Source organism: Micromonospora sp. CPCC 205561, assembly GCF_036906775.1.
Lineage (GTDB): Bacteria > Actinomycetota > Actinomycetes > Mycobacteriales > Micromonosporaceae > Micromonospora.
Genome location: NZ_JBAKHV010000010.1, coordinates 57,217 through 114,024 on the forward strand (window position 1 = coordinate 57,217; position 56,808 = coordinate 114,024).

Genomic DNA, 56,808 nt, shown 5'->3' on the forward strand with positions numbered 1-56,808 from the left:
TCTCCGGCAGCAGCTCGCGCAGCCGGGCCGTGGTGAGCCAGCCGCGCAGCCACGACCAGGCGGCGTCGGTGCGGGCCCAGACCCCGAGGTTCGCGTCGCCGCCCTTGTCGCCGGAGCGGGCCCCGACCAGCTCACCCAGCGGCGCGCGCCGGGTGGGGCGGGCGGCGGGCGGGACCGGGGGGTGGCCGGTCTCCGGTGCCGGTCCGTCGGGTGGGTCGACGGCGGGCACCGGTCCGTCGGGGGCCGACTCGTGCGGCGGGGCGGCGGTGCGGGCCGGCGGCGGGATCGGCACCCGCTCGCCGGAGGGGAGCACCGCGACGTGCGGCACCGCGTCCTGCGGCGCCGCGTCGGCGGTGAACACCCCGTAGGGCGTCGCGTCGCCGGGCAGCGTGGTCAGGGTGCAGCCGGGGTACGAGGCCAGGGCCAGCTCCACCGCGGCGGCCGAGAACGCCCGCCCGGCCCGCGCCTTGTCGCCGTCGCGCAGGTGTACGTGCAGCAGCGCGCTCGCCGTCTCGGTGTCGGCCGCGTCCGCGTGGTCGGTGCGGGCCAGCGTGAACTCCAGCCCCTCCGGGCCGACGGCCGCCTCGACCTGGCTCCGGAGCAGGGCCGCCTTCGCGGGGATGTGCAGCCCGCACAGCACGAAGGTCATCGAGTTGCGGAAGCCGCCGAGATTGTTGACGCCCACCTTGAGCGTGTCGGGCGGCGGCGTGCCCCGGGCGCCGCTCACCCGTACCCGGTCCGGCCCGTCGGCGCTCAACGTGACCGTGTCCAGCCGGGTCACCACGTCCGGCCCGAGGTAGGCCGGCCCGCCGACCTCGTAGAGCAGTTGCGCGGTGACCGTCTCCACCGTCACCGCGCCGCCGGTGCCGGGGTGCTTGGTGATCACGCAGGAGCCGTCCGGGTGCAGCTCGGCGACCGGGAAGCCGGGGCGGTGCCCGCCGTCGGGCAGCTCGGTGAAGAAGCTGAAGTTGCCCCCGGTCACCTGCGCCCCGCACTCGACCAGGTGGCCGGCGACCGAGGCTCCGGCCAGCGCGTCCAGGTCGTCGCGGCCCCAGCCGAAGCGGGCGATCGCCGGCCCGACCACCAGGGACGCGTCGGTGACCCGGCCGGTGACCACCACGTCGGCACCGCCGTCCAGACAGGCCGCGATGCCGTACGCCCCCAGGTAGGCGTTCGCCGTCAGCGCGTCCGGGCGCGCGAGGGCGTCACCCTCGACGTGCCCTACCCGGACGGCCAGGCCGAGCCGGTCGGCGAGGGAGCCGATGGCGGCGGCCAGGCCCGCCGGGTTCAGCCCACCGGCGTTCGTCACGATCAGCACGCCCCGGTCCAGCGCGGTGCCGAGGCAGCCCTCCAGCTGGCGGAGGAAGGTCTTCGCGTAGCCCAGGCCGGGGTCGCGCAGCCGGTCCCGGCCGAGGATCAGCATGGTCAGCTCGGCCAGGTAGTCGCCGGTGAGCACGTCCAGCTCGCCGCCGTCGAGCATCTCGCGCCAGGCGCTGAACCGGTCGCCGTAGAAGCCGGAGGCGTTGCCCACCCGCAGCACGCCACCGATGCCGCCCACGCCACCCGTGCCGGTCACGCCGGCACCCCGCGCGCGACGTCGGTCGCGGCGGCCGTCGGCGCGCGGCCCGGGCCCGGCGGGCCGGCGAAGGCCTGCGCGACGTCCAGCCACGCGTCGGCCACCGGGCCGGTCGCGGCCAGGGCGAGGTCGGCGCGGTGCCGCCGCTGGGTGACCAGCAGGCAGAAGTCGAGCGCCGGGCCGGTGACCCGGTCGGCGGCGTCCGCCGGGCCGTAGGCCCAGCCCTCGCCGTGCGGCCCCGCCAGCTCGACCCGCACCGGCACCGTCGGCACCGGCCGGCCGTGGGCGGCGAAGCTGTGGCCGAGGGTACGGAAGCCGAGGTGCGCGACGTGCCGCAGCCGTGCCGTGGCGGGGCGGGTGACGCCCAGCGCGTCCGCGACGTCCGTGCCGTGCGCCCAGGTCTCCATGATCCGGGCGGTGGCCATCGAGGCGGGCGACATCCGGGTGCCGAACCAGGGCAGCTTTCCGCCGGGCGGCACGCGCGCCAGCGCGGCGGCGAGTGCCGCCCGGCCGGCACGCCAGCGGGGCAGCAGCTCGGCCGGCGGGGCGAGGAACTCCTCGGCTCCGGCGTCGACGAGCCGGGCCGGATCGGGGGCGGCGACCACGGCGGCGAGGAACTCCTCGGCGTCGGTGGCGGCGAGCGCCGCGATCTCGTCGGTCCAGGCGAGGTGCGCGATCTGGTGCCCGACGCTCCAGCCCGGTGCCGGCGTCGGACGCGCCCAGCCCGCCGGCGGCAGGTCGCTCACCAGGCCGTCCAGCTGCTCGGACTCGGCGGCCAGGTCCGCGAGCAGGTCCTTGAGGTCGACCATGGTGCCTCCGGTGCGGGACGGGCCCGGTCAGGCCGGGCGGCCGGGCGGGTGGCGGTCAGGCGGGCGTGAGCAGCGCGGCGAGCTGGCGCTTCCAGGTGGTGAGCAGGGCGGTGCGGCGGGTCGAGTCGTCGTTGAGCAGGTTGGCCACCCCGAGACCGCGGAGCAGGTCGAAGGTCACCTGCACCGCCTCGCGTACGCCCGGGCGGCGTTCGTCCACGTCGAGCAGCGCGACGGTCAGCCGGTGCATCTCGCGCCCGACCCGGGCCTCCAGCGGCACCAGGGCCTCGCGCAGCTCCCGGTCGGTGCGCGCGGCGACCCACAGTTCGAGGGCGGCGACGAAGAGCGGGCCGGTGAAGGCCGCGCCGAGCAGGTCGATCACCCGGTCGAGCCGTTGCGGGCCGGGCGGCAGCGCCTCGGCCTCGGCGCGCAGCTCGTCGGCACGCCGGTCGGCGAGGTGGGCGACGGCGGCGGTGACCAGCGCGGCCTTGGTGGGGTAGTGGTGCAGCTGGGCGCCCCGCGAGACGCCGGCCCGGGCCGCGACGACCGTGGTGGTGGTGCCGGACCAGCCGTGTTCGACCAGGCATTCGACGGTCGCCTCCAGCAGCCGGGCCTGGGTGGCGCGGCTGCGCTCCTGCTGGGGGACGCGGGTCGACGCGGGCACGGGGACAGCGTGCCGTCGCGGAAACAAACAGTCAAGACTGACTTTTTTGCCGACCCTCGCGTCGCTGGGGCACCGGAGCGTGTCGGCGGTGTCGTGCCTGGCCGCCGGGACGACTCCCCCGGTCCCTGTGGAGCTGATGTCGTGGCCGATTCACCCGACAGGCCGCGAGGGGGCACGGTCGTGACCGGCCGGGGCGTCCCCCGCGGCTCGGCGGCGCGATTCCTTGCCCCGGGGCGGTCGCCCTCAGCGGCCGTCGCGCGGGGCGAACACCGCGAGGGCCGTGGCGTCGCTGTGCCGGGAGCGCAGGTACTCGTCGCCCCACTCGGCGGCGTCGGGGAAGCCCGACTCGGCGGCGACCCGGGCGCACGCCGCCTCGACGTCGAAGTCTGTGCGCCGGAGCTGCACCCCGGGCCCGAGGAGCGCCCAGAAGGCACCGGGACCGCCGTAGGGCATGCCGACGCTGCCCGGGTTGACGATCAGCCGACGGTCGGCCAGCCGGGTGAACGGCATGTGGGTGTGGCCGCAGACCACGGTGCGCACCTCGGCCGGCACGTCGGCCAGCACCTCCGCCCAGCGCTCCATCCGGGAGTCGACCAGCACGACCTCCTCGTCGTCCCGGGCAGTGGCGTGGCAGAAGAGCACCGGACCGAGGCCGGCGACGTCCAGGGTGAGCGTCAGCGGCAGCGCCGCCAGTCGGGCCAACTGGTCGTCGCGGAGCTGCTCCGCCGCCCAGTTGGAGACCTCGACCGGGGAGGGCCGGCCGGCCCTGGCCTCCACCAGCTCGCGGTCGGCGTTGCCCCGCACCCAGCGGGCGCGGTCGCCGAGTCCGGCGAGCAGGTCCAGCACCTCGACCGGCTGCGGGCCGGCGGCGATGTCGCCGGTGAGCACGATCAGGTCCGCGGCGGCGACGTCCGGCTCGGCCAGTACGGCCTCCAGTGCCGGGAGCGCCCCGTGGATGTCGGAGAGGACGGCGACCCGCTGCGGTGGTGGCATCGCCACACGGTGCCTGTCGGATCGCGCGGTTGTCCAGCGATTCTGCCCCGGGCAGACGGGGCCCGGGGCGGAACCGGCCGGGTGCCGGTCAGACGCGGGCGCGGCGGGCCAGGCGCTCCGGGTCGAGGATGATGATGCTCTTGCCGTCGAGGCGCAGCCAGCCGCGCGAGGCGAAATCGGCCAGCGCCTTGTTGACGGTCTCCCGGGAGGCGCCCACCAGCTGGGCGATCTCCTCCTGGGTCAGGTCGTGGGTCACCCGCAGCACGCCGCCGTCGCGGGTGCCGAAGCGGCCGGCCATCTGGAGCAGGTTCTTCGCGACGCGTCCGGGCACGTCGGTGAAGATCAGGTCGGCCAGCGAGTCGTTGGTCCGCCGCAGCCGGCGGGCGAGCACCCGGAGCAGCTGTTCGGCGATCTCCGGCCGGTTGTTCAGCCAGGGCCGCAGGGCCTGCTTGCGCAGCCGTACGAGTCGGGTGTCGGTGACCGCGGTGGCGGTCGCCGTACGCGGGCCGGGATCGAAGAGCGACAGCTCACCGACCATGTCCGACGGGCCCATCACGGCGATCAGGTTCTGCCGGCCGTCGGCGGCCCGTCGACCCACCTTGATCTTGCCGGACAGCAGGATGTAGAGACTGTCGCCGGGCTCGCCCTCGTTGAAGACGATCTCGCCCTTGCGGACCTCGAGCGTCTCCATCTCCTTGGCGAGCGCCTCGGCAGCCTCCGGGTCGACGCCCTGGAAGATCCCGCTGCGGGCCAGTACCTCGTCCATCGCGCACCTCCGCCTGCGCGTGCCGTCCGTCGGCCGGGTCCGCCGTCCGCTGATCCCTCGCGCGTCGCCAGTCTAGGCGCATGTGAGCACCTGTCAGAGGCGCACCCCTGGAATCTTGATCGTTGGGCGCAACCCGACCGACCTGATCAAGCAGTATGATCGCGCGCCCGGCGCGGGTGCCGGCCGCCGCGCCGGGACCGGGCCGTAGGGTCACCACGTGCTGAGCGAACCCGTGCTGACCGCCCGGCGGGAGGACGGCCGGGACGTCCCGCTGCTCGTCTGGCGCGCCGAGCGTCCGCTGCGCGCGGTCAGTTCCGCGCCGCTGGGCGGCGGGATCGGCGTCCGGCGGTGGGTCGTCAACGCGACCGTGCCCATGTCGTACGACCGGGACGACCCCGCCGCCCACCTGGCGGAGCTGGCCGACCGGCTCGGCCTCGACGGGCCGGGGGTGGGTCTGCTGACCGGGGTGGACGTCGCCGAGGTGGTGGCCCGGACGGACGCGGGCGTGCGGGTCTGGGCGACCGTCGGCCTGGGCACCCCGGTCTGGGCGGCGGAACCCGCCCCGGCGGCGCTCGCCCGACGGGCCGGCGGCGTCCAGCGGGTCGGCACCGTCAACCTCGTCGCCTACGTCCCGGCCCGGCTCGGCGACGCCGCCCTGGTCAACGCGGTGGCCACCGCCACCGAGGCGAAGGCGCAGGCGATCGCGGGCCTCGGCGTACCGGGCACGGGTACCCCGACGGACGCGGTCACCGTGCTCTGCCCGCCCGACGGCCCCGAGTCGGCGTACGGCGGGCCGCGCTCCGCCTGGGGCGCTCCGCTGGCCCGCGCCGTGCACGCCGCGGTGACGGCCGGCGGTGCGGGCACCGTGGTCCCGTGGTCGGACCGACCGGCGGGCTGAATCTCCGTCCGATCGGCTCTCGTCCCGGCGTTGTCCAGCCGCTAGGGTCGCGATCGATGTACGCTGCCGCCTCCTCTCCGCGTCGCCGAGCCGCGCTCGCCCTCGGTGCGCTGCTCGCCGCCCTGTTCGCCGCCGGCTGCGGCGACACCGACTCCGGGGCCGACGCGGCCTGGCGACCGGGCACGGGTGACGGCACCACCGCCCCGACCCGCTCGGGCGCGCCCGCCCCCTCCGCCGAGCAGGCGATCTCGCTCTCGGCGACCGGCGACATCATCATGGGCAACGCGCCGAACCGGCTGCCCCCCGGCGGCGGGAAGGGCTTCTTCGACTCCGTCGAGAAGGCGCTCGCCGCCGACCTGGTGATGGGCAACCTGGAGGAGCCGCTGACGGTCGACACCGGCACCGGCAAGTGCGGCCCGAACTCGACCCGCTGCTTCCAGTTCCGCGCCCCGCCCGAGTACGCCGCGCACCTGCGCGACGCCGGCTTCGACCTGCTCAACCAGGCCAACAACCACGGCTACGACTTCGGCCCGAAGGGCTACGAGAACACCCAGAAGGCGCTGGAGAAGTACGACCTCGCGCACACCGGGGCACCCGACCAGATCACCGTGGTCGACGTCAAGGGGGTCAAGGTCGCGGTGGCCGGCTTCTCCTCGTACGTCTGGTCCAACAGCCTCACCGACATCGCCGCCGCGAAGAAGGTGATCACCAAGGCGGCCGGCATGGCCGACGTGGTCGTCGTGCAGGTGCACATGGGCGGCGAGGGGGCGGAGAAGACCCGGGTGCGGCCGGGCACCGAGATGTTCCTCGGCGAGAACCGGGGCGACCCGGTGAGGTTCTCCAAGGCGATGATCGACGCCGGGGCGGACCTCATCGTCGGGCACGGCCCGCACGTGCTGCGCGGCATGGAGTTCTACAAGGGCCGGCTGATCGCGTACAGCCTGGGCAACTTCGCCGGCGGGGGCAACTCGCTGAGCAACGCCGGCCGGCTCGGCTGGGGCGGGGTGCTCAAGGTGTCGCTGAAGCCGGACGGCAGCTGGGCCGGCGGCTCGTTCGTCTCGACGTACATGAACTCCATCGGCAGACCGACCATGGACCGCGACGACCGCGGGCTGGGCCTGGTGAAGCAGCTGACCAGGAGCGACTTCCCGCAGACCGGCGCCCGGTTCGACGACTCCGGCGCGATCGGCGCGCCGCAGGGCGGCTGACCGGGACGGCACGGCGCGTGGACCCGGCCGACCGTCGGCCGGGCGACGTAGGCTGGCCGGCGTGACCACGAGTTCCTCCCGCTCCACCGAGACCGACCTCGGGCGCACCCGTCGCGCCCGGCGGATCGGCCGGGTGCTGACCGAGACCCACCCCGACGCGCACTGTGAACTGGACCACTCCAATCCCCTGGAGCTGGCCGTCGCGACGATCCTCTCCGCGCAGTGCACGGACAAGAAGGTCAACGAGGTCACCCCGAAGCTCTTCGCCCGCTATCCGACCGCCGCCGACTACGCGGGGGCGGACCGGGCGGAGCTGGAGGAGCTGATCCGGCCCACCGGCTTCTACCGCAACAAGACCGACTCGCTGATCCGGCTCGGCCAGAGCCTCGTGGAGCGGTACGACGGCCGGGTCCCCGGCAGGCTCGCCGACCTGGTGACCCTGCCCGGCATCGGCCGCAAGACCGCCAACGTCATCCTCGGCAACGCCTTCGAGGTCCCGGGGATCACCGTCGACACCCACTTCCAGCGGCTCGTCCAGCGCTGGCGGCTGACCGCCGAGACCGACCCGGTCAAGATCGAGCACGCGATCGGGGCGCTCTTCCCCCGGCGCGACTGGACCATGCTGTCGCACCGGATCATCTTCCACGGCCGGCGGGTCTGCCACGCCCGCAAGCCGGCCTGCGGGGCCTGCACGCTGGCGAGGCTCTGCCCGTCGTACGGCACCGGCCCGACCGAGCCGCCGGCGGCGGCGAAGCTGCTCAAGGGGCCCCGGGCCCGGGAGCTGGCGGTGGCCGTGGGCGTCGACCCGGAGCTGGTGCCGGTCCAGGCCGTCGCGGCGGAGGCCCCGTGAGCGCGAGGAGAGAGCCGGTGTCCCGGGCCCCCCGGTCGCGAACCACGGTGAACCGATGAACCGTCGGCTCGCCGCCCTGCTCGTGCCCGTGCTGCTGGCCGTCGGCGGCTGCACCGCCGGCGCCGAGGAACAGCAGGAGCCCGGCCCGTCCGGTCGGCAGGGGGCGGCCGCCAGCCGGCCCTCGCCCTTCCAGGACTGCTCGGCGCTCGGCACGCCGCCCGCGTCCGCCCCGGCCACCCCGCCCGGGGGCGGCGGCCAGGCGCTGCCCGCGCTGACGCTGAACTGCTTCACCGGTGGCGCCCCGGTCGCCCTGCGGGACCTGCGCGGCCCCGCGGTGGTCAACGTCTGGGCCTCCTGGTGCCCGCCCTGCCGCGAGGAGCTGCCGGCGTTCCAGCGGCTCAGCGAGCGAGCCGCCGGCCGGCTCCAGGTGATCGGCGTCAACAACCAGGACGGCCGCGAGTCCGCGCAGGCCATCGGCGAGGACTTCGGCATCCGCTTCCCCGTCCTCGTCGACCAGGGCGAGTCGTTCAAGCGGGCGCTCAACCGCAAGGCCGTGCCCTTGACCGTCTTCGTGGACGGGCAGGGCCGCGTCCGGCACGTCGACTCCTCCGGGGCGCTCGACGACGCCCGCCTCGCCGAGCTGGTCCGGCGGCACCTCGGCGTGACGGTGCCCGCGTGAGCCGCCGGTGGGCGCGGTGGGGCGCGGGGGTGCCGGCGTGAGCCGGCGACCGCCGGGCTGGTTCGATCCGCTGCTGGCCCGGCTCGGCAGCGCGCGCAGCGAGGACTTCACCCAGCTGGTCACCCCGGAGAGCGGGGGCAGGGAGAGCGCCGTGCTGGTGCTGCTCGGCGAGGAGCCGGGCGCCGGCCCGGACGTGCTGATCCTCCAGCGGGCGGCGACCCTGCGCAACCACGCCGGCCAGCCCGCCTTCCCGGGTGGCGCGGCCGACCCGGAGGACGCCGACGTCCGGGCGACCGCGCTGCGCGAGGCGAACGAGGAGGTCGGCCTCGACCCGGCCAGCGTCACCGTCCTGGCCGAGCTGCCGAAGCTCTGGATCCCGGTCAGCGACTTCGTGGTCACTCCGGTGCTCGCCTGGTGGCACGCGCCGCACCCCGTGCACCCCCGGGAGCCGGCCGAGGTGGCGCACGTGGCCCGGCTGCCGGTCGCCGAGCTGGTCGACCCGGCCAACCGGATGCGGGTGCGGCACCCGAGCGGGTGGATCGGCCCGGCCTTCTCCGCACGCGGCATGCTGGTCTGGGGCTTCACCGCCGGCGTACTGGCCACGTTGCTGGAGATGGGCGGCTGGGCCCGGCCCTGGCCGCGCGACCGGGTGGTCGACCTGCCGCCGACCCGGGCCACGCCGGCGCCCTCGGCCGGCACCGACACCGTCGACGAGACCCCGGTGCGCTGACCCGACGGCCCGCCTTCGCAAGCGAAGGTCATCGGTGAGCCCGCTGCCCGTACGCTTGACGGGTGTCCGCCGTGGATCTCGTACTGCTGCTGCTCATGCTCGTGTTCGCGATCAGCGGATACCGCCAGGGCTTCGTCATCGGCGTGTTGTCGTTCTCCGGCTTCTTCCTGGGCGCGCTGGTGGGCCTCCAGCTCGGGCCGCTGCTGGCACAGCAGTTCGTCGACAGCGGCACCCGGGTGCTGATCTCCCTGGTGGCGGTCTTCGGGCTGGCGGTGGTCGGCCAGGCGGTCGCCGGCTGGCTCGGCTCGCACGTGCGCAAGACGATCACCAGCGAGGTCGGGCGGCGGGTCGACGACGTCGGCGGGGCCTTCGTGTCGCTCTTCGCCGTGCTGCTGGTCGCCTGGCTCGTCGCGGTGCCCCTCGGCTCGTCGTCGCTGCCCTGGCTGGCCTCCTCGGTGCGCAACAGCGCGCTGCTCACCGTGGTCGACCGGGTCCTGCCGGACCAGGCGCAGCAGCTCTCCACGGCGCTGCGGGAGACCGTCGACACCAACGGATTCCCGGACGTCTTCGGCGACCTGGCGCCCACCCGGGCCCGCCAGGTGTCCCCGCCCGACCCGGCGCTCGCCGGCTCGCAGGTGGTGGTGAACAGCCAGCGTTCGGTGGTCAAGGTGCTCGGCTCCGCCCCGAGCTGCTCGCGCCGGATCGAGGGCTCCGGCTTCGTCTACGCCGACGACCGGGTGATGACCAACGCCCACGTCGTGGCCGGCACCCGCTCCACCGTCGTCGAGCTGAACGGCGACCGGTACGACGCCAAGGTGGTCGTCTACGACCCCGACCGGGACCTGGCCGTGCTGCACGCGCCCGGGCTGCCCGGCCCGTCGATGCGCTTCGCCGCCGGCAACGCGGGCAGCGGCGCGGACGCCATCGTGCTGGGCTTCCCGCTCGACGGCCCCTACAACGCGCAGTCGGCGCGGGTGCGGGACGTCGACCGGATCACCGGGCCCGACATCTACTCGGCCGGCAACGTGACGCGGGAGGTCTACACGATCCGGGCGCTCGTGCAGAGCGGCAACTCCGGCGGCCCGCTGGTCTCGTCGAACGGCCTGGTGCTCGGGGTGATCTTCGCGGCGGCGGCCGACGACCCCAACACCGGCTTCGCGGTCACCGCCGCCGAGGCCCGCCCGGTCGCCCTGGCCGGCGCCGAACGCACCCGTGCCGTCGGCACCGGCGAGTGCACCTGAGCCGCCTCGGCGGCGCGCACCGCCCGTCGACCCGGCGGCCCCGGGCGCCGGCGGCGGGCCCCAGGCCTGACCGGCGGGCGCCGGCAAGGTGCCGTCCGCCCTGACCGGCCGGCGCCGGCAACGGGCCGTCCGCCTGATCGGCGTCGGTCAGCGCCGGGCGGAAGGGGTCGCCTGCCAGACAGTGAGGGCGGCGGCGGTCGCGGCCACCACGGCCGCGCCCAGCAGCCAGCCGGCCAGCACGTCGCTGGTCCAGTGCACGCCGAGGGCCACCCGGCTGAACCCGGTGACCAGGGCGAGCAGCAGCGCGGCCGTCCACACCGCCCGACGGGCGGCCGGCCCCACCAGCGGGAGGAACACCACCAGCAGCACCCCGGCGGCGAGGGCGGCGTTGAGCGCGTGCCCGGACGGGAAGGCCAGGCCGGGCGCCTCGGCCACCGCGTCGGGCAGATCCGGCCGGGGCCGGCCGACGAGCAGCTTGAGCAGCGGACCGAGCAGGCCGCCGACGGCCATGGTGACGGCCACCCAGACCGCCAGCCGCCGGGCGCCCCGCCGGACCAGCCAGACGACCAGGACCAGGGCCGCGGCGCGCAGCGGCATCGGGGCGAACACGTCGGTCCAGAGCGCCAGCAGGCGTACCCACCCGGGATGCTCGGCGGCGTAGCCGACCAGCGCGTCGGTGACCGCCGTGTCCAGCCGCCGCAGCGGGGACCAGTCCCCCAGGACCAGGGCCGCCAGCAGGGCGAACGGCACCGCCACCAGGAACGCGGCCCCGGCGGCGAGGGTCAGTCGCAGCCCCCGCGGGTGCTCCCGGTGCAGGCGACGGCCGCGCCACGACGGCGGTGCGGCGAGGCTGTGCGGGCCGGTGCTGCTCATGGGAATCGTCCTACCCACGAGGCGGCTCCGTCAGACCCGGTACGCGCCGGCCGGGTCCTTCCCGCCCCGCCCGGGGCCCAGACGGCCCCGGCCGCCCGCTCAGTGCCCGGGCGGCCGTCGCCACGTCGGGGCGGGACGCCGGGGGTGGGCCAGCGGAGTCCACCGCCGGAACCGGCGCACCACGAGCGCCGCCCCGGTCAGCAGGGCGACGAGGAGCACGGCCCCGGTCCAGAGCCGTTCCGGCGTGGCGTCCTCGTGCGCGCCGGCGGGCTGCGCGCTCCACCGGGTCTGCTGGCGCGGCGCGCCGAAACCGAGCTGGTCGCCGATCCCCGCGACCTCGGGCCGCGTCGACCCCGGGGCCGGGCCGAACCCGACCACCCCCGGGGAGGACTGGTCGTCCAGCGGGTTGCGCCCCACCGGGGAGACCTCGGCGTCCAACGCGGCGACCGGGTCGACCATGCCGTACCCGAAGCGGTCGTCCCGACCGGTCGGGCCGATGTCGCGGGCGGTGTTGAGCAGCCGGTTGACCACGTCGCCGGCGGACATCTCCGGGTAGCGCGCCCGCACCAGCGCGGCGGTGGCGGCGACCAGGGGCGCCGCGAAGCTGGTGCCCTGCACCCGCCAGTAGCCGCCCGGCCGGGCCCCCACCAGCCCCGTCGCCGGCGCGGTGAGCGCGGTGGCCCGCCCGGTGATCGACCCGGACCAGAGGTTGTCGCTGTCGCGCTCGGACCCGGCGACCGCGATGACGCCGGGCTCGCGGGCCGGGTACCAGACCTTGGCGTTGGCCGAGCTGCCCAGGTTGCCGGTGCAGGCCACCACGACGACGTCCCGGACGAAGGCGTAGTCGAGCGCGGCCGCCAGCGCGGGGCTGTCGCCGCTACCGCCGAGAGACAGGTTGATCACGCGGGCGCCGTTGTCGACGGCCCAGCGGACGCCCTTGGCGACGATCAGCGCGTCGTCGTAGCGGTTCTCGGCGTCGAGGACGCGCACCGGCAGGATCCGGGCGTCCGGCGCCAGGCCGACGGCGCCCCGCTTGTCGTCGTCCCGGCCGGCGATCAGCGCCGCCACGGTGGTGCCGTGACCGACCGGGTCGGGGCCGCCGGGCGAGCCGGGGGCGGCGACCAGGTCGAGGCCGGGCAGCACCTGCCCGGCCAGATCGGGGTGGGCGGCGTCCACCCCGGAGTCGACCACCGCGACGGTGACGCCCCGCCCGGTCGAGCTGCGCCACGCGGTCTTCGCCCGCAGCACGTCGAGCTGCCACTGCTCGTCGCGGACCTGGTCGGGGCGGCTCTGGCTGTCGGGGACCGCGAGCGCCGCCGGGACCGCGGCGACCGGCCGGCTGGCGGGGGGCGGGGCGGCGGCCGCGGCGGCAGGCCCGGCGACCGACACGACGACCGCCGCCACGCCGAGCCACGCGCCTCCGGCGATCCGCCTGGCCGCTGGCGGACAGCTGTGCCGCACGGTGGTCACATCCTCAAGGACATTCATCGGGACGCAAACATGACGATCGGAGATTACCGGTTCCCCGCCGCCCGGAGGGGCGTTCCGGGGACACCGGTCACGGCGGCGGCAGATGGGCCAGCTGGACCAGGCGTACGCCCTCGCGGCGGGTGACCAGCCGGCCGCGCCCGGGCGGCAGCGGGCCGGGTCTGACGGGGCCGACCAGCGCCCCCTCCTCCGGGCTGCCCGCCATCACCAGCCCCGCCGTGGAGAGCTCGCGCAGGCGCTGCACGAGCGGCTCGTACTGGGCGCGTCCGGCACCGCCCGAGCGGCGGACGAGCACCAGGTGCAGCCCGACGTCGCGGGCGTGCGGCAGGTGCTCCTCCAGCGCCCGCAGCGGGTTGGCCGGGCCGCTGGCGACCAGGTCGTAGTCGTCGACCAGCACGAACAGCTCCGGCCCCGACCACCACGACCGCTGCCGCAGCTGGACGGGAGTCACGTCGGGCCCCGGCGCCCGGGCCGCCATGTAGCCGGCGGCCGACTCGATCAGGTCGGTGGTGAACGCGGCCGCGGAGCCGTAGCCGATCAGGTGCGGCGGCGCCGACTCGGTGAGGTCCACCAGGCTGCGGCGGTAGTCGACCAGGATGATCCGGGCCTGCTCCGGGGTGAACCGGGTCATGATCGAGGTGGTCAGCGCGCGCAGGAACGACGACTTGCCGCACTCGGCGTCGCCGAAGACCACGAAGTGCGGCTCGGTCCCGAAGTCCAGCGCCACGGGTCGCAGGTCCGCCTCGGCGATCCCGACCGGGATGCGCAGGCCGGTGGTCGCGGTCAGGTCCAGCTCGGCGTACGGCAGCACCGGCGGGAGCAGCCGCACCGGGGGCGCGGCCGGCCCGCCCCAGCTCCCGGCTACCCGCTCGACCAGATCGGTCGTGTCGGCGTCGGCCGCGGTCAGCCGCGGAAGCGCGGTGAGGAAGTGCAGGCTCTCCGCCGTGATGCCCCGGCCGGCGCTCTTCTCCGGCACGTTCGCCGCCGCCCGGCGGGCCACCAGCGAGTCGGACGGATCGCCGAGGCGCAGCTCCAGCCGGGACCCGAAGAGGTCCCGGATCGCCGGCCGGAAGTCCAGCCAGCGCACCGCGGTCGCCACCACGTGCACCCCGTACGACAGGCCGCGGGTCGCCAGGTCGGTGACGAGCGGCTCCAGGTCGTCGTACTCGCCGCGCAGGGTGGCCCAGCCGTCGACCACCAGGAACACGTCGCCGAACGGGTCCGCGCCGGGCTGGTCGGTGCCGGCGAGCGCGGCGCGGCGCTGCCGCCAGGCGGCCATCGACTCCACGCCCAGCTCGGCGAAGCGCCGCTCCCGGTCGACGAGCAGCGTGGCGATCTCGCCGACCGTACGCCGCACGGCGGTCGGGTCGGCGCGGCCGGTGACCCCGCCGACGTGCGGCAGGTCGCGCAACGCGGCCAGCCCGCCGCCGCCGAAGTCGAGGCAGTAGACCTGCACCTCGGCGGGGGTGTGGGTGAGTGCCAGGGCGCAGATCAGCGTGCGCAGCGCGGTCGACTTGCCGCTCTGCGGCCCGCCGACGACGGCGACGTGCCCGGCGGAGCCCTCCAGAGCCAGCCAGTGCAGGTCGCGGCGCTGCTCGAAGGGCTTGTCGACCACCGCGACCGGCACCTGGAGCGCGCCGTGCAGCTCCGGGTTGCCGAAGGTGAGCCCACGCGACGGGTCGACGCCGACCGGGCCGAGCAGCTCGTCCAGCGTCGGCGCCCCGCCGAGCGGGGGGAGCCAGACCTGGTGGGCGGGCGGGCCCTGCCCGGCCAGCCGGCCGACCATCAGCTCCAGCAGGCTCTCGGTGCCGGCCTCGTCGGCCCTGGCCGGCAGGGCGGGCGGCCCGACGGGCTCCGGCTCGGGCACGAGGTGGGTGGAGAAGGCGAGCAGGCGCGGGGGCCCGGCGCCGCCCGCGCCGGTGGCCGCGTCGCGCCGGCGCAGTGCCCCCGAGACGTACGTGGCCTTGAACCGCACCAGCGGCTCCGTGCCGAAGCGGAGGTAGCCGTGGCCGGGGGAGCGAGGCAGCTCGTGCGCGTCCGGCACCCCGAGTACGGTGCGGGACTCCAGCGCGGAGAAGGTCCGCAGCCCGATCCGGTACGACAGGTGGGTGTCCAGCCCGCGCAGCCGCCCCTCCTCCAGTCGCTGCGAGGCCAGCAGCAGGTGCACGCCGAGCGACCGGCCCAGCCGGCCGATCTGCACGAACAGGTCGATGAAGTCCGGCTTGGCGGAGAGCAGCTCGGAGAACTCGTCGCAGACCAGCAGCAGTGACGGCAGCGGGGCGAGCGGGGTGCCGGCGGCCCTGGCCCGCTCGTAGTCGCGCAGGCTGGCGAAGTTGCCCGCCCGGCGCAGCAGCTCCTGGCGGCGGACCAGCTCACCGTTGATGGCGTCGACCATCCGGTCGACCAGCGGCAGCGCGTCGGCCAGGTTGGTGATCACGGCGGCGGTGTGCGGCAGCCGGTCGAACGAGGCGAAGGTGGCGCCGCCCTTGAAGTCGACCAGTACGAAGTTGAGCTGCTCCGAGCTGTGCGTGGCGGCCAGCCCGAGCACCAGTGTGCGCAGCAGCTCGGACTTGCCGGAGCCGGTCGCCCCGATCAGCAGGCCGTGCGGCCCCATCCCGTCCTGCGCCGACTCCTTCAGGTCCAGCTCGATGGCGCCGCCGTCGGTGCCCACCCCGATCGGCACCCGCAGCCGGTCCCGGGCGGAGCGGGGCGCCCACCCCTGCTCGGCGGTGAAGCTCTCCGGGTCGCCGAGGCCGAGCAGCTCGGGCAGCCCCGGCTCGGCGCCCGGCGCGGCGTCCGGGCCACGCGCGGCCGTGGCCAGCCGCAGCGGGGCCAGCCGCCGGGCGACGGCCTCCGCGTCGACCGGATCGAGCCGGTCCGCCGTGCCCACCTCGGCGTGCCCCTCGGCCGAGTGGGAGTGCAGCCGGCCGCCGCGCAGCTCCAGCAGCAGCGCGAAGCGGTCCAGCAGGCGTGGCGGCGGGGTGTCCAGGTCGATGACCGTCACGGCGTCGATGCCACCGTCGCCGGTCAGGTCGGTGGCGCCGGTCAGGTCGCCCCCGTCGAGCACCACGACGACGTGCGGGCCGTCCGTGGCCGGCCCGGCGGGGCTGAACCGGGACCGGCTGGCCAGCACCTCGTCCAGCAGCCTCTCCAGCTCGGCCGCGGCGGTGGTGACCAGCCGGACGGGGCCGAGCGCGTCGGTGCGGGTGGGGTGGTGGGCGTGCGGCAGCCACTTGACCCACTCCCAGACGGCCCGCCGTTCCGGCCCGGCGCAGACGGCGACGAGCAGCTCGTCCGGGGCGTGGAAGACCGCGAGCTGGACGAGCATGGCCCGGGCCAGCGCCTGGGCGGCCGGCCCGCCGTCCGTTCCGGCGCCCGCGGCGGTGTCGCGCACGAAGACCCGGGCGAAGCTGCGCAGCGAGAGCGCCACCGGCAGGTCGGGCACCACGGAGTAGGCGTCCAGGAACCTGCGCAGCGCGCCGGCGGTCATCGGTTCCAGTTCCTCCAGCGGCCGGGTGACCGGGGGGACCAGCGGGGTGGCGAGGGTCTGCGGGCCCACGGCGACCCGCACCACCGCGAAGTCCGGATCGGTGGGGCGGCGTTCCCAGACCCGGTGACTGTCGACGGTCGACCAGAGCCGACCCGGGTCCGGGTGCCGGTAGTAGAGCCCCGCGCGCTGCTGCCCGGCGTTCTGCCGGACCCGGCGCCGAAGCGCGCTCAGGTGCCGCAGGTAGTCGCGCCGGGCGGCCATCATCTCCGACTTCTTCGGGGTGCCGGAGGCGCTGCCCCACGACGTCACCAGCATGGCCAGGGAGGAGAGCCCGAACATGCCGCCGACCACGTAGGAGTACGCCCCGCCGCCGCGGCCGAACATCATCGCCATCGCCACCGTGCCGCCGAGCATCGGCAGCACCATGAGCAGCTGCTGCCAGCGTCCGCCGGGGACGGCGGGGATCTCCGGCGGCGCGTCCACCGGCAGCTCGCCGACCGGGATCTCCGGCGCCGGTCGGCGGGGTGGCCGCTTGATGACGACAGTGGACACTCGACCTCCTGACAGCGCTCGGTAACCCGAGCCTGGCTCATGGTAGGTAAAGTCCTCTCGTCCGCGCAGCCGCCAATCCCCGCCGGAGATGGAGATCAGTCGATGACGATCGGGCTGGCCCGGGTCACCATCAGCGCCCCGCAGCGGCGGGTGGACGTCGCGCTGCCCGAGCAGGTGCCCCTGGCCGAGCTGCTGCCGGAGGTGCTGCGGCACGCCGGCGAGGGGCTCGCCGACGACGGCGAACGGCACGGCGGCTGGGTGCTGCGGCGGACCGACGGCGCGGTGCTGGCCACCGCGCAGGCGCTGCTGCCGCAGGGGGTCCGCGACGGCGAGGTGCTGCACCTGGTGCCGGCCCGCGCGCAGTGGCCCGAGCTGGAGTACGACGACGTCGTCGAGGCGATCGCCGACGGCGCCCGGCGCCGCGGCGGGGCGTGGTCGCCCGCCGCCACCCGGGCCGCCGCCCTGGCCGGCGCGGCCGTTCCGCTGAGCGTCGGGCTGCTCGCCGTGGCGGCCGGCGGCCCGGCACACGAGGCGGCCCCGTCGGCCGCCGCCGTGGTGGCGCTGCTGCTCACCCTCGCCGGCGTGGTGGCGTCCCGGGCCCACGGGGACGGGCCGACCGGCGCGACCCTGGGCGGCTACGCCCTGCCCTACGCGGCCGTGGCGGGAGCCCTCGCGGTCGGCTCCGGCGACCCGGTGGGGCCGGTCCCGGGGCTGCGCTGGGTCGGCGCGCCCGAGCTGCTGGCCGGGTCGGTGGCGCTGCTGCTGGTGTCGGTGCTCGGCCTGGTCGGCGTGGCGACCCGGCTGCGGGTCTTCGTGGCGGGCGCCACCGTCGGGTCCGTCGGCGCCCTGGCCGCGCTCGGCGGGCTGCTGCTCAGCCCCGCCGGCACCGCGGCGGTCCTGCTCTGCGTGCTGGTCTTCGCGGTCGGGGCGATCCCGCTGCTGGCCATCCGGCTCGGCAAGGTGCCGCTGCCCCCGATCACCCTGCCCACCGGCGAGCAGGGCGGCGCCGACCGGGCTCGCGACCTGCCCGACCGGGACCGGGTCTACGCGGCCGTGGCCCGGACGGAGGAGATGCTCACCGGGATGCTGCTCGGCCACGCCCTGCTGGCCACCGCCGCCGCCGTGGTGCTCGCCCTCTCCGGCGGGGTGGCCGGCCGGTTGCTGGTGGCGGTCGCCGCGGCCGTGCTGCTGCTGCGCTCGCGGTTGTTCGTGTCGCTGCGCCACCGGACGCCGACCGTCGCCGCCGGCCTCGCCAAGTACGCCGTGCTCGGCGCCGTGCTCGTCGACCGCTCGGGCCCGGCCGGCCGGCTCGCCCTGGTCGTCGCCGGGCTGGCGCTGGCCCTGGTGGCGGTGGCCGCCGGCACCACGTACGCCCGCCGGCCGGTCTCCCCGTACGTCGGCCGGATCGCGGACCTGACCGACACCGCCCTGGTGGTGTCGGTGGTGCCCGTCGCCTGTGCGGTGCTCGGCCTGTACGAGCGGGCCCGGGGGCTGCTCGGCTGAGCGGCCCCCGGGCCCGTCGGTGGTCGGTGCCGGGTCAGTGCGCGGACTCGCCGCGCTCCTCGGCCTCCCGGGCGCGCCGGTACGACGCCACGATCTCCGCCTCGGCCTCGATCCGCCCCACCCAGGTGGCGCCCTCGACCGACTTGCCGGGTTCGAGGTCCTTGTAGACCTCGAAGAAGTGCTGGATCTCCAGCCGGTCGAACTCGCCGAGGTGGTGGATGTCGCGCAGGTGCTCCTGGCGCGGGTCCTCGTAGGGGACGCAGAGGACCTTGTCGTCGCCGCCCTTCTCGTCCGTCATCCGGAACATGCCGATGGTGCGGCACCGGATCAGGCAGCCCGGGAAGGTGGGCTCGGGGACCAGCACGAGCGCGTCCAGCGGGTCGCCGTCCTCGCCCAGCGTGCCCTCGATGAAGCCGTAGTCGGCCGGGTACTGCGTGGAGGTGAAGAGGGTGCGGTCCAGCCGGATCCGGCCGGTCGCGTGGTCGACCTCGTACTTGTTGCGGTGACCCTTGGGGATCTCAACCGTAACGTCGAAATCCATCTGCACGCTCCCTCGTCTGCCCACGCTGGCCAACGGAAACCAGCGGCCGCCGCTCCCCGTACGGATGAATGCCCATCCGCCCGCTCCGGCCGCCGCATAGTGTTCGGACCGAAGTAGTGTCACCCAAGCAGATTTTCGCGGGGGGAGGAGGGGGTCGTGGGGAGGGAAGATTCACACTACCGCCCGGATGTCGGCGCTGGGCGGGGTACCGGACGATCTGCTTCCGGCGGGGTCAGCGGGCGGTTCCCGGTGCCCGACGCGCACCTGCCCCGCACGGCCGGATCACCGGCCGGCCCCGACCCGGCCCCCGGGAACGACGTCCCGGCCGCTCCGGTGTCCGGCGCCGGCGAGGCCGGCCAAGACCCCGGCCCCCCGTCGCCCGACCTCTGGGCCGCCGCCGCGACCCGCCCCGCCGGCGGGGCGACCGACCCGGACGCCCCGGGCGCTGGCGGGTCGTCCGCGCCCGCGCCGGCCCCCCGCCGCCGGGCCCTGCCCGTCGCGCTGGCCGCGGTGCTCGCGCTGGTGCTGGCCGCCGTCGGGCTCGCCGTCGTCCGGCCGGGCCCGGTCGCGGACTGGCTGGGTGACGAGCCCGTCGACAGCGGCGCCGCCGCGCGGGCGGCCGAACCTGCCCCGGCGGCGGTGCTGGCCGGCGCGGACGCGAACGCTCCGCTGCCCACCGCCGAGGGCGTACGCGCGGCGCTCGCCCCGCTCGTGGGCGTGCCCGCCCTCGGTGACCGGGTGCACGTCTCGGTCGCCGACGTCGCGACCGGCCAGCCGCTCTTCGGCCGGGGCGAGGACGACGGCACCGTGCCGGCCTCGGTGACCAAGCTGGTGACCGGGGTGACGGTGCTCGCCGCGCGGGGTCCCGCGTACCGCGTGCCGACCCGGGCGGTCGCCGGCGCGGCCCCCGGCGAGGTGGTGATCGTCGGTGGCGGCGACCCCACGCTGGCGGTCGACCGGAAGGGCTTCTACCCCGGGGCGGCCCGCCTCGACGACCTGGCCGCCCAGGTACGACAGGCGCTCGGCGGCACGGAGCCGACGAAGGTGACGGTCGATTCGTCGCTCTACTCCGGCCCGGTCTTCGAGCCGGGGTGGGACGCCGACATTCCCACCGGCGGCTACGGCGGCGCGATCACGGCGCTGATGACCGACGGTGCCCGCAGCGACGTGCCGCGCGCGAAGAAGGACGAGGCGGCCGGCAACCACTGGGCCGAGCGGGTGGCCCAGCCCGACCTCGCCGCCGGTCGGGCCTTCGCCCGGCTGCTCGGCGTACCGGCCGACGCGGTCCGGCGCGGCACCGCCCCCGCCGCCGGTGCCGCGACCCCCGGCCCGGGAGCGGAGCTGGGCAGGGTCGAGTCGCTGCCGATGGTCCGGCTGGTCGACATCATGATCAGAGACAGCGACAACATCGTCGCCGAGGCGCTGGCCCGCCAGGTCGCGCTGGCCCGCAACCAGCCCGCCTCCTTCGTCGGCGCGGGCGCGGCGATGGACGCGGTGGCGGGCGAGTTGGGTCTGCCGGCCGACGAGCTGTCCCTGGCCGACGGCAGCGGCCTGTCGCGTACCAACCGGATCAGCCCCTCGCTGCTCACCGACCTGATCGCGCTCGCCGGCGACGGCAGTCGCCCCGAGCTGGCCGCGATCTTCGGCGGCCTGCCCGTCGCCGACTGGTCCGGCACCCTCGCCGGGCGGTACGGGACGGCGGCGACGAAGGCCGGCGCCGGGGTGGTCCGGGCCAAGACCGGGACGCTGACCAAGGTGCACGCCGTCGCCGGCCTGGTCAGCACGGCCGACGGCCGGTTGCTCACCTTCGCCGTGCTCACCGACGAGGTGCCCCCGGACGGGCTGGCTGCCGCCCGGGTGGCGCTCGACCGGATCGGCGCCGCCCTGGCCGGCTGCGGCTGCCGCTGAACTGGAGCCCGGGGTGCGACCGGCGTCGATCGCTCTGCGCGAGCCCGGGCCGGGGTGTCGCGGCGCGGGTACGGTGGGGTGCATGGCGCAGTTCGTGGACTGGGATCTGGCCGCCGCGACCGCGGGGGCGCTGAGCAAGTCGGGCCCCCGGGTGTCCTACACCGAGGCCACCGACGTCGTCGGTGACCTGCGGCGGTTGACCGACGAGGCGGCCGGGCACGTCGCCGACTACACGGGGCTGCGTTCGCAGGTGTCCCATCCGCCGGTGCGGGTGGTGGACCGGCGGGACTGGGCGGCCACCAACATCGCCGGGCTGCGCGAGGTGATCACCCCGCTGGTCGGGCGGCTCACCAAGGACAAGCAGCCCGGGGCGCTGACGGAGGCGATCGGTTCCCGGGTCACCGGCGTGCAGGCCGGCACCGTGCTGGCGTACCTCTCGGGCCGGGTCCTCGGCCAGTACGAGGTCTTCTCCGCCGACCCGGGCCAGCTGCTGCTGGTCGCGCCGAACATCGTCGAGGTCGAGCGGAAGCTGGGGGCCGACCCGCGGGACTTCCGGCTCTGGGTCTGCCTGCACGAGGTGACCCACCGCACCCAGTTCACCGCCGTGCCGTGGATGCGGGCGTACTTCCTCAGCGAGGTGCAGGCCTTCGTGGACGCGTCGTCGAGCGGCGGCGAGCACGTGCTGGAGCGGCTGCGCCGGGGCGTGGCCACCCTCTCCGACGCGGTGAAGGACCCGGAGAGCCGCACCAGCGTGCTGGACATCGTGCAGACCCCGGCGCAGCGGGCCGTGCTGGACCGGCTCACCGCGCTGATGACCCTGCTGGAGGGGCACGCCGAGTTCGTCATGGACGGCGTCGGCCCGCAGGTGGTGCCGAGCGTCGACCGGATCCGGGCGGCGTTCAACCGGCGCCGGGAGGCCGGCAACCCGCTGGAGAAGGCCATCCGCCGGCTGCTCGGCATCGAGGTCAAGATGCGCCAGTACGCCGAGGGCCGCAAGTTCGTGCACGGCGTGGTCGACCGGGTCGGCATGGACGGCTTCAACAAGATCTTCAGCTCGCCGCTCACCCTGCCCCGGCTGGAGGAGCTCGGCGACCCGGACGCCTGGGTGGCGCGGGTGCACGGGCCGGTCGGCCCGGCCCCGACCACCACCTGACCGTACGCCCGTGGCCGCGCTCGCCCCGCCGGTGGCCGCGATCCGGGTGGCGGTCCGCCGTGCCCTGGCCGACCTGCCGCCCGGCGGCCCGGTGCTGGTCGCCTGTTCGGGCGGCGCGGACTCGCTCGCGCTGGCCGTCGCCACCGCGTTCGTGGCACCCCGACTGGGCCGCGCCGCCGGCCTGGTGACGGTCGACCACGGCCTCCAGGAGGGGTCGGCCCGCCGGGCCGAGGCGGTGGTGAGCTGGGCCCACGAGGCCGGCCTGACGCCGGTCGAGTCGGTGCGGGTCGAGGTGGCCGGGCGGCCGGGCGGCCCCGAGGCGGCGGCCCGCGAGGCCCGCTACCAGGCACTGGCCCAGGCGGCCCACCGGCTCGGGGCGGCGGCCCTGCTCACCGGGCACACCCGCGACGACCAGGCCGAGACCGTGCTGCTCGCGCTCGCCCGGGGCGCCGGCCCGCGCGGCCTGGCCGGGATGCCCGCCCGGCGGGACCTCGACGGGGTGCCGCTGCTGCGCCCGCTGCTGGAGATCGGCCGGGAGCAGACCCGCTCGGCGTGCGCGCTGCTCGGGCTGACCCCGTGGGAGGACCCGCACAACGCCGACCCGTCGTACGCCCGGGCCCGCGTCCGGGCCGACGTGCTGCCCGCCCTGGCCCACGCGCTCGGGCCGGGGGTGCTGGAGAACCTGGCCCGGACGGCCCGCCTGGCGGCGGCCGACAACGCCCTCCTCGACGAGCTGGCCGGCGCCGCGCTGGCCGACGCCCGGCACCCCGACGGCGGATTGGCGGTACCGGCCCTGGCCGACCTCCCACCCGCGCTACGCGGCCGGGTGCTGCACGCCTGGGCCCGGGAGCTGGGCGCACCGCCGGCCGCCCTGTCGCACCGGCACGTGACCGCCCTGGACGCGCTGGTCACCCGCTGGCGAGGGCAGGGGGCGGCGCACCTTCCGGGCGGGCTGAGGGTGTCGCGCCGCGACGGCCGGCTCACCGCCATCGGTGCCCGCTGATCCGTCCGGCGACCGGGGCCCGGTCGCGGGGCCGCGGGATTCGCCGCGAGACGGTAGACATGGCGCATGGTGTACCCCCGACAGCCGCTCCTGGCGCCGCACGGCGCGGTGGCGACGAGCCAGCCGCTGGCCGCGGCGGCAGGCCTGGCGGTGCTGCGACGCGGCGGCAACGCCGTCGACGCGGCGCTGGCGACCGCGATCACGCTGACCGTGGTCCAGCCCCCCTCCAACGACATCGGCGGCGACCTGTTCGCGATCGTCTGGGACGGCGAGCGGCTGCACGGCCTCAACGCCTCCGGCCGGTCCCCGGCCGCCCTGACCCGCGAGCTGGTGCTCGACGCGACCGGCGGGCGGGGCGCGGCGCCGGTCGACGCCCTGGGCGGCACGCAGGGGTCCGGGCCGGCGATGCCCGCCCGGGGCTGGCTGCCGGTGACCGTGCCCGGCGCGCCGGCCGGCTGGCGCGATCTGCACGACAGGTTCGGCTCGCTGCCCTTCGCCGAGCTCTTCGCCGACGCGATCGGCTACGCCGAGCACGGCCATCCGGTCTCCGCGGGCGTCGCGACGATCTGGTCCCGCGCGCTCGCCGCCCGCGTCGACGCCACCGGGGCCGAGCTCGCGGAGTTCGGGCGGCTGTTCGCGCCCGGCGGCCGGGCGCCCCGGGCCGGGGAGCGGTGGCGCAACCCGGACGCGGCGCACACCCTGCGGCTGATCGCGGCCAGCGGCGCGGAGGACTTCTACCGGGGCCGGATCGCGGAGGCGCTGGCCGGGCACGCGGCCCGCACCGGCGGCCTGCTCACCGCCGACGACCTGGCCCGGCACACCTCGACCTGGGTGACCCCGATCTCCGCCGGCTACCGGGGGCACGAGGTCTGGGAGCTGCCGCCGAACGGGCAGGGCCTGGCCGCGCTGCTCGCCCTGCACATCCTGGACGGGGCGGAGCTCGCCGGGCTGCCCCTCGCCGAGCGGCTGCACCGGCAGATCGAGGCGATGAAGCTCGGCTACGCCGACGCCCACGCCCACGTCGCCGACCCCGAGCGGGTGCCGGTGCCCACGGCGGCGCTGCTCTCCGCGGAGTACGCGGCGGCCCGGCGCGCGCTGATAACCGATCGGGCCGGGGAGCCGACCGCCGGCGACCCGGAGCGCGGCGGCACGGTCTACCTCTGCACCGCCGACGCGGGCGGCATGATGGTGAGCCTGATCCAGTCGACCTACCTGGCCTTCGGCTCACGCGTGGTGCTGCCCGGGCACGGCTTCGCCCTGCAGAACCGGGGGCTCGGGTTCCGCCTGGACCCCGCGCACCCGAACGCGGTGGGGCCGGAGAAGCGGCCCTACCACACCATCATCCCCGGATTCCTCACCCGCGACGGGCGGCCCGTCGGCCCCTTCGGGGTGATGGGCGGGCACATGCAGCCGCAGGGGCACGTGCAGCTGGTCTCGGCGACGCTGGACGGCGGGCTCGATCCGCAGGCGGCGCTGGACGCGCCGCGCTGGTACTGGCACGCCGGCCGGTCGGTGCTGGTCGAGCCGGAGCTGGTCGCCACCGCCGAGGGGCGGGCCGCGGTCGCCGAGCTGCGGGCCCGGGGCCACGAGATCACCGTCGCGGAGGAGCCGGCGGTCTTCGGGCACGGGCAGGCGATCTGGCGGCTGCCGGACGGCGGCTACGTGGCCGGTTCGGAGCCCCGGGTGGGCGGCGGCGTGCTCGGCTGGTGACCCGCCGCCGTCAGCCGCTCAGGCTCCCACCCGGTCGCGGAAGGTGGCCCGGTACGTGTGCGGGCTGGCGCCGACCCGGCGGGCGAAGTGGTGCCGCAGCGCCGCCGAGTCGCCGAAGCCGGCCCGGTCCGCGACGGCCTCGACGCTGAGCCCGGTCTCCTCCAGCAGGCGTCGGGCCAGCAGCACCCGCTGGTTGGTCAGCCAGTCGTGCGGCGTGGTGCCCGTCTCGGCGCGGAACCGCCGGGCGAACGTGCGCGGCGACATCTCCGCCCGGGCGGCCAGCTCGTCGACGGTCACCGGCCGGTCGAGGTGCCCCATCAGCCACTCCAGCACCGGCTCCAGGGTCGGCGCCTCGGGGGTCTTGGGGATGGGCGCCTCGACGTACTGGGCCTGCCCGCCGTCGCGGTGCGGGGGCACCACCATCCGGCGGGCCAGCCGGGTGGCCGTCGCGGAGCCGTGCTCCTGGCGCACCAGGTGCAGGCAGGCGTCGATGCCGGCCGCGGTGCCGGCACTGGTGAGCAGCCGGTCGTCCTGCACGTAGAGCGAGTTGCACCGGACCCGGGCGGTCGGGTGGCGGCGCTGCAACTCGTCGACGTACCGCCAGTGGGTGGTGCACTCCCGGCCGTCGAGCAGGCCGGCCTGGCCCAGCACGAACGCCCCGGAGCAGACGCTGAACATGTACGCCCCCCGGTCGGCGGCCCGGCGCAGCGCGGCGAGCACCGGGGCCGGAACGGTGGCGCCGCCGTGGTGGGCCGGCACGGCGACCAGGTCGGCCTCGTCGACCGGGCCGAGGTCGGCGTGCGGGGTGAGGTGGAATCCCGACGACGTGCGGACCGGGGCCCCCTCCGGGCTGCACACGCGAAAGTCGTAGCCGGGGAAGCCGTCGTCCGTGCGGTCGGTCCCGAAGACCTCGGCGAGGACCCCGAGCTCGAACGTGGCGACCCGGTCCAGGGCGAGGACGGCGACCGATCTGAGCATGTGACGAGGGTAACCGCGCGGCTGGCAGGAAATCGAGGGGGAGTGGCATTCCTGCCACTGTCCCGGCCTCAAGCGGCGGTGGAGACTGGTTCCAGTCCGGTGCGCACCGGCGGCGAAACCGACAGCAACCACGCGAAAGCGAGCGCCGCCATGGAGATCCTGCTCTTCCTCTTCTTCTTCGTCCTCCTCGCCGTGGCCTCGGTCGCCGGCCTCACCGCCGACAGCCGGGACTCGGCCGACTGGAAGCCGTCCGACGACGGCCGCCGCTGGCGGTCGCGGGCCTGCTGAGGTGATTGGTCCTCGATGTGAGGTTCATCCGGGGCGGGACCGCGCCAAAAGGGGCGGCCCCGCCGACGGAGGCCATCCGGCGTACGGCAGGCTAGGAGCCATGGCTGACGGCTCCTGGTACGACGCCGACATCGACCACGTGATCATCTCCGAGGCCCAGATCCGCGAGAAGACAGCGGAACTCGCCAAGCAGGTCTCGGCGGACTACGCCGACGTCGATGACGGGCTCCTGCTGGTCTGCGTCCTCAAGGGCGCGGTGATGTTCATGGCCGACTTCGCCCGGGCACTGGGCCGTAACGGGCCGCCGGCCGAGCTGGACTTCATGGCCATCTCCTCCTACGGTCAGGGCACCACCTCCTCCGGGGTGGTCCGCATCCTCAAGGACCTCGACCGGGACATCGCCGGTCGGCACGTGGTCGTGGTCGAGGACATCGTCGACTCCGGCCTGACCCTCTCCTGGCTGCTGCGCTACCTGGAGTCCCGCTCGGCCGCGAGCGTCGAGGTGGTCGCGCTGTTCCGCAAGCCGGACGCGGTCAAGGTGCCGGTCCCGGTGAAGTACGTCGGCTTCGACATCCCGACGGAGTTCGTCGTCGGTTACGGCCTCGACTTCGGCGAGCGCTACCGCGAGCTGCCCTACGTCGGGGTGCTCAAGCCCGAGGTCTACGCCCGGACCTGAGCCCCGCCCCCGCCCCCGCCCCCGCCCCCGGCCGGCGCCCGAGCCCCGCTCGCATCGGCGTCCATCGAGCGGACGTTCAGCGGGCTCTCAGCGAATCGGACTACGGTAGAGGCCGGTGGCGTGGAGGCACCCTCCATGCCCGACCCTCGAACCGCGGAACCGGGCGGTCGGAGGCGGGCGCGGAGTCCCCGTCACGCCGGCTGGACCCGGTTCGCCGACGCGTTGGTCTGGGCTCGCAGGCGCGCTCCCCGCGCGCACGATGTTCGCTTCGTGCGTGACTGCGGGGCTCGCGGGCTTGTTCCCCGCGCGCACATGTTCGCTTTGTGCGTGACTGCGGGGCTCGCGGGCTTGCTCCCCGCGCGCACATGTTCCCTTTGTGCGCGACTGCGGGGCTCGCAAGCTCACTCCTCGCGCGCACGGTGTACCGTCGAATGACCGCGGCGCGGTAGTTTCGCGCCTCGGGGTCGAGCCGGCCCGCAAGGCGGCTCCGGCCGCCGCCCCGGGCGGCGACACCATCAGACGGTCAGGACGTCGATCAGGAGGATGCGGGCGCCTCGGCGCTCGACAACAGCATGGAACGTACGCGTTTCTTCCGCCGACCGGTGGTCTGGATCATCCTGGTCATCCTCGGCGCCGTTGTGCTCAGTCAACTGTTCACCGCTGGTCCCAGCTACCACCGGGTGGACACTTCCGTTGCGCTCGACCAGCTCAACACCGGCAAGATCAAGAAGGTCGTCTTCCAGGACAAGGAACAGACGATCCAGCTCGACCTGGAACAGAAGGCCAAGTTCGGTGACACGAACACCGACCGGATCGAGGCGCAGTTCCCGTACGAGGTCGGCGCCGAGGTCTGGAACGAGGTGCTTGAGGCCAAGGCGAACAACCGGGTCACCGGCCCGGCCGACGCCAAGGTGTCGTCCGACAGCATCTGGGTGAGCCTGCTGGTCAACCTGCTCCCGATCGCCCTGCTGGTGCTCCTGCTGCTCTTCTTCATGTCGCAGATGCAGGGCGGCGGCTCCCGGGTGCTCAACTTCGGCAAGTCCAAGGCGAAGATGATCACCAAGGACACGCCGAAGACCACGTTCGCGGACGTGGCCGGGGCCGAGGAGGCCGTCGAGGAGCTGCACGAGATCAAGGACTTCCTGCAGAACCCGGCGAAGTACCAGGCCCTGGGCGCCAAGATCCCGAAGGGCGTGCTGCTCTTCGGCCCGCCCGGCACCGGTAAGACGCTGCTGGCCCGCGCGGTCGCCGGCGAGGCCGGGGTGCCGTTCTACTCGATCTCCGGCTCGGACTTCGTGGAGATGTTCGTCGGTGTCGGCGCCAGCCGGGTCCGCGACCTCTTCGAGCAGGCCAAGGCGAACGCCCCGGCGATCGTCTTCGTCGACGAGATCGACGCCGTCGGCCGCCACCGCGGCGCCGGCATGGGCGGCGGTCACGACGAGCGCGAGCAGACCCTCAACCAGCTGCTCGTCGAGATGGACGGCTTCGACACCAAGGGCGGGGTCATCCTGATCGCCGCCACCAACCGGCCGGACATCCTCGACCCGGCGCTGCTGCGCCCGGGCCGCTTCGACCGGCAGATCCCGGTCGACGCCCCCGACATGGAGGGCCGCAAGGCGATCCTGCGGGTGCACGCCAAGGGCAAGCCGTTCACCCCCGACGTCGACCTCGACGCGGTGGCGCGGCGCACCCCGGGCTTCAGCGGTGCCGACCTGGCCAACGTGATCAACGAGTCCGCGCTGCTCACCGCCCGCAAGGACCAGCGGGCGATCACCAACGACTCCCTGGAGGAGTCGATCGACCGGGTGATCGCCGGTCCGCAGCGCCGCACCCGGGTGATGAGCGACCAGGAGAAGAAGATCACCGCGTACCACGAGGGTGGGCACGCGCTGGTCGCCTGGGCGCTGCCGCACGCCGCGCCGGTGCACAAGGTGACGATCCTGTCCCGCGGCCGGTCGCTCGGGCACACCCTGGTCCTCCCCACGGAGGACAAGTACACCCAGACCCGCGCCGAGATGGTCGACACCCTGGCGTACGCGCTGGGTGGCCGGGCCGCCGAGGAGCTGGTCTTCCACGAGCCGACCACCGGCGCCGGCAATGACATCGAGAAGGCCACCCAGCTGGCCCGCGCGATGATCACCCAGTACGGCATGAGCTCGAAGCTCGGCGCGATCAAGTACGGCACCAGCGGAGACGAGCCGTTCCTCGGCCGGAACATGGGCCACGAACGGGACTACTCCGACGTCGTCGCCGCGGAGATCGACGGCGAGATGCGGGCGCTGATCGAGCTGGCCCACGACGAGGCCTGGGAGATCCTGGTGGAATACCGGGACGTCCTGGACAACATCGTGCTGGAGCTGATGGAGAAGGAGACCCTCTCCACCGCCGACATGGCCCGGATCTGTGCCCGGGTCGCCAAGCGTCCGCCGATGGCGCCGTACCACGGCTTCGGCAAGCGCCAGCCCTCCACCGAACCGCCGGTGCTCACGCCGACGGAGAAGGAGGCGCTCAAGGTGCAGGCCCAGACCGACGGCGCGGAGGCCACGGTGGGCGGCAGCAGCCCGAACAGCAACAACTCGGACGGTACGCACTGAGCACCGACCCGACGGCCAGTTCCCGGGAGGACCGGGGACTGGCCGTCTCCGCGACCGAACCGGACGGCGACGACGCCCTCGATTACGTCGCCGCGCGCCTGATCAGCGGAAAGCTCACCGGTCGACCCGTCGAGGAGACCGTGGACCTCGGGCGGATCGAGAAGGCGGTCCGCGAGATCCTCATCGCGGTCGGGGAGGACCCGGACCGCGACGGGCTCCAGCAGACGCCGGCCCGGGTCGCCCGCGCGTACGCCGAGCTCTTCGCCGGGCTCCGGGTCGACCCGTCCCAGGTGCTGAGCACCACGTTCGAGGCCAACCACGAGGAACTGGTGCTCGTCCGGGACATCGACGTGATGAGCCTCTGCGAGCACCACCTGCTGCCGTTCCGGGGCAGTGCCCACATCGGCTACATCCCGGGGCCGGACGGCCGGATCACCGGCCTGTCCAAGCTGGCCCGGCTGGTCGAGGTCTTCGCCCGCCGGCCGCAGGTCCAGGAGCGGCTCACCTCGCAGATCGCCGACCTCCTGATGGAGCGGCTCGCGCCGCGCGGCGTGCTGGTGGTGCTCGAGTGCGAGCACATGTGCATGGCGATGCGGGGCATCCAGAAGTCCGGCGCCCAGACCATCACCTCCGCCGTACGGGGCAGTCTTAAGCGCGACGCCAAGTCGCGCGCCGAGGCGATGGCGCTGATCCACCGCTGACCGGCACCGGCCGGCCGTCCCGCACCCGGGCCGGCCGGCCGTCGCGCGTCAGCAGACCCGCGCCGACCAGACCCGCACCACCCCGCCGGCACCGCCGGGCCCCGGCACCGCACCGTCCCGCCGGCACCGCTGGGCCCCGGCACCGCTCAGCCCCGCCGGCACCGCTCAGCCCCGCCGGCACCGCTCAGCCGGCCAGCATCGCGAGCAGCAGGCCCGCGCTGACCAGCACCGCCGGGACCAGGCACACCAGCGCCCCGAGCCGGGCGGTGCGGTCCACCCGGCGACCGTCCGGCGGCGGGAACAGCCGCCCGACGCCGACCCAGCCCGCCACGAACGCCACCGCCGGCATCGGCAGCCCGCAGATCAGCGCGGCCACGCTCGCCACCCCCGTGCCGGTCGCCACGAAGAGGGCCACCTGGAGGACCGGCACCAGCAGCGCCAGCGGCGCGTACACCAGCAGGTTGCGTGGGCGCGACGGCCAGGCGGCCAGGCGGGGCAGCCCGCGCGCGGCCAGCGCGGCGTCCGCGGCGTCCGCCTGGCCCCGGGCGGCCCGGAGCGCGGCCAGCACCGCCGCCGGCCCAGCCGCCATCGACCGGGTCGCCTCGGTCAGCTCCGGCGGGGTGGGAACCAACGAGATCGCCGGTACGCCCCGCTCGCGCAGCCGCCCCTCCTGCGACGCCAGCCGCGTGCGTACGGCCGTCAGCTCCTCCCGGGCGGCCTGCACCGACCGGGCCTGCTCGCCGGCGGCGGTGGTCGCCTCGCGGCGTACCCCGTCGAGCTGACGGGCGGCGGCGAGGTACTCGATCCACGCCGCGGAGACCGGGTCCGTGTCCCCGTCGACCCCGGCGGGCCCGCCACCCTCGGCGCGCCCCGTCGACGGGTCGGCGCCGGAACGCTGGCGCCCCGGTCCGGCGTGCGCCCCCCTGGTCCGCGCCCCGCCGCGAGTCATGCCGCCTCCCCCTCCTCGGCGAACGGCACCAGCACGGTGCCCTGCTCACCCGGGCCGTCCCAGAGCACCGCCCGGCCGGGTCGGGGCCGCCACTGCACCGGCCGGCCGAAGACCGACGTGAGCTGGGCGCCCGGCAGGTCCACCACCGCCACGGCGGCGAGCTTCTCCACCTCGCCCTCGGGCTCGAGCAGCGCCGCGAACGGCGGGGCAGTGCGCCACCGGCCGAGCAGGTGCCGGCCAGCCGGCGGACCCTCGCGCAGCAGCGCGCGCAGCCGCTCCACGGGCAGCTGCGCCGGCGTCGGCACGTCCACGCCGAAGACCACCAGGTAGGCCGGCTCGGTGTCGTCCAGGGCGGCGAGCAGGCCGGCGAGGTCCACCGTCTCCACCGGATGCCGCCCGGCCAGCTCGGCCGCCAACGCCTCGGCCAGGGGGCGGCACTCCTCGTCCGGTGCGGCGATCACGAAGCGGGCCGTGCCCGGCGCGTGGTGGGCCGCGGTGGAGCGCGCCGCCGTCGCCAGTAGTCGGGCCGCGCCCGACCCCGGACCGAGCACCGCCAGGTTGCGACCCGGAGCCGGCCCGAGCGGCACCGCGACGGTGCTCCGGGGTACGTCCAGCGCCCGGCCCAGCAGGGCGGCGGGACCGGGCGCCTGCCCGGCCAGCGCGGCCCGGTGCCGGGGGTCGTTGCGCAGCAGGGGGCGGGCGTAGCCGGCGAAGACCACCGGCGGGCCGACGCCCTCCGGGCGGGCCGACCAGAGCCGGCGCCGCAGCTCCTCCACCGTGTCGGGATGGTCCTGCGGGTCCGGGAAGTGGACCATCCGCTCGTGCCCCCGGATGGCGCCCCGGGGCCCGCCGAGCCCGCCGGCGGTGTTCACCACGGCGCTGCCCACCGGTAGCCCGGCCGCCGAGTCGTTCGTCGGCTCCAGCACCGCGCCCCCGCCCGGCAGCGCCACCCGCACCGGGAACTGCCCCAGCACCGAGTCCCGGTCCGTACGCGAGCCCAGCCCCAGGTCGCCCTCGCCGGCCAGGACCAGGTGCACGCCGTACGCGCGCCCGGTGCGGGCCAGCGCGTCCAGCCGGGCGGCGGCGTCCGCGGCCAGCCGGTCCCGCTCGGCGAAGAGCATCGGCAGGCTGTCGAGCACGCAGACGATCCGGGGCATGGCGCGGTGCTGCCGCAGCTCCGCGAAGCGCTGCCCGCCGGCCCGGCCGCCCGCCTCCTCGCGCCGTCGCACCTCCGCGGTCAGCTCGTCGAGCAGGCTCAGCACGTACTCCCGGTCCGCGGCCATCGCGGCGGCCCGCACCTGCGGGATCCACGACCGGTCGCGCTCGGTCTGGAGGAACTCCACGAAGGACTCGCCGTCGGCGAGATCCACCAGGTAGAGGGCGAGCTCGTCAGGACCGTACCGGGCCACCAGCCCGAGCAGTGCGGTGGTGAGGAAGGTGGACCTGCCCGCCCCCGAACGGCCGCTGACGAGCCAGTGCGGCGTCAACTCCGCGAAGCCGAGCGAGACGGCACGGCCGCCGGCGTCGCCGACGGTCGTGGTCAGCCCGTCCACCCCGCTCGCCGTCCACGGTTCCTCGTCGGCCCCGGGCAGCAGGTCGGTCAGCGCCAGCCGGGAACCGGCCTCCACCTGCGCGCCGAGCCGCCGGCAGATCGCGTCGACGAGTTCGGCCGGCGGCTCGGCCTCGACGAAGACCGGCGAGTTGAGCCCGCCCGGAGGACCGGCGGCGGGGGCGGCGTACGACCCACCCGGCGGATCGCCCAGCAGCGCGTACGCGGTACGGACCGCCAGCGTCGTGGTCAGTGGCAGCGGCTCCCGGTCGCCGTGCGGGCCCGGCGCGGGCCAACCGGCGACGACGAGGTGCAGCCCGGCGGCCGGGCCCGGCGCGGCCAACGCCTCGATCCGGGCCAGGTCGGTGGCCCCCGTCGACTCGGGCAGCGCGGCGATCACCAGCAGCAGCGTACGGTCGTGCCGGCGCCGCCCGCTCGTCCCCGGAGCCACCCACTGCTCCGCCTCGGTGAGCACCGCCCGCAGGCCGGCGACGTCCACCGCGGGGGGTGGCAGCAGACCCGCGTCCGCGAGCGGCGCGAACGGCGCGAGGACGGCGCCGGTCGCGTCCACCGCCCGGACCAGCAGCGCCCCGGCGGGGGTCGCCGCCAGAACCCGCAGCAGTACGGCCCGGAGCAGCCCCGCCACCCGGGAGTCCCGCGCGTCGGCGTCCACCGAGAGATGGCCCGTGCCGAGCAACGGCACCAGTGCGGGGAACCGCGCGTCGTCCAGCGGCGCCGCGGTGCCGACCCGGACGAAGGGCGGCGGCCCCTCGCCGGCCGGGACGGTCGGCGCCATCGTCTCCAGGGGAGCGCCCGCCCAGTCCGGCGCGAGTACCGCCGCCGCGACCCGGAGGCGGTCCGCCAGCTCGTACTGGCGGCGCTGGTCGGCGGGGGCGGGACGGGTGTCGTCGAGGACGCCGGCGGCAGCGGTCACCGCGGCGGCGGCCCGCCGGTGCAGTGCGGCGGCGCGGTTCGTGCCTGCCTTCGGACCGGCCACCGCGTCCACCCCCTCTGCCCGAGGTCGGCAACCCCTCCCCGCGCAGAGACGGTATCCCAGGCGGGACGACTCGTCCGGGATGCGCCACGGCACTGCGCCGGTGTTGTCGCGGAACTCACCAATGGGGAGCGGTCCGTCACGATCCGCTGGATCTGGGGCATTGGGTCTACCGCGCCCAGCCGCTAGCCTCAGAGGGTGGAATCAGTGCAGCCCCCCGCCGGTTCCCAGGTCTCCCGCGTACCGGCGCAACGGCCCCCCTCCGACCACCTGGCCCCGCCCTCGACGGCCCCGGCGCCGGAGCGGCCCCGACGGCGGCTGCGCACCGTGGTCACCGTGGTCGTGAGCGTCGTCGTGGCGCTCTGCCTCGGCGGGGTGGCCGCCGGATACGTGCTCTACCAGCGAGCCGCCGCGCCCGATCGGAGTGCACCCGACGTGGTGGTGGACAACTACCTCCGCGCCTTCCTCGTGGACCGCAACGACACCCGCGCCGACCTCTTCACCTGCGCCAAGAGAGAGGGAAACAGCCCTCTACGGGCGTTACGCGATGACCTGGTTGTACGTGAACGGCGATTCTCGACTGCCTTCATGATCAGCTGGGGCAGCCTCCAGGTGCAGAAACAGGGCGAAAGTGCGGAGGTTCGGGTTGACCTGATCGTTTCTGCTCATGTGGATGGGATTTCCCAGAGTGACCGGCAGTCGTGGCGATTCACGACCCGTCTCGAAGACGAGTGGCGTGTCTGCTCGGGAGATAGGGCTGCCTGAACCGCTATTCGATCCAGAGCAGGTGTACCGGAATTTCCAGCGTGCTCGGGGATTGACCCCGCCAGGCCCAGCGGTACCACTCCACCTCCGGGGTCACCCGGACGCAGATGTCGCCTTCCGCACCGGAGTAGGTCTCGGTGACGGCCCGCAGGTCCCGATGCTCGACGGAATCGACCACGTGCACCACCCGGCGACCCGTGACGGCGTCCGCCTCGAAGACCGGAGTCGGCGCGCGGTGCGCGGGAGCGTCCAGGGAGACCAGGCGGACGCCCGCGTCGCGGTCTGCCGGGACGACGAGCTGCCGGACCCCGACCGTCTCCACCCAGACGCGCTCCACCGGCACGAGGGGCGCGAAGACCTCCACCTGGTCGGACTCCGCGCGGTACCACTCGTGCTCGGGGATGACCGGCACATAGGTCCGGCTGCCCTGCACCACCCGTTCGTCGGCGCGCAGGTCGCCGCGCCAGCCCAGGCCGGGCAGCCCGACCAGGACACGTTGCCCCCGCAGCTCGACCCGGGCGGTGGCCGGCACGATCTCGATCGGTCGGGGGGGCTGGGGCGCCCAGTCGGGATGGTCGGCGAACGGGTCGGGAAGCGGATCGTTCATGACGGCGTGCGTCTCATCCCGCGCGCTTGAGCGGCGCGCCTCGCGAGCGCATGAACGGCACCGGGTCGATGGCGCCCCGGCTGCTCCGGTCCCCGTCCTCGTGCACCTCGTAGTGCAGGTGCGGGCCGGAGGAGTTGCCGCTGCTGCCCACCTCGCCGATGACCTGACCGGCCTCCACGAGCTGACCGACGGAGACCCGGGGCTTGCTCGCCATGTGGCAGTAGCGGGTCACGAACCCGCCGGCGTGCAGAACGTCGACGAACCAGCCGCAGCCGCCCTTGTTGGGCCAACCGTCCACGTTGCAGCTGAGCCGTCCGCGGTTGTCCGGGTCGCACCGGGACACCAGCACGCGGCCGGTGGCCGCGACCCGGATCAGGGTGCCCTTCGGGGCGCCGATGTCGACCCCGTTGTGCCCGGGTCGGCTCGCCGTACGGAAACCCGAGCCGACGCCGCCCGGAATGGGCGCCGTCCAGCCGGAGGAGGCGATCCGCCCGCCGGCGGCGCGGTCGCAGGCCTGCTTCCCCTCGACCAGCACGACCCGGGCGGCCCCGCCGGCCAGCGCGTTGACGATCCGGGAGGCGAGTTCCTCGTGCTTGGCGTACGCGTCCGGGAAGGCGCTGATCTGTACGGCCTGCGCCGCCCGGGTCAGCGACATCCGCTCCCAGCCGGGCACCTTGACGAGCTTCTCGTAGAACTTCCGGGCCGCGTACTCGGGCGTCATCCGCTGTGCGACGCTGCCCCAGCCCGCCCGCTGTTGGAAGAGGCCGACGGAGTCGTGGTCGGCGCCGATGCCCTCGTTGGGCAGGTTCTCGGACTGGCCGACGGTCCGGTTCGCCAGATTGAGAAGTCGGGACTCCTGCATGGCGGTCGCCACCGCGACCACCCAGCCGCGGGGCGGCACCTTCATGTCCTGCCCGACCTTGATGATCCGCGCGGCGTTTCGAAGCTGCCGATCGCCGTACTGGGACATCCGAGGCATGTTTCCCCGGACGTCGACGCGCTGGTTCTCCCTGCACTCCATGCTCGCCGGGGTCACCCGGTCACCCGGGTCTCCGCCCAGTTCGGTGAGGAAGAAGGCGCCGGCACCGCCGGTGCAGCAGAGCAGGGCGAAGACCGCCGTCAGCGCGGCGGCCAGGGCGCCGAGCCGGACCTGTCGGCGGGGTCGGGTCTCGTCGCTCATTGCTGCTCCCAGTCCACCGCGTCCACCAGCCACCGCCCGTCGGGCGCCACCAGTTCGAGACGGAGCCGTCCCGAGTCGAGCGGGACGAGCACCTCGACGAAGTTCTCGGCCCGGGCCCGGAGCGTGACCTGCCCGGCCACCTGCCGGGCTGGTACGTCCGACGGGTCGGCGCCGGCCAGCTTCTCGGTCAGGGCCGGCGTCGACAGGGGGCGCATGCCCTCCTGCCACCGGTCCGCCGTGAAGCCGGGCCCGCCTAGCCAGGCGGCGACGAAGCGTTCGGCGGTCTTCTCCGGCGTCAGGTCGCCGGGCCGGGTGACCGGCGAGGGGGGCGCACCCGTCGAGAACGCCCCGTCGTCACCGGCGGTCGGGGCGACCGTGGTGATCGGCTGGCTCGGGCGGTTGCTCAGGCCGGCCGTCGGGTCACCGGGGCCCGAGACCAGCCGCGCCGCCCCGATGATCCCGAACACGACGACGGCGATGCCGATCGCGACGCCGAGCCGGGACCGGAGCACCCGGGTGAACAGGAATTCGACCGCCCGACGCACCGCACTCACCGCGCCTCGGAGCGGATCCGCGGAGTGGGCCGCTCCGGCTCACGTTCCGCCGATCCGGGACGGTAGATGACGAACGACGGGTTCTCCTCCGGCACGTCGGGCTCCGTCCAACTGGCGGGTTGCCGGCGTCGGGGTCGGGGCGCGACCGGGCGGGAGGCGCCCTGCTCCTTGGCCGGCGGCTCCGCCTCGGTGGCCTGCTCGCGACCGTCGGGCCGCTGCCGCTCCCCACCGGCGCGGGGGGCGGCGTGTGCCGGATCCTCCCGCCGGGCCTCGGGCCGCAGGACCGTCTGTTCCGCCACGACGGCACGCCGCCGCCCCGTCGCCGGCTCGACCGTGCCACCGGGCTCCGCCACGTCGAGCCGCGCGGCCGCACGCATGTCCCGGAAGAAGCGCCGGTGCCAGGAGCCGGCCGAGCTGACCGCCTCGCTGCTGTCCTTGCCGCCGAGCTGGGTGATCCGCCGGTAGGGCCGCAGCAGCAGCCAGCCGACGACCCCGCAGAGCCAGACCAGCACCACCTGGAGCCAGCCGGGCAGGGTGGGCGTGCTCATGATGAGGTCGACCGCGAATAGGTAGATGGCGGCACCGGTGCCGAAGATGGCGATGTTGAAGACGGCGGCCACCACCGCGTTCGCCAACCGCCGCAGCCCGGCGCTGGCCGGGCGCATCAGGCCCACCGTGCCCAGGATCGGCGCGGCGATCACCGCCCAGCGGAAGATCAGGAAGCCCAGCAGCACCAGCAGCGACGCGGTCAGGTCGAACATCGCGAAGAGCACGGCGGCGAGCACCGCGATGAAGCCCGCCCCCACCCGGTCCATGTCCCGGACGCCCTGGAGGTACTCGTACGCTTCCGGGTCCTCCTCCTTGATCTGCTGCGCTACCCGCGCCCACTGTTGCTGCTTCGCCTTGATGGTGGCGCCTCGCGTGGCCGGGTTCGACCGGAGCTTCGCCGCCTCCTCCCACGAGAGCGACTTGGCGTCGTAGAGGGCTGCGCCGTACTTCTTCGCGGTCTCGCTGTCGGCGGAACCGAGCACTCCCCGCAACCAGTTGCGGTAGAGCATTGCCTCCGTAGCCGTGTCACTGGCGCGAACGGCGGGCGGTCGCTTGTCGACGCAAGCATCGGGATTTGGTAGAGCGCATTTATCGGCTGGGATGTCCTTCGTCGCGGGGCCGACGGCGTCGTGGACCACGCCCAGGGTGCTGACGAGGGTGCCGTCGGCGATGTTGGCCGACTTGACCGGCCAGGCGGCCAGGGCGGTCACCGCCACCATCACCAGCAGGGCCCAGCCCGCGGTGGTCATCGCGTTGCTCATGTCCGACTGACGGGAGCGCCAGAGCAGGTAGAGCCCGACCACGCAGAGCGTGACGATGCCGAAGACGCTGAACACCTTCTGGTAGACGGCCTTGGTCGCCTGGTCGACCAGCGGGTCCGCCCAACCCCACATGGAACGCGGGTCCCAGGCGCGCTCCCGCAGCGCGTTCGACGCGCCCACGATCGCCGTAGCGATCATGAATTCGCCGTTGGCGACCGTGTTGGTGAACTTGTAGTCGGGATGCAGCACGGGGGTGGCGCAACCGCTCTCCACGTCGTACGTGGTGTAGCTGTATCCGGCGTAGCCGTAGTCGCTGTAGAACCCCTTGGGGCCCGGCAGCTTGGCCGACTCCGGGCGGGAGGCGAACCATCCGGCGAGCCCGGAGTCGGGTGCACCGGGGGTCGGCGCGTTGCGGCACTTGACTTCCGTTTCCGAGACTTCCTTGAGTTTGCCGACGCAGGTGCGGAAGTCGGCCTGCCACTCCTGGGTGGTGCAGAGGTCGGCCCGGGCCTGGGCCGGCAACGGCGCCGGGGCGGCCGCGGCGGCGCCTACGGCCGGCCAGCCGATGGTGGCCCCGGCGAGTACGCCGAGCGCGAGCAGGAACGCCGCCAACCGTGCCCGGGCCCGCGCCATGTCACGCCTCCATGTTCGGCAGGATTGCCGGCAGTACACCGGCCGCCGCGGCGATCGCGGCGGGGGTGGTGTCGAGGTGGTTCAGCAGGCCGTCGACGTACGAGACGTCGACCCGGACCTTCTGCACCCGCCCGTCGACGTCCCGCATCACGAACTCGCGGAAGCCCAGCCGGGCGGCGCTGGTGGCGTCGGCGGTGGAGAGGGAGGCCAGGGTGGCCTCGTAGCCGTCGTTGACGGGTACCCGCAGCAGCCGTAGCGCCTCGGAGGCGATCTCCGCGTCCTCGGCGATCCGGCCGACGAAGACGGTGGAGACCAGGTTCTGCACGTCGAGGCCGAGGATGTCGCGCGGGTTCTGCGAGGCCACCAACGCGGCCAGGTTCCACTTGCGGGAGTCGCGGGCGAGCCGGACCAGGAACGACCGTCCGGAGCGCCAGCCCTCCATGAAGTGCGCCTCGTCCAGGCCGACGAGCTTGCGCGACGACATCGAGCCGCCGTAGCAGCGGCGTACCGCGAGCCGGTGCGCGGTGTGCAGCATCGGCAGGGCCAGCGCTTCCTCGGCGGACCAGTACTCCCGCTCGATCTTCAGGTCGGGCAGCCGCAGCCCGGCCATGGTGATCACGGTGAGCGCGGCGTCCGCGCCGAGCAGCCCCTCCGGCGGCCGGCCGAAGAAGAGCATGGCGAGCGGCATCTCGGCCGTGTCCAGCAGCAGGTTGGCCAGTTCCTTGCCGGCGTCGTCGTCGAGCTGGCTGAGGCAGGCGACCACGTCGTCCAACGTGGACGTCTCCTCGGCCGGCACCTGGCGTACGGCGTGCCGGAAGAGAGTCGCGGTGGACGCCTCGCGGGCGACCTGCGGGGGCACCAGCATCATGCAGATGTCCTGCACCAGCATCCGCCGCTCGGCGCGGGCGTTGGAGACCGCGATCTCGAACTCCCGGTCGCCTGCCGCCCCGCTGCCGAACTCGCTGCGCAGCGGCGTCGGGATCAGCGAGTACGGGGCCAGTGTGCCGTGCTCGGAGCCGGTCAGGTTCAGCACCCGCGCGTAGGGGCGCAGCTCCGGCATGGCGCAGAGTCGGGCCAGCGGGCCGGACGGGTCGAGCAGCGTCACCTGGACCCCGCGCCGGGCCGCCAGGTAGCCGAGGGCGCCGAGCAGGGTGGACTTGCCACCGCCCGGTTCGGCGACGAAGACGGCGAGCCCGGAGCGTTCGCGTACCTCCATCGGGAAGTGCAGGTCGAGGAAGACGGGCCGGCGGCAGGTGCCGGCGGTGCGCCCGATGAGGTCGCCGCGCCGGTCGCCGACGGTGGAGGCGGCCTGCGGCAGCGCGGCGGCGAGCAGGTTGACCGGCATCCGCCGGACGTAGCCTGTGTTGGCGATCGGCTCGCCGGGGATGAACTCGCGGGCCAGCCAGTCCTGGTTCTTGGGGTGTTGCAGCGAGATCCGCAGCTCGCGCGAGTAGAGCTGGATCAGGCGGCGGGCCCGCTCCAGGCACTCCTCGCGGGTGCGGCCGCCGACGGCCAGGCGGTGCCAGCCGTGCGCGCGGGCGGAGTCGACCGGGAGCCCGGTGGTCATCTCGTCGCCGATCACGAGGGCCCGCTTGGCCAGCCGCTCGAGCTCGGGCGGGGCGTCGATGCCGTGCTCCGCGTAGTCGAGCTGCTGGGAGCGGATCATCCGCAACCGGTGTTCGAGGTTGCGGAAGGAGTCGCCCGAGCCGAGGATGTCGACCCGGGTGGAGAGCTCCATGGGCCAGGGCAGCCGCTCGTGGAAGTGCAGCCAGGGCTCGTGCCGCTCGGGGATCTCCAGCGGCTCCATCCGGCCGACGGCCAGGACGGCGACGTGCCGCTCCTCGCCGGTCATCCGGTTGACGAGCTTCACCGTGGAGCCGTACGGGCTGCGGTAGCGCTCGACCTGCTCGGTGAGGGCGAGCAGGTCGCCGCGTTCCCACCGCCCGTCGGTGAGCGGGGAGAGCTGGCCGGGGGGCGCCATGCAGAGCGCCACCGAGCGGTAGAGCAGCCACTCCAGCTCCTGCGCGGTGACCTGCCGCCCGCGCATGCCGAACGCGCCCAGCACCTCGTCGAACTGCTCGACGGTGCGGCCGAGCTTGCGGCGTTCGCCCTCGGCGACGCCCCGCCCGAAGGCGCGCAGCAGCCGCTCGGTGAGCGAGTCGCCCAGGGACCGCCGGGCGAAGGTGACGCCGAGGTAGGTCTGCCCCTCGGCGTGGTTGACCGAGAGCAGGTGCCGCTGCGCGGCCACCAGGTGGTCGCCCCAGCCGGCGGTGCCGGCAACGTCGGGCAGCGGGGCGGGGGTGTGCGCGTCGATGGTGCGGGCCCACTCGTCGGCCGGAAACGGCCGGGTGGTGCGCCGCAGGTGCAGCCGGAAACCGGCCAGCCCGGCGTACTGCTCGGAGATAGCCGAGAGCAGCGCCTCCCGTTCCGCGTCCGGCCGGAACGCCCAGCGGACCTCGGGCAGCCAGTACCAGGCGGTGACGGTGTTGGGGGTGAAGGTGAGGTGGCCGGCGATCTCGGTGATGGCCAGCTCGACCGCCGGATCCCGATCGCCGAACTTGATCTTCGGGGGCTTGACCCGGGCCGGCTTGACGGGCCGGTCACGCTTCTCGGCGGAGCGCTGGCGCGGCGCCGCCACCTCCCGGCCGGCCCGCTCCGGCGGTCGCTCGCCCGAGCGGCGGGACGGCCGTGCCGGCGCCGCGTCGGGTGCCGGCGCGAGCGACGCCGCGTGCGACGGCGGTGGGTCGAGCGGCGTGGGGTGCCCCGGTGCCTGGGGCGACGGCGGCGGGTCGAGCTGCGCCGGGTACGCCGGCACCTGGTGGTGCGGCGGTGGGTCGAGCGGCGCCGGGTGGGACGGTGGCGGATCGACCCGCGCCGGTTGGTGGGACGGCGTTCCCGTCGCGCCCGGCGGCGGGGCCTCCGCCGGCGGGTGCGGCATGGGTAGCCGGTCGTTGGGCTGCTGCGGCACACGGGAGCGTGCGGGCGGCCGGTGGGGCTGGACGTCCACGGGGTAGGGGGCCGCTCCCGGGACGGCCAGGTCGGCCGCGTCGGCCGTTGGCTTCGCCCGGGCGGTCGGCGGCAGCACGGCGGAGGGCGGCGGGGCCGACTCGATGGCGGCCGGCTGCTGCGGGCCGTGCGGCTGCTCGCGCCCGGGGCCCCGCTGGGAGGGCGTCGACCGCGTGCTGCCGGGGCGGGCCCCACCGAACAGGTCGAGGAAGGGCGAGTCGATGTCGGCGCTGTCGCCGGCGGCCTGCGGCTCGGGCGGCGGCATCCGGCGCTGCATCGGCCGGGGCGCCTGGAAGACCCCGACGCCGCCCTGCCCGGGCGTCGTCACGAGGGCCGGATCCAGGGTGACCTCGTCGGACTCCGGCTCGTCGGGGTAGTCGAACGACCGCGCACGGTTACCGTGCGGTGCGGCCGGGCGCCCTGCCGGGGAACCCGGCGTGGAACTGCGATTCATGCGACCGCCTCACCCGCGTCGTTCGACTGCCTGGTCGACGTGCGACCGGTCATGCCAGTTCCTCCCGGATCCTGATCCGACTGCCGACCAGGCGGGGGTCCCGCTGTTCCGCGGCCGGCTCCCGCGTCCGTCGCCAGTCGGTCAGCGCGGTGCGGATCACCATGCGCGCGGGCCGGTCCGGATCGACGTGCCGGAAGATGAACGAGGTGCTCACGATCGCGAGCGCGATCTCCCAGGCGGGGAAGAGCTCGACCTGGAACGTGAACAGCCAGTGGATGAACATGTAGAGGGGCACGAGCAGCATGAACAGTCCGTACTGGGCGTACGGCAGGTGGACCGGCAGGGTGTAGCCGGGCGGCCCGAGGTAGACCAGGCGAGCCCGGTAGATGTCGTCGTCGGTGCGCAGCCGCATCTCGTGCCCGCGCCTATTCGAAGATCAGGTCGATCAGGTAGTCGCCGATGAAGAACAGTGTGGCGGCTCCGGCGATGAAGGCGAGCCCGACGATGGCGATGGCCGAGCTGGTGAGCACCTTGGAGATCTCGCCCCGGCTGGCCCGCCCGATGAAGATGACCCCCAGGACGGCCAGCAGGATCGGGGCGATCTTGCTGGCGAAGAAGGTGACGACACCCTCGGTGTCGATGCCCTTGGGAGCGGGCTCGGCGAGTGGAGTCGAGGCCAGGGCGGAGAGCGTGTGGGCGGCGGACGTCGCCGTCTCCATCAGCTCGATGGCGATCACTGGAACCTCCCCAAGTCGCGGCCGGCGGCGCCGCGGTGGTGCAGTAGGCATGCCTGGCGGGAACGACGCTCCCTGTGCGTAGCGTCGGCGACGCTACGTTCGTTACCCACCACGGAGGGTGGTGAGCTTTGGGCGGATTTTCCCGCTTCGGCCCTCCCTCCAGGCTTCGCCATCTCGATGCCGGGCAATTCCAAAGGGTACGGGCAGGCACTCTTTGCGACAAGCCGCGAGGAGTCTGCCCGATACCACCTCGGCGACCGATCGTACACCTGTTCGAATGCGCATGTCACCGCCCTCGACCCGGCTGGCTCGGCGCACCCCGGCCGACCGGTACCGTCTAGCCGTGACCGATCTGGTGCGGGCCTCGACCCCGGTGGTGATGGGCGTCCTCAACGTCACGCCCGACTCCTTCTCCGACGGCGGACGGTACGCCGACCTCGACGCCGCAGTCGGACACGGCGTGCGGCTGCGGGCCGACGGCGCGCACCTGGTGGACGTCGGTGGCGAGTCGACCCGGCCCGGCTCCGACCGGGTCGACGCGGAGACCGAGACGGCCCGGGTGGTCCCCGTCGTCCGGGAGCTGACCGCCGCCGGCGTGCCGGTCAGCATCGACACCACCCGCGCCCGGGTCGCCGAGGCGGCCCTCGCCGCCGGCGCGGCCGTGGTCAACGACGTCTCCGGCGGCCTCGCCGACCCCGACATGGCCCGGGTGGTCCGCGACGCCGGCTGCCCGTGGGTGCTGATGCACTGGCGGGGCCACTCCCGCGAGATGGGGGAGCTGGCCCGCTACACGGACGTGGTGGCCGACGTCCGCGCCGAGCTGGGCCGGCGCGTCGACGAGGCGCTGCGGGCCGGAGTGCGGGCCGACCGCCTCGTCATCGACCCCGGGCTGGGCTTCGCCAAGACGGCCGCGCACAACTGGGAGCTGAGCACGCGCCTGCCCGAGCTGCTGGACCTCGGCTTCCCGCTGCTCTTCGCGTCCAGCCGCAAGTCCTACCTGGGTCGGCTGCTGGCGGGTCCCGACGGCGTTCCCCGCGCCACCGACGACCGCGACGTGGCAACCGTCGCCACCAGCCTGCTCGCGGTCGCGGCCGGCGCCTGGGGCGTACGCGTGCACGACGTCCGGGCCACCGTGGACGCCCTCGCCGTCTGGCGGGCCACGGGCGCGCCCCGCCTGACGCCCGCGGCCGACGGGGCCCGGGCGGGGGCCGACGCGGCGCGGAGCGCCGTCGAGCACGGAGGAGAGCGATGACCGACCGGATCCAGCTGACCGGCCTGCGGGCACACGGCCGGCACGGGGTGTACGACTTCGAGCGCGCCCAGGGCCAGGACTTCGTCGTCGACGCCGTCCTGGAACTCGACCTCGCCCCGGCGGCCCGCTCCGACGAGGTGGGCGACACCGTCCACTACGGCGAGCTGGCCGAGCGGCTGGTCGCGGTGGTCACCGGCGAGCCGGTGAACCTGATCGAGACCCTCGCCGACCGGCTGCTGACCGTCTGCCTGGCCGACGCCCGGGTCGACGCCGCCACGGTAACCGTGCACAAGCCGGAGGCGCCCGTCCCGCACGCCTTCACCGACGTGGCCGTCACGGTGACCCGGCGGCGGGACCGGTGACCCGCGCCCTGCTCTCCCTGGGCAGCAACCTCGGCGACCGGCTGGCGCACCTGCGCTCGGCCGTCTCGGCGTTCGGCGACGGCGTGCTCCTGGTCTCCGGCGTCTACGAGACCCCACCGTGGGGGGACGCGGACCAGCCCGCGTACCTGAACGCCGTGCTGCTGGCCGAGGACCCGGCCGCGGCCCCGTACGACTGGCTGGAGCGGGCCCGGGCGGCGGAGCGCGCCGCCGGGCGCACCCGCGACCCGCGGCGGCGCTTCGGGCCGCGCACCCTCGACGTGGACGTCATCGCCGTGTGGACCGACGGCGACGAGCCGGTGCTCAGCGACGACCCCGAGCTGATCCTGCCGCACCCCCGGGCCCACCTGCGGGCGTTCGTGCTGCGGCCGTGGATCGACATCCAGCCGTACGGCCGGCTGCCCGGGCACGGCTGGCTGACCGACCTGCTCAACACGGCTCCGGCGGCCGACGACGCGCTGGATCTGCGCCCCCGGCCCGATCTGGCGATAGAGTCGACGCCATGACCAAGTGGAGCCGGCCGGCATGACGCAGGCGCAGTCCCCACGACCGGGCGGGGCGGGGCCCGACCGCTCACGGATGGGCCCCACCCGGATCTCCACCCTGGTGGTCGCCGGTCTCGCCGCCGCCGCGGTGGCCTGGCTGCTGATCAGCAGCTTCTACTACGACTACCTTCCCGAGTTGCCCTGGCTGCCGGTGGTCACCCTCGCCGCGCTCGCGGTGCTGGAGGCGTACGCCGCGGTCAACACCCGGGGGCGCATCGAGCGCCGGCCGGGCCGCGAGCCGGTCAACCCGCTGCTGGTCGCCCGGTTCGTGGTGCTGGCCAAGGCGTCCGCGCTGGCCGGCGCCATCTTCGCCGGGGCCTACGCCGGGCTGACCGGCTGGCTCCTCGTGGAGCGTACGGACGCCGCGATGGGCGACCGGCCGATCGCCGGAGCCGGCCTGCTCGCCGGGCTGGCGCTGGTGGCGGCGGCGCTCTGGCTGGAGCGCTCCTGCCGGGTTCCGGAGCGGGATGACGACGAGGACCGCGAGCCCGACGGCCGGGAGGGCCGCCCCGGTCCGCGCTGATTCAGGGGGTTACGCCCGCCCCCGCGCGCGGGTACGGTGCCTGCGACCGGAGAGCAACGCCGCCCCGGTCCGCCCGCTCGTCGGACCTGGGCGGCGGCCACATGGGAGGCGGCGCCATGGGCTACGACGAATCGGGGCGCGGGTCGTCCGCCGAGCCCTCGTCCGGCATACCCGCCTCCGTGCTGGAGAACGTCTTCGACGACCCCGCGCACGGGGAGCCCGGCCGGGACCGGCTGGCCGTCCACCTGGTCTGGGAATCGCTGCTCCTGGCCGGGCTGGGCACCCTGACGTACCTGCTCTGGCGGGAGGACCCGGCGGCGCTGCGCGGCGACGGGCTGCGTTCCCTGCTCCTCGACGCGGTGGTGCTCGGACTGCTGGCGCTGGCCGCCGCGTTGAGCCTGCGGACCGCCGCGGTGAACCTGGCGCTCGGCCCGGTGGCCGTCGCCGCCGCGCTGCACATGGCCGAGCAGGGCGACCGGGGCGCCGGGGGCGCCGTCGGGCCTGGCCTGGCCGTCGCCGCGCTCGCCGGGCTCGCCCTGGCGTTGGCCGTGGTGGTGCTGCACGTCCCCGGCTGGGCGGCCACCCTCGCCGGCGCGGCCGGAGTGATCGTCTACGTCGAGCAGCGCTCCGCGCCGGTCCTGCCGCAGGGCGACTACGATCCGGGACGCGACGCGCCGTACCTCTTCGCCGGCTTCGCGGCCGTCGCGCTGCTCGGCGGGCTCTTCGGGGCGGTGCGGGCGGTCCGCCGGCTGGTCGGTCGGTTCCGTCCGGTCGTCGACCCGGCCCGCCGCCGTGGCGTGGTGGCGGCCGTGGTCACCACCGGCGCGCTCGTCGTCTCGACCGTGCTGGCCGCGCTGGCCGGCATGCTCACCGCCACCCGGGACGCCGGGCCGGTCGCGCCCGACGTCGGGCTGGACTGGACGGTGCTGGCGGTCGGGGTGGCGCTGCTCGCCGGCACCAGCGCCTACGGCCGCCGGGGCGGCGTCCTCGGCACCCTGCTGGCGGTCTGCCTGGTCACGGTCTTCCTGGCGTACGCGCGGGCCCGGGGGTGGACCGTGGACCGGTGGGCGGTCGGCGCGGGAACGCTCGGCGTCGGGCTGCTGGTCACCCGGCTGGTCGAGGCGTACGGGCGGCCGGCGACCGGTGCCCCGGCCGAGCCGCGTCGACCCGTGGACGGCCCGACCGGCGCGGGCTGGTCGGCGCCCCCGGCGGACCCGGTCGGCGACTGGCCGCCGGCCGTGCCGACCCGGTCCCCCGAGAGTCCCGTGGATCCGTGGAACGCTCCCCGGTGGGAGACCGGCCCCCGCCACTGGGACGCGGGCGACCGGTGAGCCGGTGCCGCGTCCGCCGGGCCGGGAGTGATCTCGCCGGTTAGGCTCGGCGGCATGACCGACACACCACCGACCTCCGCCGGCCCGTCCTTCGAGGAACTCGACGCGCTGTCCACCGAGGAGCTGCGGGAGCGGGCGTTCGCGGTCGCCCGGGAGCGCCACGACGTGCGCTTCTTCTGGTCGGTACTGCGGCACCTGCCCAACGCGGACGAGGCCGCCGCCCTGGACGGCGCGCCCAACTCGGTCGGACCGACGATCGACGAGGCGGCGGCGCTGTGGCGGGAGTTGACCGGCCACGGCTACGAGGAGTCGGCGCCGCTGCTGCGGGCCGCCTTCATCGACTACCTGATGAAGCACCCGCGGCGCTGACGACGACCGGCGGGCCCGGAGAGGTTTGCCCCCCGCGGTCGGCCGGGAACTGACCGGATCATGGCGCTGACCAACTCGTCGCGGACCGGCGGTCGTTACGGGACGGCGGCGGGCACGGGCGCGCTCGCCGCCCTCCTCCTGGTCGCGGTGTGCGGCAGCCCGGCGTACGTCGGCTGGGCCGCGGGCACCGACCCGAACTCCGCCGGCGGCTGGTACCTGCAACTGCTCTCCTGGCCGGCGTGGCACTTCGACGGCGACGGGGCGACCGGCGGCCTGCTCGTGGCGAACCTGCGGGCCGTCCTGCTGGTCATCCTCGCGGCGCTCTTCCTCTACCTGCTGCCCGCGTCCCAGGTGGCCCGGGTGCAGGGCTCGGGGACGCAGTTCTTCTCCGGCTGGGCCGCGTACGTACTGGCCAGCGGCTTCGCCTCGCTGCTCGCCGCCTTCCTCGGCCCGGAACCGTCGCTGCTCACCGCGATCCAGTCGGCCGGCACCGGCGCCACGTACGGCTTCCTCTCCGGCTGGATCATCGGCGTCGCCAGCCTCGGCGGTCGCGCCTGACCCGGCCGGCCCCTATCCCTCGGACCGGCCGAGTTCGAGCAGCCGCTCCCGGCTGAGCACGCCGACCGGCCGCCCGTCCTCGGTCACCACCACCCGCTGCGCGGTCGAGGTGAGCAGCACCGCGAGCGCGTCGTACGCGGAGCCGCCCAGCGGCATCGTCGGCAGGCCGTCCACCCCGGCCGCCGGCAGCGCCTCGACGACCTCGCCGGTGACCGGGGTGACCGCCAGCCGCCGGATGCCCCGGTCGACGCCCACGAACTCCCGGACGAAGGGCGTGGCGGGCGAGCCGAGCACGGCGGCGGGGGTGTCGTACTGCTCCAGCCGCCCGCCCTCGGAGAGCACCGCGATCCGGTCGCCCAGCCGGACCGCCTCGTCCAGGTCGTGGGTGACCAGCACGATGGTCTTGCGCACCTCGGCCTGCAACCGCAGGAACTCCTCCTGCAACCGGGTACGCACGATCGGGTCGACGGCCGAGAACGGCTCGTCCATCAGCAGCACCACCGGGTCCGCGGCGAGCGCCCGGGCCACCCCGACCCGCTGCCGCTGCCCGCCGGAGAGTTCGTGCGGGTAGCGGCGGCCGAACGTGCCGGGGTCGAGCCCGACCAGTTCCAGCAGCTCGTCGACCCGGCGGCGGCTGCGCTGGCGCGCCCAGCCGAGCAGCCGGGGCACGGTGGCGACGTTGGCGCTGACCGTCTGGTGCGGGAAGAGCCCGACGTTCTGGATGACGTAGCCGATCCGGCGGCGCAGCCGGACCGGGTCGACCCGCGTGACGTCCTCGCCGTCCAGCAGGATCCGCCCGCCAGTGGGCTCGATGAGGCGGTTCACCATCCTGAGCACGGTGGACTTGCCGCATCCGGAGGGCCCGATCAGCACCACCAGCTCACCGGCGGCGATGTCCAGGTCCAGCTCGCGTACGGCCTCGGTGCCGTCCGGGTAGCGCTTGCGGATGCCCTCCAGCGTGATCGACGCCGCGCGCGGCTCGGCGAGGTCCGTGCCCTCCGGGGTAACGTCCACACATGTCCTTCCGCCTGAGCTACCGGGCCGACCCGGGTAACCCGTGGTTCTCCTGGCAGTACGTGCGGGACAACTCTGACACGATCCTCGCCGCCGTGCGGGAGCACGCCTCGCTGACCGGTCGCGCGGTGCTGATCGCCGCCCTGATCGCGCTGCCGCTGGCGGTGGTCGCGTACTGGTACCGCTCGCTCGCCGGGCCGGTCCTGGCCTTCACCGGGGTGCTCTACACGGTCCCGTCGCTGGCGCTCTTCGCGTTCGTCGCCCCCTACCTGGGCATCGGCGCGGTGACCGCGCTCAGCGTGGTGGTCCTCTACGCGCTGCTGGTGATCGTCCGCAACGCCGTGGCCGGGCTCACCCAGGTGCCGGCCGAGGTCCGCGAGGCGGCGGAGGGGATGGGGTACGGCCGGTGGGGCCGGCTGTTCCGGGTCGAGCTGCCGCTGGCCCTGCCGGGCATCCTCACCGGACTGCGGCTGGCCACCGTCTCCACGGTGGCCCTGGTGACCGTGGGAGTGGTGATCGGGCGTGGCGGTCTGGGGCAGCTCATCTTCGCCGGCTTCCAGAACAACTTCTACAAGGCGCAGATCATGACCGGGACGCTGCTCTGCGTCCTGCTCGCCCTGGTGCTGGACCTGGCTCTCGCCGGCGCGGGCCGCCTGCTGACCCCCTGGCTGAGGCGGGCCCGGTGAGCGCGAGGAACGCAGCGCAGCGGAGTCCCGCAGTCGCGAACGGAGGGCCAGCCCCGGTGAGCGCGAGGAACGCAGCGCAGCGGAGTCCCGCGGTCGCGAACGGAGGGCCGGTCCGGTGAATCCGGTAGAGGCGGCGCTGGTCTGGCTCAACGACCCGCTGAACTGGACGAACCCGGGCGGAATCCTGGACCGGCTCGGCGAGCACCTGTCGATGTCGGCCGCGGCGGTGGCGCTCGGCTGCCTGGTCGCCTGGCCGATCGGGCTCTGGCTGGGGCACACCGGGCGGGGCGGCGGCCTGGTGGTGCTGGTGTCCAACGTCACGCTCGCCGTCCCGACGCTCGCCCTGCTCACCATCCTGCCGCTGACCTTCCTCGGTTTCGGCCGGCCGTCGGTGGTGGTCGCGTTGGCCGTCTTCGCGGTGCCGCCGCTGCTGGCCAACGCGTACACGGGGGTGCGACAGGCCGATCCGGAGGCCCGGGACGCGGCGCGAGGCATGGGCTTCTCCGGTTGGCAGCTGCTGCGCCGGGTCGAGCTGCCGCTGGCGGTGCCCTACCTGGCGGCGGGGTTCCGCACGGCGGCGGTGCAGGTGGTGGCGACCGCCGCGCTGGCGTCCTTCGTCAACGGCGGCGGCCTGGGTCAGATCATCCGCGCGGGCTTCGGGCTGGACATCGCCGCGGGCGGCGGCCAGATCCTCGCCGGCGGCCTGCTGGTGGCCGGGCTCGCCGTACTGCTGGAGCTGGTGCTGGCCATGGTCGAACGGCTGGTCACGCCGCGTCCGCTGCGCTCCGGCGGGCGCCGGGCGAGGCGCCGGGCGGCGCAGGCGGTGGCCGGCGGCTGAGTCACCCGGCCGGGACGCGCGGCCGGCGGGGGAGGGTGCGGTGCCGGCGCTGGCGCGGCTGACGTCCGGTGACGATCCGGTGACAAACGTTGCCTCGGGTTGTCGCACCCCCGCGGAAGATGTTGGGGTGGGAGACCGTGGGTGATCGGAAGCGGTCGCCCGGCGGAGACAGCGGGCGGCCGAGCGGTGTGCCCGTCGGACACGCGGCCGGCCCGACAGGGTCGCGCCGGGACACGGAAGGCGGGCCTTGATGCGCGCACGTAGAGGTCTTGTGGTCGGTGCGGTGGGAGCCCTCGCGGCGGCGGGGTTGCTGACCGGATGCGGCGACGCCGGCTCCTCCGGCACCGACGCCCCGGAGCAGGCGGCCTCCGGGGCCGGCTGCGCCCCGGTCGCCGGTGACCAGCTGGTCGTCCTCGATGACGACAAGAAGCTCCAGAACACCGACAACGTGATCCCGGCCGTCAACGCCGACGCGGCGAACCCGCAGCTGATCGCGGCGCTGGACAAGGTCTCCGCCGCGCTGGACACGCCGAAGCTGATCCAGCTCAACAAGGCCGTCGACGTGGACCGCAAGACGGCGCAGAAGGCGGCCGAGGAGTTCGCCGCGGCCAACGGCGTCACGGCGGGGATCGCCAAGGGGCCCGGCGGCCGGATCGTGATCGGCGCCGGCAACTTCACCGAGAGCCAGATCCTGGCCGAGCTCTACAAGATCGTCCTGACCGCCGCCGGTTACGAGGCCAAGGTGCAGCAGATCGGCAACCGCGAGCTCTACGAGCCGGCCCTGGAGAAGGGCGAGATCCAGGTGGTGCCGGAGTACGCGGCGACCATGGCGGAGTTCCTCAACACGAAGGCCAACGGCAAGGACGCCCAGCCGGTCTCCTCGCCCGAGCTGGAGAAGACCGTCGCGGCGCTCAAGGCGGGCGGCGACAAGGTGGGCATCGTCTTCGGCACGCCGGCCGCCGCGCAGGACCAGAACGCCTTCGCCGTGACCAGGGCGTTCGCCGACAAGTACGGCGTCGGCACGCTCTCCGAGCTGGCCGCCAAGTGCTCCGGTCAGGCCACCGTGCTGGCCGGGCCGCCGGAGTGCCCGCAGCGGCCGAAGTGCCAGGCGGGGCTCGTCCAGGTCTACGACTTCAAGGCCGGCTCGTTCAGCTCGCTGGACCAGGGCGGCCCGCAGACCAAGAACGCGCTGAAGACCGGCGCGGCCAGCGTGGGCCTGGTCTTCTCCTCGGACGGCGCGCTGGCCACCGGCTGATCCACCGCGCGGGCCCGCGCCCGACCCACGCGGGTGGGCGGGCGACGCGACGGGGCGAAGGGGCCGGTCGGCCTCTTCGCCCCTTTTCGAGCTGGGGCAGGGATCGGTAGGCTGCGGACCCATGCCAGCCCCGGTCGCCCGCGCCGACAAGCGCAATCCGCAGCTGCTCACCGTGCTCTTCTGGGTCGGTGTCGCCCTGGCGCCGGTGGCGGCGTTGATCCTGCTCGTCGCCGACGGCAACGGCCCGCTGCGGTTCGCCGCCGTGCTCGCCATCGTGGCCGTGGTGTTGATCGGCCTGTCGATCGCGCTGCGTGTCGACGGCGCGGACCCGGCCCGCAACGAGGAACTGCTGGACGAGATCGACCGGCTCCGCCGCGAGCTGCGCGGCGAGATCGTGGCCGCCGCCCAGCGCGGCAACCAGGCGCTCGACGAGGCCCAGCGGGCCCAGGAGGCGGTCAGCGCGCTGCGTCGGCGGCTTGACGCCAGCAGCGCCGCGCTGGCCGGGGTGGACGAACCGGCCGGTGCCGGCCGGGCCCGGGTCTCCGCCGACGACGCGGTCGCCGGCCGGGGTGGGGTGCCGGACCACGACGACGCGGCGCCCCGCCGGGGCCAGGACGACGCGGCCCACCGCCGGGCGCGCGACGAGCGGGAGGACGCGGAGCCGGCCCGCCGACCGCAGCCGGTTCCACGCGGCGAGCGGGGCACGCCGGGCCGGGCCGACGGGTACGGCGCGCAGCGGCCGACCGGCGGGAGCGCAGGGGCGTACGCGCCGCGACCGGCCGCCGCCGGTGCCGCCGGGGTGTACGGCGCGGCCCGGCCGGCGGAGCCCGGGAGCGAGCGCGAGGCCCGCCCGCTCGGGGTGGTGCGGCACACCGAGACCGTGCACGTCACCACCCGGCACACCATCGTGGACGGCGCCCCCTCCGCTCCCGGCGAGCGGGACGCCCGGTACGGCGGCGGGTACGCGGCACGCTGGTCGCCGGCGCCGCAGGAGCGGCCGTGGCCCGCCGGGGCGGACGAGGGGCCCTGGCCCGGGCACGGGTACGGCGACCCGGACGACCGGCCCCGCCGCGACGACGACCCCGGACCCCGCCGGGGCGACGACGGGCCGTGGCCGGCCTCCGCGACCGCCCGGGACGACCGGCCGCCCCGGGCGGGCCGCCCCGAGGACGGCGGGTGGTCCGCCCGGCGCGGGCAGTGGTCGGGGCAGCGGGACGACCGGTGGGACGACCACCCGGGACGGGGCGAGGCGGAGGGGCCGGCCCGGTCCGCGCCGGCCGGGCAGCCGGGCCACGGCCGGTCGTACCGGCCCGACGAGACGGGGGCGGAGAGCGGCGAGTACTGGTCGCAGCTGCGCGCCGGCGACCGGTGGGCCGCCGTACGGGACGACGAGCGGGGCCGGGAGCTGCGGGTCGGCGAGCGGCGTGCCGAGGTGCACGCGGACGCCACCGGCACCGAGTACCGGGTGGCCGACCGCTGGGCGTCGGTCCGCCGCGACGAGCCGGAGGGGGGCCCGGAGCGGGCCGACGGCGGGTGGCACGGCGGCTGGCCCGAGCCGGAGGGCCCGCCGGCCCTGCCGGTCGGCGGGGTGCCGGTGCCCGACGAGTGGCGTCCGGCCCGCGAGTGGGAGCAGCGGCCCGACGCCGGCCGGCCCGGGGCGTACCGCGCCCGTCGGGCGGAGCCCGAGCCGGAGCGGTACGGCCGGCGGCAGGAGGAGCAGCACGGTCACCCCCCACGGGACGAGGTGCCCCGCCAGGGCGGCACCCGCTCCGTCGACCGCTGGCGCTGACCCCGGCGGCACCCGGTGCCGGCGGCCCCGGGCTACTTGTCGATGTCGCCGACCACGAAGAACATCGAGCCGAGGATGGCGATCAGGTCCGGCACCAGGCAGCCGGGGAGCAGGGTGGCCAGGGCCTGCACGTTCGCGTACGAGGCGGTGCGCAGCTTCAGCCGCCACGGCGTCTTCTCGCCCCGCGAGACGAGGTAGTAGCCGTTGATGCCGAGCGGGTTCTCGGTCCAGGCGTACGTGTGCCCCTCGGGCGCCTTGAGCACCTTCGGCAGCCGGGTGTTGATCGGCCCGGTGAGCCGGTCCACCCGGTCCAGGCACTGCTCGGTGAGGTCGAGCGAGGCGTACACCTGGTCGAGCAGCACCTCGAAACGGGCGTGGCAGTCCCCGGCGGTCTTCGTCACCACCGGCACGTCCAGCTGGTCGTAGGCCAGGTAGGGCTCGTCGCGGCGCAGGTCCAGGTCGAGGCCGGAGGCCCGGGCGACCGGCCCGGACGCGCCGAACGCGGCGGCGTCCGCCGCGGAGAGCACCCCGACGCCGACCGTGCGGGCCAGGAAGATGTCGTTGCGCCGGATGAGGTTGTCCAGGTCCGGCATCCGCCGGCGGACCTCGGCGACGGCGGCCCGGGCCCGGCCGGTCCAGCCGGCGGGCACCTCCTCCTTGAGCCCGCCCACCCGGTTGAACATGTAGTGCACCCGGCCGCCGGAGACCTCCTCCATCACCGCCTGGATGGTCTCCCGCTCGCGGAACGCGTAGAACATCGGCGTGATCGCGCCGATCTCCAGCGGGTAGGAGCCGAGGAACATCAGGTGGTTGAGCACCCGGTTCAGCTCGGCCAGCGCCATCCGCAGCCAGGTGGCCCGCTCCGGCACCTCCATGCCCATCAGCCGCTCCACGGCGAGCACCACGCCCAGCTCGTTGGAGAAGGCCGAGAGCCAGTCGTGCCGGTTGGCCAGCACGATGATCTGCCGGTAGTCGCGGACCTCGAAGAGCTTCTCCGCGCCCCGGTGCATGTAGCCGACGACCGGCTCGCAGGCCACCACCCGCTCGCCGTCGAGCACCAGCCTGAGCCGGAGCACGCCGTGCGTGGAGGGGTGCTGCGGCCCGATGTTGAGCACCATGTCGGTGCCGAGCTGCTCACCGCCGGCCCCCGTGCCGACGGTCAGCTCGCGGAGGTCGCCGGCGTCCGTGGTCATGACCGTCATCGTGCCATGAACCGCTCGGGGTCGACGCCGACCGGTTGCCGCAGCCACCAGTGCCCGCCCAGGCCGGCCGGGTCGGTCAGCTCGGCAACCGCCGACGCGGCGGCGAGCGCCCGCACGTACCCGGCCGGGTCGGCGGCGGCCAGGCTCAGCGGCGGTCGCCCGCCGTCGGCCCCGAGCGCCCGCAGCGCCTCCCGCTGCGACACCAGGTCGTACGCGCAGCCGGCGACCGCCGCGCCGGCGGAGGCGACCGAGTCCACGGCGACGTGCGCGGTGACGTCGGTGGTCCCGTCGGTCACCGGCGGCACCTGCCGCCCACCCCGGTACCCGGTCAGGGTCCCGTCCAGGGGCCGGTCGTCGCGCAGGTGCCCGTAGTCGACGGCCAACGCCAGCCCCCGGTCGACGTGCCGTACGGCGTCCGCCCAGGCCTCGTCGCGGGTCCTGCCGATCTCGGCGAGCCCGTCGACCGGGCCGGGGTCCTGCCACCAGGCGGCGAGCCACGCGGCGTCGGCGGCGTCGACCGGGTCGCCCACCGACTCCACCCGGGTCGCGGGATCGACCGTCAGGTAGCGCCAGCCGTCCGACGTGCGCACGGCCCGGTCGAGTGGGACGTTGTCCAGCCACTCGGTGGCCAGCAGCAGCCCGGTGATCCGCTCGGGGAACTCCGCGGTCCAGTGGATCCCGGCCGGCAGTTCCCCGGGGCGGGGGGCCCGTTCGACGGCGGTGAGCCGTACCCGTCGGGCCAGTGGCACCGGGGCGGGGGTGGCGGGCTGCGGCGGCCCGGCGGCGATCCGCGCGAGCAGCGACCGGAGCAGTTCGCCCCGCCCGGCGCCGACGTCGACCACGTCCAGCCGGGCCGGGTGTCCCAGCGCCTCGTCGAGCTCAGCGAGCAGGCGCAGGACGCAGGAGGCGAACACCGGCGAGGCGTGCACGCTGGTGCGGAAGTGCGCGGCCGGCCCCGGGCCGGCGACGAAGAAGCCGCCCGGGCCGTAGAGGGCCCGTTCCATCGCGTCCCGCCAGCGGATCGACATCAGTTCATGCTCCGTTCAGCCCGCGTCACCGTGCCGACCCTACGGTCAGCGGTCATGAGACGACTGTTCATCCCCGCCCTCGCGGTCGTACCGCTGCTGCTGGCCGGCACGCCCGCGCCCGCCGCACCGGCCCGGACCGGAGCCGGCGACGGGCCGCGGGCGGTCCGGGCGGCGGTCGAGACGCCCTCGCTCTTCGACGACGCCGCCGGTGGCGACGCGGACGCCGACGACCCGGCGATCTGGGTGCACCCCACCGACCGGGCGGGCAGCCTGGTCGTCGCGACCGCCAAGAACGGCGGCCTGCGGGTGTACGACCTGCACGCCCGGCAGCGGCAGGCGATCGCCACCCCGCCGGCGCCCGGCCCCGGCGACGAGGCGGGCCGGTTCAACAACGTCGACCTGGTGACCGGCTTCCGGCTCGACCGGCGGCGGGTCGACCTGGCCGTGGTCACCGACCGGGGCCGGGACCAGCTGCGCTTCTACCGGATCGACCCGGCGACCCGGCGACTGACCGACGTCACCGCGCCCGACGTGCCGTACGCCTTCAGCCGCGACCAGGCCGAGGTCAACGAGCAGCGCACCGCCTACGGACTGGGCGCCTGGACCGCCCCCGACGGCACCGCCTACGCGGTGGTCAGCCGGCGCAGCACGCCCGAGGTGGGCCTGTTCCGGCTGGTCGAGCGGGCGGGCCGGGTCTCCTACCGCCCCGTGGACCGGCTGGCTCTGCCGTCGCGGTTCACCCTGCCGAACGGCGTTTCCTGGTCGCCGTGCACCGATCCCGGCGACGGGCCGCAGGTGGAGGGGACGGTGGTCGACCCGGCCACCGGCGTGGTGCACCTGGCCCAGGAGAAGGTCGGCCTGTGGCGGACCCGGCTGGCCGGTGGCCGCTTCGTCGGCGTCCCGGTGGCCGTGGAGCGGGTCCGCGAGTTCGGCGTCCCGGCCGCCTTCGACCCGGAGCTGGACGACTGCGTCACCGACCACTCCGCCGACCCCGGCTTCGGCGGCCGGATCGCCCAGGACGTCGAGGGGCTGACCGTCTACCGGACCGGCCGGTACGCCGGCACCCTCGTCGTCTCCGGCCAGGGCGACGACACCTTCCACACCTACGACCGGCGTACCGGCCGCCCCACGGGCCGGTTCGCGGTGGTGGACGGCCCGGTCGACGGGTCGCAGGAGTGCGACGGCGCGGCCGTGGTCTCCACCCCGCTGCCGGGCTTCCCCGGCGGGCTGCTGGTGGTGCACGACGGCCGGAACACCCCGGAGAGCGCGGGCGACGACGGGGACGCCCGCCCCGACACCAACTTCAAGTTCCTCGACGCCGGGTTCCTGCGCGCCGGCCGCTGACCCCGTACGCCGGGCCGCTCCGCGCCACCGGAGCGGCCCGGCACCGCGGGCGGTGAACGTTTTCACACATCCTTGTCCCGGTTCCGG

Annotated in this window: 50 protein-coding genes (1 of these 50 only partly in view); 28 read left to right on the forward strand and 22 right to left on the reverse strand. The window is 75.3% G+C overall.

The features are described 5' to 3' along the window. From V6V16_RS08670 to V6V16_RS08690, 5 genes are all read right to left on the reverse strand, one after another. A protein-coding gene (locus V6V16_RS08670) for an acyclic terpene utilization AtuA family protein (RefSeq protein ID WP_442934051.1) crosses the window boundary here: on the reverse strand, nt 1–1,480 show its 5' portion. It extends 215 nt beyond the left edge of the window; only the first 1,480 of its 1,695 coding nucleotides appear in the window; the start codon lies at nt 1,478–1,480; its stop codon lies beyond the left edge, outside the window. Nucleotides 1,481–1,572: 92 nt separating this feature from the next. Then, nucleotides 1,573–2,385, reverse strand: a complete 813-nt coding sequence (locus V6V16_RS08675; protein WP_334561234.1) for a TIGR03084 family metal-binding protein — start codon at nt 2,383–2,385, stop codon at nt 1,573–1,575. Between the two features lie 55 nt (nt 2,386–2,440). Then, a complete protein-coding gene (locus V6V16_RS08680) occupies nt 2,441–3,046 on the reverse strand; it encodes a TetR/AcrR family transcriptional regulator (protein ID WP_334561236.1) in 606 nt (201 codons plus the stop codon). 243 nt (nt 3,047–3,289) lie between these two features. After that, nucleotides 3,290–4,039: a metallophosphoesterase family protein gene (locus V6V16_RS08685; RefSeq protein WP_334561238.1), complete on the reverse strand. Its 750-nt coding sequence runs from the start codon at nt 4,037–4,039 to the stop codon at nt 3,290–3,292. Nucleotides 4,040–4,127: 88 nt separating this feature from the next. Continuing rightward, a complete protein-coding gene (locus tag V6V16_RS08690; RefSeq protein ID WP_089003062.1) occupies nt 4,128–4,805 on the reverse strand; it encodes a Crp/Fnr family transcriptional regulator in 678 nt (225 codons plus the stop codon). A 217-nt stretch (nt 4,806–5,022) separates the two neighbouring features. Between V6V16_RS08690 and V6V16_RS08695 the strand changes: the two genes are divergently transcribed. From V6V16_RS08695 to V6V16_RS08720, 6 genes are all read left to right on the forward strand, one after another. After that, nucleotides 5,023–5,703, forward strand: coding sequence for an adenosylcobinamide amidohydrolase (locus V6V16_RS08695; protein ID WP_334561243.1), 681 nt, complete (start codon nt 5,023–5,025; stop codon nt 5,701–5,703). A 56-nt stretch (nt 5,704–5,759) separates the two neighbouring features. Then, entirely contained in the window at nt 5,760–6,911 is a 1,152-nt protein-coding gene (locus V6V16_RS08700; protein WP_334561245.1) for a CapA family protein, read from the forward strand. 61 nt (nt 6,912–6,972) lie between these two features. Beyond that, complete coding sequence (nth, locus tag V6V16_RS08705) at nt 6,973–7,761, forward strand: endonuclease III (RefSeq protein ID WP_334561247.1); 789 nt, start codon at nt 6,973–6,975, stop codon at nt 7,759–7,761. A gap of 55 nt (nt 7,762–7,816) precedes the next feature. Beyond that, nucleotides 7,817–8,440: a TlpA family protein disulfide reductase gene (locus tag V6V16_RS08710; RefSeq protein ID WP_334561249.1), complete on the forward strand. Its 624-nt coding sequence runs from the start codon at nt 7,817–7,819 to the stop codon at nt 8,438–8,440. 37 nt (nt 8,441–8,477) lie between these two features. Beyond that, complete coding sequence (locus V6V16_RS08715) at nt 8,478–9,170, forward strand: NUDIX hydrolase (RefSeq protein WP_334561251.1); 693 nt, start codon at nt 8,478–8,480, stop codon at nt 9,168–9,170. Nucleotides 9,171–9,232: 62 nt separating this feature from the next. Next, complete coding sequence (locus V6V16_RS08720) at nt 9,233–10,411, forward strand: MarP family serine protease (protein ID WP_334561253.1); 1,179 nt, start codon at nt 9,233–9,235, stop codon at nt 10,409–10,411. A 147-nt stretch (nt 10,412–10,558) separates the two neighbouring features. Here the strand turns inward: V6V16_RS08720 and V6V16_RS08725 are convergent, their stop codons facing one another. The 3 genes from V6V16_RS08725 to eccCa all read right to left on the reverse strand — a co-directional run bounded on the left by V6V16_RS08725 (nt 10,559) and on the right by eccCa (nt 16,814). Further along, a complete protein-coding gene (locus V6V16_RS08725; RefSeq protein WP_334561255.1) occupies nt 10,559–11,284 on the reverse strand; it encodes a phosphatase PAP2 family protein in 726 nt (241 codons plus the stop codon). Nucleotides 11,285–11,383: 99 nt separating this feature from the next. Beyond that, entirely contained in the window at nt 11,384–12,772 is a 1,389-nt protein-coding gene (gene mycP / locus V6V16_RS08730) for a type VII secretion-associated serine protease mycosin (protein ID WP_334561257.1), read from the reverse strand. A gap of 70 nt (nt 12,773–12,842) precedes the next feature. Further along, the gene (gene eccCa / locus V6V16_RS08735; protein WP_334561259.1) at nt 12,843–16,814 is read right to left on the reverse strand and encodes a type VII secretion protein EccCa; all 3,972 of its coding nucleotides are present in this window, start codon (nt 16,812–16,814) and stop codon (nt 12,843–12,845) included. Nucleotides 16,815–16,916: 102 nt separating this feature from the next. Between eccCa and eccD the strand changes: the two genes are divergently transcribed. Then, complete coding sequence (gene eccD, locus V6V16_RS08740) at nt 16,917–18,317, forward strand: type VII secretion integral membrane protein EccD (protein WP_334561261.1); 1,401 nt, start codon at nt 16,917–16,919, stop codon at nt 18,315–18,317. 34 nt (nt 18,318–18,351) lie between these two features. Here eccD and V6V16_RS08745 read toward each other — a convergent pair whose 3' ends face one another. After that, the gene (locus V6V16_RS08745; RefSeq protein ID WP_334561263.1) at nt 18,352–18,858 is read right to left on the reverse strand and encodes an inorganic diphosphatase; all 507 of its coding nucleotides are present in this window, start codon (nt 18,856–18,858) and stop codon (nt 18,352–18,354) included. A 156-nt stretch (nt 18,859–19,014) separates the two neighbouring features. Here V6V16_RS08745 and dacB point away from each other — a divergent pair, with 156 nt between their 5' ends. The 4 genes from dacB to V6V16_RS08765 all read left to right on the forward strand — a co-directional run bounded on the left by dacB (nt 19,015) and on the right by V6V16_RS08765 (nt 24,632). After that, on the forward strand, nt 19,015–20,766 hold the full coding sequence (dacB, locus tag V6V16_RS08750; protein ID WP_442934049.1) for a D-alanyl-D-alanine carboxypeptidase/D-alanyl-D-alanine endopeptidase: 1,752 nt from the start codon (nt 19,015–19,017) through the stop codon (nt 20,764–20,766). Nucleotides 20,767–20,848: 82 nt separating this feature from the next. Then, on the forward strand, nt 20,849–21,919 hold the full coding sequence (locus V6V16_RS08755) for a zinc-dependent metalloprotease (RefSeq protein ID WP_334561265.1): 1,071 nt from the start codon (nt 20,849–20,851) through the stop codon (nt 21,917–21,919). 10 nt (nt 21,920–21,929) lie between these two features. Next, nucleotides 21,930–22,922, forward strand: a complete 993-nt coding sequence (gene tilS, locus V6V16_RS08760) for a tRNA lysidine(34) synthetase TilS (RefSeq protein ID WP_334561267.1) — start codon at nt 21,930–21,932, stop codon at nt 22,920–22,922. Nucleotides 22,923–22,988: 66 nt separating this feature from the next. Beyond that, complete coding sequence (locus V6V16_RS08765) at nt 22,989–24,632, forward strand: gamma-glutamyltransferase family protein (protein ID WP_334561268.1); 1,644 nt, start codon at nt 22,989–22,991, stop codon at nt 24,630–24,632. A gap of 18 nt (nt 24,633–24,650) precedes the next feature. Here the strand turns inward: V6V16_RS08765 and V6V16_RS08770 are convergent, their stop codons facing one another. Then, nucleotides 24,651–25,610, reverse strand: a complete 960-nt coding sequence (locus V6V16_RS08770; RefSeq protein WP_334561269.1) for a GlxA family transcriptional regulator — start codon at nt 25,608–25,610, stop codon at nt 24,651–24,653. 150 nt (nt 25,611–25,760) lie between these two features. Here V6V16_RS08770 and V6V16_RS08775 point away from each other — a divergent pair, with 150 nt between their 5' ends. From V6V16_RS08775 to folE, 4 genes are all read left to right on the forward strand, one after another. Continuing rightward, nucleotides 25,761–25,898, forward strand: coding sequence for a hypothetical protein (locus V6V16_RS08775; RefSeq protein ID WP_334561271.1), 138 nt, complete (start codon nt 25,761–25,763; stop codon nt 25,896–25,898). Nucleotides 25,899–25,998: 100 nt separating this feature from the next. Further along, a complete protein-coding gene (gene hpt / locus V6V16_RS08780; RefSeq protein ID WP_334561273.1) occupies nt 25,999–26,574 on the forward strand; it encodes a hypoxanthine phosphoribosyltransferase in 576 nt (191 codons plus the stop codon). A 572-nt stretch (nt 26,575–27,146) separates the two neighbouring features. Further along, entirely contained in the window at nt 27,147–29,168 is a 2,022-nt protein-coding gene (gene ftsH / locus V6V16_RS08785; protein WP_334561275.1) for an ATP-dependent zinc metalloprotease FtsH, read from the forward strand. 38 nt (nt 29,169–29,206) lie between these two features. After that, a complete protein-coding gene (gene folE / locus V6V16_RS08790; RefSeq protein WP_334561338.1) occupies nt 29,207–29,869 on the forward strand; it encodes a GTP cyclohydrolase I FolE in 663 nt (220 codons plus the stop codon). Nucleotides 29,870–30,053: 184 nt separating this feature from the next. On the opposite strand, the gene V6V16_RS08795 is transcribed toward folE, so the two are convergent. Together V6V16_RS08795 and V6V16_RS08800 are read right to left on the reverse strand one after the other, a co-directional pair. Then, entirely contained in the window at nt 30,054–30,818 is a 765-nt protein-coding gene (locus V6V16_RS08795) for a hypothetical protein (RefSeq protein WP_334561277.1), read from the reverse strand. Then, nucleotides 30,815–33,373, reverse strand: coding sequence for an FtsK/SpoIIIE domain-containing protein (locus V6V16_RS08800; protein ID WP_334561279.1), 2,559 nt, complete (start codon nt 33,371–33,373; stop codon nt 30,815–30,817). Before V6V16_RS08800 ends, V6V16_RS08795 begins: the two co-directional genes overlap by 4 nt. A gap of 195 nt (nt 33,374–33,568) precedes the next feature. On the opposite strand from V6V16_RS08800, the gene V6V16_RS08805 reads away from it, so the two are divergent. After that, nucleotides 33,569–34,126 carry a hypothetical protein gene (locus V6V16_RS08805; RefSeq protein WP_334561340.1) on the forward strand — a complete coding sequence of 186 codons (558 nt, stop codon included), beginning with the start codon at nt 33,569–33,571 and terminating at the stop codon, nt 34,124–34,126. 4 nt (nt 34,127–34,130) lie between these two features. On the opposite strand, the gene V6V16_RS08810 is transcribed toward V6V16_RS08805, so the two are convergent. The 7 genes from V6V16_RS08810 to V6V16_RS08840 are packed head-to-tail and all read right to left on the reverse strand — an operon-like array spanning nt 34,131 to nt 42,607. Next, a complete protein-coding gene (locus tag V6V16_RS08810; protein ID WP_334561281.1) occupies nt 34,131–34,733 on the reverse strand; it encodes a hypothetical protein in 603 nt (200 codons plus the stop codon). A 13-nt stretch (nt 34,734–34,746) separates the two neighbouring features. Then, complete coding sequence (locus tag V6V16_RS08815; protein WP_334561283.1) at nt 34,747–35,913, reverse strand: M23 family metallopeptidase; 1,167 nt, start codon at nt 35,911–35,913, stop codon at nt 34,747–34,749. After that, nucleotides 35,910–36,467, reverse strand: a complete 558-nt coding sequence (locus V6V16_RS08820) for a hypothetical protein (protein ID WP_334561285.1) — start codon at nt 36,465–36,467, stop codon at nt 35,910–35,912. The genes V6V16_RS08815 and V6V16_RS08820 overlap by 4 nt, the downstream gene beginning before the upstream one ends. After that, the gene (locus tag V6V16_RS08825) at nt 36,464–38,410 is read right to left on the reverse strand and encodes an MFS transporter (protein WP_334561287.1); all 1,947 of its coding nucleotides are present in this window, start codon (nt 38,408–38,410) and stop codon (nt 36,464–36,466) included. The genes V6V16_RS08820 and V6V16_RS08825 overlap by 4 nt, the downstream gene beginning before the upstream one ends. Nucleotide 38,411: 1 nt before the next feature. Further along, entirely contained in the window at nt 38,412–41,870 is a 3,459-nt protein-coding gene (locus tag V6V16_RS08830; RefSeq protein ID WP_334561289.1) for an ATP-binding protein, read from the reverse strand. Between the two features lie 49 nt (nt 41,871–41,919). Next, the gene (locus V6V16_RS08835; RefSeq protein WP_334561291.1) at nt 41,920–42,282 is read right to left on the reverse strand and encodes a hypothetical protein; all 363 of its coding nucleotides are present in this window, start codon (nt 42,280–42,282) and stop codon (nt 41,920–41,922) included. 13 nt (nt 42,283–42,295) lie between these two features. Then, nucleotides 42,296–42,607, reverse strand: a complete 312-nt coding sequence (locus V6V16_RS08840; protein ID WP_334561293.1) for a hypothetical protein — start codon at nt 42,605–42,607, stop codon at nt 42,296–42,298. Between the two features lie 343 nt (nt 42,608–42,950). Between V6V16_RS08840 and folP the strand changes: the two genes are divergently transcribed. The 7 genes from folP (at nt 42,951) to V6V16_RS08875 (ending at nt 47,565) form a co-directional block, all read left to right on the forward strand. Continuing rightward, the gene (gene folP, locus V6V16_RS08845; protein WP_334561295.1) at nt 42,951–43,859 is read left to right on the forward strand and encodes a dihydropteroate synthase; all 909 of its coding nucleotides are present in this window, start codon (nt 42,951–42,953) and stop codon (nt 43,857–43,859) included. Further along, nucleotides 43,856–44,221, forward strand: a complete 366-nt coding sequence (folB, locus tag V6V16_RS08850; RefSeq protein WP_334561297.1) for a dihydroneopterin aldolase — start codon at nt 43,856–43,858, stop codon at nt 44,219–44,221. Before folP ends, folB begins: the two co-directional genes overlap by 4 nt. Continuing rightward, the gene (folK, locus tag V6V16_RS08855; RefSeq protein ID WP_334561299.1) at nt 44,218–44,745 is read left to right on the forward strand and encodes a 2-amino-4-hydroxy-6-hydroxymethyldihydropteridine diphosphokinase; all 528 of its coding nucleotides are present in this window, start codon (nt 44,218–44,220) and stop codon (nt 44,743–44,745) included. Before folB ends, folK begins: the two co-directional genes overlap by 4 nt. Nucleotides 44,746–44,764: 19 nt before the next feature. After that, a complete protein-coding gene (locus V6V16_RS08860; protein WP_334561301.1) occupies nt 44,765–45,307 on the forward strand; it encodes a DUF3180 domain-containing protein in 543 nt (180 codons plus the stop codon). Nucleotides 45,308–45,408: 101 nt separating this feature from the next. Continuing rightward, nucleotides 45,409–46,638: an ABC transporter permease gene (locus tag V6V16_RS08865; protein ID WP_334561303.1), complete on the forward strand. Its 1,230-nt coding sequence runs from the start codon at nt 45,409–45,411 to the stop codon at nt 46,636–46,638. Between the two features lie 54 nt (nt 46,639–46,692). After that, nucleotides 46,693–47,007, forward strand: coding sequence for a hypothetical protein (locus V6V16_RS08870; protein ID WP_334561305.1), 315 nt, complete (start codon nt 46,693–46,695; stop codon nt 47,005–47,007). Nucleotides 47,008–47,067: 60 nt separating this feature from the next. Next, complete coding sequence (locus tag V6V16_RS08875; protein ID WP_334561307.1) at nt 47,068–47,565, forward strand: hypothetical protein; 498 nt, start codon at nt 47,068–47,070, stop codon at nt 47,563–47,565. 12 nt (nt 47,566–47,577) lie between these two features. On the opposite strand, the gene V6V16_RS08880 is transcribed toward V6V16_RS08875, so the two are convergent. Beyond that, nucleotides 47,578–48,579 (reverse strand): ABC transporter ATP-binding protein, encoded by a 1,002-nt coding sequence (locus V6V16_RS08880; protein WP_334561308.1) that lies wholly within the window; start codon nt 48,577–48,579, stop codon nt 47,578–47,580. Between the two features lie 2 nt (nt 48,580–48,581). Here V6V16_RS08880 and V6V16_RS08885 point away from each other — a divergent pair, with 2 nt between their 5' ends. The 4 genes from V6V16_RS08885 to V6V16_RS08900 all read left to right on the forward strand — a co-directional run bounded on the left by V6V16_RS08885 (nt 48,582) and on the right by V6V16_RS08900 (nt 53,147). Continuing rightward, nucleotides 48,582–49,265 (forward strand): ABC transporter permease, encoded by a 684-nt coding sequence (locus V6V16_RS08885; RefSeq protein ID WP_334561310.1) that lies wholly within the window; start codon nt 48,582–48,584, stop codon nt 49,263–49,265. A gap of 115 nt (nt 49,266–49,380) precedes the next feature. Next, a complete protein-coding gene (locus V6V16_RS08890; RefSeq protein WP_334561312.1) occupies nt 49,381–50,103 on the forward strand; it encodes an ABC transporter permease in 723 nt (240 codons plus the stop codon). 250 nt (nt 50,104–50,353) lie between these two features. Then, nucleotides 50,354–51,358, forward strand: a complete 1,005-nt coding sequence (locus tag V6V16_RS08895; protein WP_334561314.1) for a glycine betaine ABC transporter substrate-binding protein — start codon at nt 50,354–50,356, stop codon at nt 51,356–51,358. A gap of 121 nt (nt 51,359–51,479) precedes the next feature. After that, on the forward strand, nt 51,480–53,147 hold the full coding sequence (locus V6V16_RS08900; RefSeq protein WP_334561316.1) for a hypothetical protein: 1,668 nt from the start codon (nt 51,480–51,482) through the stop codon (nt 53,145–53,147). A gap of 32 nt (nt 53,148–53,179) precedes the next feature. Here V6V16_RS08900 and V6V16_RS08905 read toward each other — a convergent pair whose 3' ends face one another. Continuing rightward, nucleotides 53,180–54,349, reverse strand: coding sequence for an NADH-quinone oxidoreductase subunit D (locus V6V16_RS08905; RefSeq protein ID WP_334561318.1), 1,170 nt, complete (start codon nt 54,347–54,349; stop codon nt 53,180–53,182). Then, complete coding sequence (locus V6V16_RS08910; protein WP_334561320.1) at nt 54,346–55,377, reverse strand: SAM-dependent methyltransferase; 1,032 nt, start codon at nt 55,375–55,377, stop codon at nt 54,346–54,348. The genes V6V16_RS08905 and V6V16_RS08910 overlap by 4 nt, the downstream gene beginning before the upstream one ends. 54 nt (nt 55,378–55,431) lie before the next feature. On the opposite strand from V6V16_RS08910, the gene V6V16_RS08915 reads away from it, so the two are divergent. After that, nucleotides 55,432–56,721 (forward strand): phytase, encoded by a 1,290-nt coding sequence (locus tag V6V16_RS08915; protein ID WP_334561322.1) that lies wholly within the window; start codon nt 55,432–55,434, stop codon nt 56,719–56,721. Nucleotides 56,722–56,808 lie beyond the last annotated feature (87 nt).

Coding starts and splice junctions, on each gene's coding strand:
- V6V16_RS08875 (WP_334561307.1), top strand. CDS start 47,068: ATGGCGCTGACCAACTCGTCGCGGACCGGCGGTCGTTACGGGACGGCG.
- ftsH (WP_334561275.1), top strand. CDS start 27,147: ATGGAACGTACGCGTTTCTTCCGCCGACCGGTGGTCTGGATCATCCTG.
- V6V16_RS08815 (WP_334561283.1), bottom strand. CDS start 35,913: ATGAGCGACGAGACCCGACCCCGCCGACAGGTCCGGCTCGGCGCCCTG.
- V6V16_RS08710 (WP_334561249.1), top strand. CDS start 7,817: ATGAACCGTCGGCTCGCCGCCCTGCTCGTGCCCGTGCTGCTGGCCGTC.
- V6V16_RS08860 (WP_334561301.1), top strand. CDS start 44,765: ATGACGCAGGCGCAGTCCCCACGACCGGGCGGGGCGGGGCCCGACCGC.
- V6V16_RS08770 (WP_334561269.1), bottom strand. CDS start 25,610: ATGCTCAGATCGGTCGCCGTCCTCGCCCTGGACCGGGTCGCCACGTTC.
- V6V16_RS08895 (WP_334561314.1), top strand. CDS start 50,354: ATGCGCGCACGTAGAGGTCTTGTGGTCGGTGCGGTGGGAGCCCTCGCG.
- V6V16_RS08745 (WP_334561263.1), bottom strand. CDS start 18,858: ATGGATTTCGACGTTACGGTTGAGATCCCCAAGGGTCACCGCAACAAG.
- V6V16_RS08900 (WP_334561316.1), top strand. CDS start 51,480: ATGCCAGCCCCGGTCGCCCGCGCCGACAAGCGCAATCCGCAGCTGCTC.
- V6V16_RS08775 (WP_334561271.1), top strand. CDS start 25,761: ATGGAGATCCTGCTCTTCCTCTTCTTCTTCGTCCTCCTCGCCGTGGCC.
- eccD (WP_334561261.1), top strand. CDS start 16,917: ATGACGATCGGGCTGGCCCGGGTCACCATCAGCGCCCCGCAGCGGCGG.
- V6V16_RS08825 (WP_334561287.1), bottom strand. CDS start 38,410: ATGGCGCGGGCCCGGGCACGGTTGGCGGCGTTCCTGCTCGCGCTCGGC.
- V6V16_RS08835 (WP_334561291.1), bottom strand. CDS start 42,282: ATGCGGCTGCGCACCGACGACGACATCTACCGGGCTCGCCTGGTCTAC.
- hpt (WP_334561273.1), top strand. CDS start 25,999: ATGGCTGACGGCTCCTGGTACGACGCCGACATCGACCACGTGATCATC.
- V6V16_RS08725 (WP_334561255.1), bottom strand. CDS start 11,284: ATGAGCAGCACCGGCCCGCACAGCCTCGCCGCACCGCCGTCGTGGCGC.
- folB (WP_334561297.1), top strand. CDS start 43,856: ATGACCGACCGGATCCAGCTGACCGGCCTGCGGGCACACGGCCGGCAC.
- V6V16_RS08795 (WP_334561277.1), bottom strand. CDS start 30,818: ATGACTCGCGGCGGGGCGCGGACCAGGGGGGCGCACGCCGGACCGGGG.
- V6V16_RS08885 (WP_334561310.1), top strand. CDS start 48,582: ATGTCCTTCCGCCTGAGCTACCGGGCCGACCCGGGTAACCCGTGGTTC.
- V6V16_RS08810 (WP_334561281.1), bottom strand. CDS start 34,733: ATGAACGATCCGCTTCCCGACCCGTTCGCCGACCATCCCGACTGGGCG.
- V6V16_RS08755 (WP_334561265.1), top strand. CDS start 20,849: ATGGCGCAGTTCGTGGACTGGGATCTGGCCGCCGCGACCGCGGGGGCG.
- V6V16_RS08830 (WP_334561289.1), bottom strand. CDS start 41,870: ATGAATCGCAGTTCCACGCCGGGTTCCCCGGCAGGGCGCCCGGCCGCA.
- V6V16_RS08700 (WP_334561245.1), top strand. CDS start 5,760: ATGTACGCTGCCGCCTCCTCTCCGCGTCGCCGAGCCGCGCTCGCCCTC.
- V6V16_RS08865 (WP_334561303.1), top strand. CDS start 45,409: ATGGGAGGCGGCGCCATGGGCTACGACGAATCGGGGCGCGGGTCGTCC.
- mycP (WP_334561257.1), bottom strand. CDS start 12,772: ATGAATGTCCTTGAGGATGTGACCACCGTGCGGCACAGCTGTCCGCCA.
- V6V16_RS08685 (WP_334561238.1), bottom strand. CDS start 4,039: ATGCCACCACCGCAGCGGGTCGCCGTCCTCTCCGACATCCACGGGGCG.
- V6V16_RS08915 (WP_334561322.1), top strand. CDS start 55,432: ATGAGACGACTGTTCATCCCCGCCCTCGCGGTCGTACCGCTGCTGCTG.
- V6V16_RS08690 (WP_089003062.1), bottom strand. CDS start 4,805: ATGGACGAGGTACTGGCCCGCAGCGGGATCTTCCAGGGCGTCGACCCG.
- V6V16_RS08870 (WP_334561305.1), top strand. CDS start 46,693: ATGACCGACACACCACCGACCTCCGCCGGCCCGTCCTTCGAGGAACTC.
- V6V16_RS08910 (WP_334561320.1), bottom strand. CDS start 55,377: ATGTCGATCCGCTGGCGGGACGCGATGGAACGGGCCCTCTACGGCCCG.
- V6V16_RS08675 (WP_334561234.1), bottom strand. CDS start 2,385: ATGGTCGACCTCAAGGACCTGCTCGCGGACCTGGCCGCCGAGTCCGAG.
- V6V16_RS08765 (WP_334561268.1), top strand. CDS start 22,989: ATGGTGTACCCCCGACAGCCGCTCCTGGCGCCGCACGGCGCGGTGGCG.
- V6V16_RS08905 (WP_334561318.1), bottom strand. CDS start 54,349: ATGACGGTCATGACCACGGACGCCGGCGACCTCCGCGAGCTGACCGTC.